This is a genomic window from Nitrospirota bacterium (assembly GCA_016219645.1).
Taxonomy (GTDB): domain Bacteria; phylum Nitrospirota; class Nitrospiria; order Nitrospirales; family Nitrospiraceae; genus Palsa-1315.
In genome coordinates, this window is sequence record JACRLR010000018.1 from 57,203 (window position 1) to 114,373 (window position 57,171).

Annotated in this window: 58 protein-coding genes (2 of these 58 only partly in view); 53 read left to right on the plus strand and 5 right to left on the minus strand. The window is 56.4% G+C overall.

Translation table 11 applies throughout. The annotated features are described in order from the left end of the window. The 9 genes from HZB34_07015 to HZB34_07055 form a co-directional block, all read left to right on the plus strand. Window positions 1-565, plus strand: the 3' portion of a protein-coding gene (locus HZB34_07015) for an alanine--glyoxylate aminotransferase family protein (GenBank protein MBI5315704.1). Its footprint begins 518 nt before the window's first position; only the last 565 of its 1,083 coding nucleotides appear in the window; its start codon lies beyond the left edge, outside the window; it ends in the stop codon at window positions 563-565. Further along, window positions 562-1,281 carry a phosphocholine cytidylyltransferase family protein gene (locus HZB34_07020; GenBank protein ID MBI5315705.1) on the plus strand — a complete coding sequence of 240 codons (720 nt, stop codon included), beginning with the start codon at window positions 562-564 and terminating at the stop codon, window positions 1,279-1,281. Before HZB34_07015 ends, HZB34_07020 begins: the two co-directional genes overlap by 4 nt. A 69-nt stretch (window positions 1,282-1,350) precedes the next feature. Further along, window positions 1,351-2,778, plus strand: a complete 1,428-nt coding sequence (locus HZB34_07025; GenBank protein MBI5315706.1) for a CDP-alcohol phosphatidyltransferase family protein — start codon at window positions 1,351-1,353, stop codon at window positions 2,776-2,778. Beyond that, window positions 2,771-3,778, plus strand: coding sequence for a flippase-like domain-containing protein (locus HZB34_07030; GenBank protein ID MBI5315707.1), 1,008 nt, complete (start codon window positions 2,771-2,773; stop codon window positions 3,776-3,778). The genes HZB34_07025 and HZB34_07030 overlap by 8 nt, the downstream gene beginning before the upstream one ends. Before the next feature lie 55 nt (window positions 3,779-3,833). Further along, the gene (locus HZB34_07035; GenBank protein MBI5315708.1) at window positions 3,834-4,853 is read left to right on the plus strand and encodes a flippase-like domain-containing protein; all 1,020 of its coding nucleotides are present in this window, start codon (window positions 3,834-3,836) and stop codon (window positions 4,851-4,853) included. A 102-nt stretch (window positions 4,854-4,955) separates the two neighbouring features. Next, entirely contained in the window at window positions 4,956-5,975 is a 1,020-nt protein-coding gene (locus HZB34_07040) for a flippase-like domain-containing protein (GenBank protein ID MBI5315709.1), read from the plus strand. 243 nt (window positions 5,976-6,218) lie between these two features. Then, window positions 6,219-8,225, plus strand: a complete 2,007-nt coding sequence (locus tag HZB34_07045) for a carbon starvation protein A (protein ID MBI5315710.1) — start codon at window positions 6,219-6,221, stop codon at window positions 8,223-8,225. A 260-nt stretch (window positions 8,226-8,485) separates the two neighbouring features. After that, complete coding sequence (locus HZB34_07050) at window positions 8,486-8,983, plus strand: YajQ family cyclic di-GMP-binding protein (protein ID MBI5315711.1); 498 nt, start codon at window positions 8,486-8,488, stop codon at window positions 8,981-8,983. 143 nt (window positions 8,984-9,126) lie between these two features. Continuing rightward, the gene (locus HZB34_07055; protein ID MBI5315712.1) at window positions 9,127-10,143 is read left to right on the plus strand and encodes a hypothetical protein; all 1,017 of its coding nucleotides are present in this window, start codon (window positions 9,127-9,129) and stop codon (window positions 10,141-10,143) included. 6 nt (window positions 10,144-10,149) lie between these two features. On the opposite strand, the gene HZB34_07060 is transcribed toward HZB34_07055, so the two are convergent. Next, complete coding sequence (locus HZB34_07060) at window positions 10,150-11,205, minus strand: hypothetical protein (GenBank protein MBI5315713.1); 1,056 nt, start codon at window positions 11,203-11,205, stop codon at window positions 10,150-10,152. Between the two features lie 467 nt (window positions 11,206-11,672). Here HZB34_07060 and rsmH point away from each other — a divergent pair, with 467 nt between their 5' ends. From rsmH to HZB34_07160, 20 genes are all read left to right on the plus strand, one after another. Further along, on the plus strand, window positions 11,673-12,590 hold the full coding sequence (gene rsmH, locus HZB34_07065; GenBank protein ID MBI5315714.1) for a 16S rRNA (cytosine(1402)-N(4))-methyltransferase RsmH: 918 nt from the start codon (window positions 11,673-11,675) through the stop codon (window positions 12,588-12,590). Further along, on the plus strand, window positions 12,587-12,922 hold the full coding sequence (locus tag HZB34_07070; protein MBI5315715.1) for a cell division protein FtsL: 336 nt from the start codon (window positions 12,587-12,589) through the stop codon (window positions 12,920-12,922). The genes rsmH and HZB34_07070 overlap by 4 nt, the downstream gene beginning before the upstream one ends. Then, on the plus strand, window positions 12,919-14,634 hold the full coding sequence (locus HZB34_07075; protein ID MBI5315716.1) for a penicillin-binding protein 2: 1,716 nt from the start codon (window positions 12,919-12,921) through the stop codon (window positions 14,632-14,634). Before HZB34_07070 ends, HZB34_07075 begins: the two co-directional genes overlap by 4 nt. Window positions 14,635-14,642: 8 nt before the next feature. Beyond that, window positions 14,643-16,160: a UDP-N-acetylmuramoyl-L-alanyl-D-glutamate--2,6-diaminopimelate ligase gene (locus tag HZB34_07080; protein MBI5315717.1), complete on the plus strand. Its 1,518-nt coding sequence runs from the start codon at window positions 14,643-14,645 to the stop codon at window positions 16,158-16,160. After that, window positions 16,157-17,656, plus strand: a complete 1,500-nt coding sequence (murF, locus tag HZB34_07085) for a UDP-N-acetylmuramoyl-tripeptide--D-alanyl-D-alanine ligase (protein ID MBI5315718.1) — start codon at window positions 16,157-16,159, stop codon at window positions 17,654-17,656. The genes HZB34_07080 and murF overlap by 4 nt, the downstream gene beginning before the upstream one ends. A gap of 66 nt (window positions 17,657-17,722) precedes the next feature. Further along, on the plus strand, window positions 17,723-18,799 hold the full coding sequence (locus HZB34_07090; GenBank protein ID MBI5315719.1) for a phospho-N-acetylmuramoyl-pentapeptide-transferase: 1,077 nt from the start codon (window positions 17,723-17,725) through the stop codon (window positions 18,797-18,799). A 4-nt stretch (window positions 18,800-18,803) separates the two neighbouring features. Further along, a complete protein-coding gene (gene murD, locus HZB34_07095; GenBank protein MBI5315720.1) occupies window positions 18,804-20,213 on the plus strand; it encodes a UDP-N-acetylmuramoyl-L-alanine--D-glutamate ligase in 1,410 nt (469 codons plus the stop codon). Between the two features lie 32 nt (window positions 20,214-20,245). Then, a complete protein-coding gene (ftsW, locus tag HZB34_07100) occupies window positions 20,246-21,442 on the plus strand; it encodes a putative lipid II flippase FtsW (protein MBI5315721.1) in 1,197 nt (398 codons plus the stop codon). After that, window positions 21,439-22,566, plus strand: a complete 1,128-nt coding sequence (gene murG, locus HZB34_07105) for an undecaprenyldiphospho-muramoylpentapeptide beta-N-acetylglucosaminyltransferase (protein ID MBI5315722.1) — start codon at window positions 21,439-21,441, stop codon at window positions 22,564-22,566. The genes ftsW and murG overlap by 4 nt, the downstream gene beginning before the upstream one ends. 64 nt (window positions 22,567-22,630) lie before the next feature. Further along, window positions 22,631-24,022 (plus strand): UDP-N-acetylmuramate--L-alanine ligase, encoded by a 1,392-nt coding sequence (locus tag HZB34_07110; protein ID MBI5315723.1) that lies wholly within the window; start codon window positions 22,631-22,633, stop codon window positions 24,020-24,022. A gap of 4 nt (window positions 24,023-24,026) precedes the next feature. Further along, complete coding sequence (murB, locus tag HZB34_07115; protein ID MBI5315724.1) at window positions 24,027-24,977, plus strand: UDP-N-acetylmuramate dehydrogenase; 951 nt, start codon at window positions 24,027-24,029, stop codon at window positions 24,975-24,977. A 4-nt stretch (window positions 24,978-24,981) separates the two neighbouring features. After that, a complete protein-coding gene (locus tag HZB34_07120) occupies window positions 24,982-25,992 on the plus strand; it encodes a D-alanine--D-alanine ligase (GenBank protein MBI5315725.1) in 1,011 nt (336 codons plus the stop codon). Then, complete coding sequence (locus tag HZB34_07125) at window positions 25,989-26,858, plus strand: FtsQ-type POTRA domain-containing protein (GenBank protein MBI5315726.1); 870 nt, start codon at window positions 25,989-25,991, stop codon at window positions 26,856-26,858. The genes HZB34_07120 and HZB34_07125 overlap by 4 nt, the downstream gene beginning before the upstream one ends. Further along, window positions 26,855-28,099 carry a cell division protein FtsA gene (ftsA, locus tag HZB34_07130; protein MBI5315727.1) on the plus strand — a complete coding sequence of 415 codons (1,245 nt, stop codon included), beginning with the start codon at window positions 26,855-26,857 and terminating at the stop codon, window positions 28,097-28,099. The genes HZB34_07125 and ftsA overlap by 4 nt, the downstream gene beginning before the upstream one ends. Window positions 28,100-28,153: 54 nt before the next feature. Then, window positions 28,154-29,350 (plus strand): cell division protein FtsZ, encoded by a 1,197-nt coding sequence (gene ftsZ / locus HZB34_07135; protein ID MBI5315728.1) that lies wholly within the window; start codon window positions 28,154-28,156, stop codon window positions 29,348-29,350. Window positions 29,351-29,394: 44 nt separating this feature from the next. After that, window positions 29,395-30,129 (plus strand): peptidoglycan editing factor PgeF, encoded by a 735-nt coding sequence (gene pgeF, locus HZB34_07140; GenBank protein MBI5315729.1) that lies wholly within the window; start codon window positions 29,395-29,397, stop codon window positions 30,127-30,129. 234 nt (window positions 30,130-30,363) lie between these two features. Beyond that, window positions 30,364-31,170, plus strand: a complete 807-nt coding sequence (proC, locus tag HZB34_07145) for a pyrroline-5-carboxylate reductase (GenBank protein ID MBI5315730.1) — start codon at window positions 30,364-30,366, stop codon at window positions 31,168-31,170. Beyond that, window positions 31,170-31,466: a YggT family protein gene (locus tag HZB34_07150; protein MBI5315731.1), complete on the plus strand. Its 297-nt coding sequence runs from the start codon at window positions 31,170-31,172 to the stop codon at window positions 31,464-31,466. The genes proC and HZB34_07150 overlap by 1 nt, the downstream gene beginning before the upstream one ends. A 19-nt stretch (window positions 31,467-31,485) precedes the next feature. Beyond that, complete coding sequence (locus tag HZB34_07155; GenBank protein MBI5315732.1) at window positions 31,486-31,998, plus strand: DivIVA domain-containing protein; 513 nt, start codon at window positions 31,486-31,488, stop codon at window positions 31,996-31,998. Next, on the plus strand, window positions 31,940-33,232 hold the full coding sequence (locus HZB34_07160; GenBank protein MBI5315733.1) for a beta-lactamase family protein: 1,293 nt from the start codon (window positions 31,940-31,942) through the stop codon (window positions 33,230-33,232). The genes HZB34_07155 and HZB34_07160 overlap by 59 nt, the downstream gene beginning before the upstream one ends. Before the next feature lie 9 nt (window positions 33,233-33,241). Here HZB34_07160 and HZB34_07165 read toward each other — a convergent pair whose 3' ends face one another. Beyond that, window positions 33,242-33,559 carry a hypothetical protein gene (locus HZB34_07165; protein MBI5315734.1) on the minus strand — a complete coding sequence of 106 codons (318 nt, stop codon included), beginning with the start codon at window positions 33,557-33,559 and terminating at the stop codon, window positions 33,242-33,244. A 144-nt stretch (window positions 33,560-33,703) separates the two neighbouring features. On the opposite strand from HZB34_07165, the gene HZB34_07170 reads away from it, so the two are divergent. From HZB34_07170 to HZB34_07215, 10 genes are all read left to right on the plus strand, one after another. After that, window positions 33,704-34,240, plus strand: coding sequence for a CDP-alcohol phosphatidyltransferase family protein (locus HZB34_07170; protein MBI5315735.1), 537 nt, complete (start codon window positions 33,704-33,706; stop codon window positions 34,238-34,240). A gap of 158 nt (window positions 34,241-34,398) precedes the next feature. Further along, window positions 34,399-35,616 (plus strand): type II secretion system F family protein, encoded by a 1,218-nt coding sequence (locus tag HZB34_07175; protein MBI5315736.1) that lies wholly within the window; start codon window positions 34,399-34,401, stop codon window positions 35,614-35,616. A 199-nt stretch (window positions 35,617-35,815) separates the two neighbouring features. Then, complete coding sequence (locus HZB34_07180) at window positions 35,816-37,513, plus strand: PAS domain S-box protein (GenBank protein ID MBI5315737.1); 1,698 nt, start codon at window positions 35,816-35,818, stop codon at window positions 37,511-37,513. Continuing rightward, window positions 37,498-38,880, plus strand: a complete 1,383-nt coding sequence (locus HZB34_07185) for a sigma-54-dependent Fis family transcriptional regulator (protein MBI5315738.1) — start codon at window positions 37,498-37,500, stop codon at window positions 38,878-38,880. Before HZB34_07180 ends, HZB34_07185 begins: the two co-directional genes overlap by 16 nt. Next, complete coding sequence (gene ispE / locus HZB34_07190; protein ID MBI5315739.1) at window positions 38,873-39,796, plus strand: 4-(cytidine 5'-diphospho)-2-C-methyl-D-erythritol kinase; 924 nt, start codon at window positions 38,873-38,875, stop codon at window positions 39,794-39,796. Before HZB34_07185 ends, ispE begins: the two co-directional genes overlap by 8 nt. Before the next feature lie 193 nt (window positions 39,797-39,989). Next, on the plus strand, window positions 39,990-40,931 hold the full coding sequence (locus HZB34_07195) for a ribose-phosphate pyrophosphokinase (protein ID MBI5315740.1): 942 nt from the start codon (window positions 39,990-39,992) through the stop codon (window positions 40,929-40,931). A 48-nt stretch (window positions 40,932-40,979) separates the two neighbouring features. Beyond that, a complete protein-coding gene (locus HZB34_07200; GenBank protein MBI5315741.1) occupies window positions 40,980-41,765 on the plus strand; it encodes a 50S ribosomal protein L25 in 786 nt (261 codons plus the stop codon). Between the two features lie 2 nt (window positions 41,766-41,767). Continuing rightward, on the plus strand, window positions 41,768-42,364 hold the full coding sequence (locus HZB34_07205; GenBank protein MBI5315742.1) for an aminoacyl-tRNA hydrolase: 597 nt from the start codon (window positions 41,768-41,770) through the stop codon (window positions 42,362-42,364). Window positions 42,365-42,486: 122 nt separating this feature from the next. Then, window positions 42,487-43,578 carry a redox-regulated ATPase YchF gene (gene ychF / locus HZB34_07210; protein MBI5315743.1) on the plus strand — a complete coding sequence of 364 codons (1,092 nt, stop codon included), beginning with the start codon at window positions 42,487-42,489 and terminating at the stop codon, window positions 43,576-43,578. 828 nt (window positions 43,579-44,406) lie between these two features. Next, window positions 44,407-44,955, plus strand: a complete 549-nt coding sequence (locus tag HZB34_07215) for a hypothetical protein (GenBank protein MBI5315744.1) — start codon at window positions 44,407-44,409, stop codon at window positions 44,953-44,955. A 555-nt stretch (window positions 44,956-45,510) separates the two neighbouring features. On the opposite strand, the gene HZB34_07220 is transcribed toward HZB34_07215, so the two are convergent. Beyond that, window positions 45,511-46,038 carry a hypothetical protein gene (locus tag HZB34_07220; GenBank protein ID MBI5315745.1) on the minus strand — a complete coding sequence of 176 codons (528 nt, stop codon included), beginning with the start codon at window positions 46,036-46,038 and terminating at the stop codon, window positions 45,511-45,513. 370 nt (window positions 46,039-46,408) lie between these two features. On the opposite strand from HZB34_07220, the gene rpsF reads away from it, so the two are divergent. From rpsF to HZB34_07290, 14 genes are all read left to right on the plus strand, one after another. After that, the gene (rpsF, locus tag HZB34_07225; protein MBI5315746.1) at window positions 46,409-46,756 is read left to right on the plus strand and encodes a 30S ribosomal protein S6; all 348 of its coding nucleotides are present in this window, start codon (window positions 46,409-46,411) and stop codon (window positions 46,754-46,756) included. Further along, a complete protein-coding gene (locus HZB34_07230) occupies window positions 46,743-47,144 on the plus strand; it encodes a single-stranded DNA-binding protein (protein MBI5315747.1) in 402 nt (133 codons plus the stop codon). The genes rpsF and HZB34_07230 overlap by 14 nt, the downstream gene beginning before the upstream one ends. Before the next feature lie 18 nt (window positions 47,145-47,162). After that, on the plus strand, window positions 47,163-47,420 hold the full coding sequence (locus HZB34_07235; protein MBI5315748.1) for a 30S ribosomal protein S18: 258 nt from the start codon (window positions 47,163-47,165) through the stop codon (window positions 47,418-47,420). Window positions 47,421-47,441: 21 nt separating this feature from the next. After that, window positions 47,442-48,050, plus strand: coding sequence for a DUF177 domain-containing protein (locus HZB34_07240; GenBank protein ID MBI5315749.1), 609 nt, complete (start codon window positions 47,442-47,444; stop codon window positions 48,048-48,050). Between the two features lie 36 nt (window positions 48,051-48,086). Next, complete coding sequence (gene rpmF, locus HZB34_07245; GenBank protein MBI5315750.1) at window positions 48,087-48,272, plus strand: 50S ribosomal protein L32; 186 nt, start codon at window positions 48,087-48,089, stop codon at window positions 48,270-48,272. Window positions 48,273-48,435: 163 nt separating this feature from the next. Continuing rightward, on the plus strand, window positions 48,436-49,461 hold the full coding sequence (plsX, locus tag HZB34_07250) for a phosphate acyltransferase PlsX (GenBank protein ID MBI5315751.1): 1,026 nt from the start codon (window positions 48,436-48,438) through the stop codon (window positions 49,459-49,461). After that, window positions 49,458-50,432: a ketoacyl-ACP synthase III gene (locus HZB34_07255; GenBank protein MBI5315752.1), complete on the plus strand. Its 975-nt coding sequence runs from the start codon at window positions 49,458-49,460 to the stop codon at window positions 50,430-50,432. The genes plsX and HZB34_07255 overlap by 4 nt, the downstream gene beginning before the upstream one ends. A 219-nt stretch (window positions 50,433-50,651) precedes the next feature. After that, window positions 50,652-51,653 carry an ACP S-malonyltransferase gene (gene fabD, locus HZB34_07260; protein ID MBI5315753.1) on the plus strand — a complete coding sequence of 334 codons (1,002 nt, stop codon included), beginning with the start codon at window positions 50,652-50,654 and terminating at the stop codon, window positions 51,651-51,653. A 17-nt stretch (window positions 51,654-51,670) separates the two neighbouring features. After that, window positions 51,671-52,414, plus strand: coding sequence for a 3-oxoacyl-[acyl-carrier-protein] reductase (fabG, locus tag HZB34_07265; protein ID MBI5315754.1), 744 nt, complete (start codon window positions 51,671-51,673; stop codon window positions 52,412-52,414). A gap of 89 nt (window positions 52,415-52,503) precedes the next feature. Further along, entirely contained in the window at window positions 52,504-52,737 is a 234-nt protein-coding gene (acpP, locus tag HZB34_07270; protein MBI5315755.1) for an acyl carrier protein, read from the plus strand. A gap of 15 nt (window positions 52,738-52,752) precedes the next feature. Next, on the plus strand, window positions 52,753-54,003 hold the full coding sequence (gene fabF, locus HZB34_07275; protein ID MBI5315756.1) for a beta-ketoacyl-ACP synthase II: 1,251 nt from the start codon (window positions 52,753-52,755) through the stop codon (window positions 54,001-54,003). A 161-nt stretch (window positions 54,004-54,164) separates the two neighbouring features. Then, window positions 54,165-54,872: a ribonuclease III gene (rnc, locus tag HZB34_07280; protein MBI5315757.1), complete on the plus strand. Its 708-nt coding sequence runs from the start codon at window positions 54,165-54,167 to the stop codon at window positions 54,870-54,872. A 128-nt stretch (window positions 54,873-55,000) separates the two neighbouring features. Further along, a complete protein-coding gene (locus tag HZB34_07285; GenBank protein ID MBI5315758.1) occupies window positions 55,001-55,594 on the plus strand; it encodes a peptidylprolyl isomerase in 594 nt (197 codons plus the stop codon). A gap of 66 nt (window positions 55,595-55,660) precedes the next feature. Continuing rightward, a complete protein-coding gene (locus HZB34_07290; GenBank protein MBI5315759.1) occupies window positions 55,661-56,242 on the plus strand; it encodes a peptidylprolyl isomerase in 582 nt (193 codons plus the stop codon). Window positions 56,243-56,358: 116 nt separating this feature from the next. On the opposite strand, the gene HZB34_07295 is transcribed toward HZB34_07290, so the two are convergent. Then, complete coding sequence (locus tag HZB34_07295) at window positions 56,359-56,685, minus strand: PilZ domain-containing protein (protein ID MBI5315760.1); 327 nt, start codon at window positions 56,683-56,685, stop codon at window positions 56,359-56,361. 35 nt (window positions 56,686-56,720) lie between these two features. Then, on the minus strand, window positions 56,721-57,171 hold the 3' portion of the coding sequence (locus HZB34_07300; GenBank protein ID MBI5315761.1) for a hypothetical protein. 146 nt of this gene lie beyond the right edge of the window; only the last 451 of its 597 coding nucleotides appear in the window; its start codon lies off the right edge, out of view — the gene reads right to left on this strand; the stop codon is at window positions 56,721-56,723.

Sequence of the window (57,171 nt, forward strand, 5' to 3'; positions counted from 1 at the left end):
GCTGCTGGATATCGCCGGGTCTCACATCTATATGGTGGCTGGCACGTCAGGCAAGTGTATTCAGGGATTCCCCGGCCTGTCTTTCGTGCTCGTCCGCAAGGGGTTTCTCGAGCGGATGCGCGCGTACCCTAGACGGTCGATCTATCTCCATATCACGCAGTATGTCGATGACCAGGGTCGCGGAACGATTCCCTTCACGCCGGCTGTACAGGTCTATTATGCGTTCGATGAGGCGTTGAATGAACTCATGGAGGAAGGGGTTGCCAAGCGGATTCAGCGATATAAGACCGTGGCGACCCTCATTCGAGACCGCATGGCGAAACTTGGCGTGAAGCCGCTGTTGACTCCGGAGAAACATTCGAACACGATTACGGCCTTTCATCTTCCCGAGGGTGTCACGTATCGGTCGTTGCACGATCGATTAAAAGAAGCGGGCTACGTGATCTATGCGGGCCAAGGCCAACTCGAGAGCAAGATTTTCCGCATTGCCAACATGGGCGCCCTCACAGAGGCCCAGTTTGTCGGATTTCTCGACGCATTTGAACGGATTTGCGGCACAGCATGAAAGCCATCATCCTCGCAGCAGGAGTCGGGAAGCGTCTGTGGCAACTCACGCAACACCGCCCGAAGTGCCTCATCGAGATTGGCGGGCGGACCCTTTTGCATCGCTATCTTACGTCGCTCCGGAGCGTCGGCATTCACAATGCCGACGTGGTTGTAGGCTACAAGCAGGAGATGATTCGCGCGGCTGTGGCAGCGGACTCCTGTGGCGTGCGTGTGAATTTCCTCGTCAACGAGCAGTTCCATCGCGGCAGCATTTCTTCGCTCTGGATCGCGCGCAATGTGCTGGATGATAATGCGATTATCATGGACGCAGATGTGCTCTTCCATCAAGAGATCTTGCGTCGTTTGGTGCAGTCTCCTTATGAGAATGCCTTGCTCATGGATGAGACTGTCAAGCAGATAGGGGAAGAGTGTATGGTTGTGGTCGAAGGGGGGCGCGTGATTGCGTTGACCAAGAAGATGCCGTTGCATTATGACTATGCCGGAGAAGGCGTGGGATTTCTCAAGATCCGGCATGCCGATGGGCCGTCTGTTGTGGCGTCGCTCAGAACTCATGTGGATCATGAGGCCTGGCAGATGGAATACGAGGATGCTCTTTTCGAATTTTTTCGTGACGTGAAAGTCGGCCATGAGAAAATTGGAGGACTCCCCTGGACCGAAATCGACTTTGTGGAGGATGTATCGAAAGCGGAACGGGATGTGTTGCCGAAACTGTAGCTGTGCCGTTGGTGGAGTGTTCCTCGTGAAGCACCGACCGGGTTTGCGAGATACGAGAGACGAGATAATATGAGCGAGAGCCTCATTCAAAAACGTGCCGATGTGCAAGGACTGAGCACGGCAATTCTCTTGCCGTCGACGAGTCTGTTCGGAGAGCCTGCTGGATCGCATGCCGATGAGGTGGGTCCGCTGACCAGCGTTGTCGGCATCGGCCTTTTTCAGCGAGCCGTGCTGACCATGCAGCGAGCCGGTATCAGACAGCTCATGGTGCTGGTCGGGCCGGAGGAGAATCAGCTCAGACAGGCGTTGAGCAAAGGACCACGTGTGACAGTTCCCGTGCGCTGGATGCCGATTCGCGAGTTTCCGCTGGATGATCCCCGTACGTGGGAATCGCTTGCTGCCGAAGTGCGGGGTTTCTGTCTTCTGTCCAGCGTGCAGGCTGTATTTGCGAGCCGCCTGATCGAGAGTCTGCGCCAGGAGGTGCAGGAGGGGCAGGCTCTTGTTGTGGCACGGGCGGACAGCGGGCGAGATCGACGGCCATGCCGTTCGGATTTACGTGTGAAGGTGCGGTCCGGTCGGCTTGTCTCGATCACGTCGCGACAAGATGATGCGACACTGGTGGTGACAGACCTCGTGGTGCTCCCGGCAAGTTTCATGAGTGTGGTCGGTCAAGTTGGTGTGGAAGCCGGCACGGTGCCGATTCGTCGATGGCTTGAACGTGCCGCGGTGGACGGATACGTGCGGGTGTTGTCTACGGAAACGAATCGGGCCCATTGGTATCAAGACGTGCGCGACGCTGCGGATGTGCAGGCTGCTGAGAAAAAGCTCTTCAATTCCCTCAAGGGCGAGTTCGAAGGGTTTGTCGACAGGTTTTTCAATCGGAAGGTGTCTCGCTGGTTCACACGTATATTTCTTGCCATAGGTTTCTCACCAAACGCCATCACGATCCTGGCGAGCTTGATTGGCCTGGTTGCGGCCGCCGGCTTCGGTGTCGGGACGTACAATGCCGGCATCGTTGCCGCGGTACTGTTTCAACTGGCGGCGATCATCGATTGCTGCGATGGTGAGCTGGCCAGACTGACCTTCACCGAGTCGCCCTTCGGCGCCTGGCTTGATATCGCGATGGACAACGTGGTGCACATGGCGATCTTTGCCGGCATTGCCGTGGGCTCATACGTGCACCTGGCTGGGAGCGATGGGGCTTGGGTTCCGCTCGCCCTTGGTGCGGCAGCAGTGATTGGGAACGGGCTTTCATATTGGCTTGTCACCCGCGCGCAGAAAATTAAGTCTACGAGCGGCTGGAAAACACCGGTGCAGGCTGCCTGGTCGGATTTCATGCTGAAAAATGTCGCGAGCCGAGACTTCTCCGTCATCGTGCTGATTTTTGCGGCGATCGGCAAGCTCGATTGGTTCCTCTGGGTGGCCGCGATCGGATCCGTGGTGTTCTCGATCATTATGCTCTGGGTGATCAGACCGTCCGCCACTACCCGTGCTTAAGATAGTCCTACTTTTTGTCGGCCTCATCACCCTCGGATTCCTCGTCTGGCATATCGGCCCCGGGCGTATCTACGATGCGGCATCACAACTCGGGCCGGTCGCACTCCTCGTCCTGCTGATTCCCTCCTGCATCATGTACGCCATCGATGCCTACGGGTGGAAAATCACGCTTGGCCCCTCGGCGAAGCATCTTCCCTTCTGGCGCGTGCTCGCGATAAGGACAGCCGGTGAAGTGGTGAACATGACCACGCCGACCGCCTACGTTGGGGGCGAACCGCTCAAGGCCTATCTGCTCACGAAACATCGAGTGCCGATGGTGGAAGGGCTTGCCTCGGTCGTCATTGCAAAAACGACGATGGCGATTGCCGAGGCGGTCTTCATCCTTCTGGGCATTGCGCTCGCGTTCTGGAGTATCGGTGCCGACGGCTCATCCGGGCAGACCATCGCAGCGGCGCTGGTCAGTGTCGGCCTGCTGGTGCTCGTCACCGCCGCCCTCGTGTTTGTGCAGCAGCAAGGGTTCTTTACATCGCTGTTGAAATTTGCACGGAAAATCGGGCTCAAGATTCATTACTTCGAAGTGCGTGAGAAGAAGCTCCTCTCGCTGGATCGAACGATTTTGGATTTTTACCGAGACAACCGCCTGACCTTTTGTTCTTCCATCGGACTGTTCTTTGCCGGTTGGCTGGCGGAGGCGGTTGAGGTCTACGTCATCATTTATTTGCTCGGTGGCCCGGCTATGGCGCTCTCCGCCATCGCCATCAGCGCCCTGTCCGTCTTCATCAAAAGCGGCACCTTCTTCATCCCCGGCAGTCTTGGCGCTCAAGACGGAGGCAATATGCTCTTGTTGAAAGCCTTTGGGTATTCCGATGTCACCGGCATCACCTTCGCGTTGCTTCGGCGGTTCCGCGAGTTGGTGTGGATCGGCGTGGGGTTGGTGTGCTTAACCCTCGCCGGTGGGATGGCAACGGTCATTCGAGAAAGTCGCGCCGACGATTTATGAAATCGTTCCTGACGGCAGTCATTGTCCGAGGGAATCAGACCGTCTTCCGTGACTCATGCTCAAGCTTGCCCTCATCTGTGCCGGCCTCTTCGCAATCGGGCTCATCGTCTGGCATGTCGGGCCCGAGCGCATCTACGATGCGGCGGCGCAACTCGGCCCGGGCGCCCTGATCGTCCTGTTGATTCCCTCCACCATCATGTACCTCATTGAAGCCTACGGATGGAAAGTCACGCTGGGGCCATCGGCCAAGAATATTCCCTTCTGGCGCGTGTTCGTGATCAAGACTGCCGGTGAAGTCGTCAATCTGACGACACCGGCCGGCTACATCGGCGGCGAGCCGGTCAAAGCCCATCTGCTCACGAGGCATCAGGTGCCCATGGTGGAGGGGCTTGCCTCGGTCGTGATCGCGAAAACGACGAAGACGGTCGCCGAAGTGCTCTTCATTCTCTTGGGCATCACGCTCGCGTTCTGGAGAACCGACAGCGACGGCTCACTGGAACAGACCGTCGTTGCGTCGCTGGTCAGTGTCGCAACGCTGCTCTTCGTGACCGCGTCGCTGGTGCTCGCGCAGCGGCGAGGATTCTTTACGTGGCTATTGCAATTTACCCGGAAAATCGGGCTCAAGATTGCTTTTCTCGAATCGCGTGAGGAAAAAATACGGTCACTGGATCGGATGATCTTGGACTACTACAGCCACAATCGGAAGGCTGTCTACTCATCGACCGGAGTCTTCTTTCTGAGTTGGCTGTCGGAAGCCTTCGAAGTGTACCTCATCATCTGGCTTCTGGGGGGGCCTGCGACGGCCCTCTCCGCCATCTCTATCAACGCCCTCTCTGTCTTCATCAAAGGAGGCAGTTTTTTCATCCCCGGCAGTCTTGGCGCCCAAGACATCGGGAACTTTCTCCTGCTGAAGGACTTCGGTTATTCGGACGTCGCCAGCATGACCTTTGCCTTGGTGAGACGATATCGAGAGGTGGTCTGGATCGTGATCGGGTTAGTCTGTCTCGCGACGTTACGTGGGCGAGCAGCGGTTATTCAGGAGAGCCGCACACCCGACTCAGGAATTGGTTCCTGACCCTTAACCGGAGGCTCGCCCGATTTAACTGGATGCCGGCAACCACATTTATGGTATGCTTCTTGACAATGCTCTGCGTGATGAGGCCTTCCCCCACAACCCATGCTTAAAATTTCCCTCCTTTTTATGGGGCTTCTGACCCTCGGGCTCATCGTCTGGCATGTCGGCCCAGGGCGCATTTACGACGTGACGGCGCAGCTCGGGCCGGTGGCGCTCCTTGTCATGCTGATTCCATCCGTCATCATGTACGTGGTCGAGGCATATGGATGGAAAGTGACGCTGGGTCCCTCGGCCAAGCACATTCCGTTTTGGCGCGTGCTCGCGATCCGGACAGCGGGGGAAGTTGTGAACATGACCACGCCGGCGGGCTACTCCGGGGGTGAGCCGCTCAAGGCCCATCTGTTGAAGAAACGCAACGTACCGATGGTAGACGGGGTCACCTCGGTCGTCATTGCGAAAACGACGATGACAGTTGCCGAAGTGTTGTTCATCCTCCTCGGCATCGGACTGGGGATGTGGCTGTTAGGCGGGAACGATTCATCCGGCCAGACCCTGGCCGCCGCACTTTTCAGCGTCGGCCTGCTGGCCTTCGGGACTGCTGCGTTTGTCTTTGTGCAGCGGCAAGGACTCTTTACCTGGTCATTGCAGTTTCTACGGAAGGTCGGACTGAAGATTCGTTATCTCGAAGCGCGCGAGGAAAAATTACGCTCGCTGGATCGGACGATCTTAGATTTTTACCGCCATCACCGCCCGGTCTTTTATGCGTCCACCGGGTTATTCTTTCTCGGTTGGATGGCGGAAGCATTGGAAGTGTACGTCATCATCTATTTTCTCGGCGGTCCCGCCCTGGCCCTGTCCGCCATTTCGATCGGCGCCCTCTCGGTCTTCATCAAGGGAGGCACCTTCTTCATCCCAGGCAGCCTGGGTGCCCAGGACGGCGGGAATTTGTTCTTGCTGAACGCCTTCGGTTACTCCGACGTCGCCGGCATCACCTTCGCGCTACTGAGGCGATTTCGTGAACTTGCCTGGATCGGAATCGGGCTCCTCTGTCTCGCGCTGCTGCGCGGGCATATCGCGAAAATTCCAGAAATCCGCACCCTCGATCCAGAAGTTGGCCCCTAATATCTGATCTCTTTTCCCATCCTCTGTTCGAGAAGGGAGGCGGGGGCGGCCTGGTTGATCTCTCACTGCGCGCGTCCGACGAAATACCGGTGCTCCTTCGAAGCTTGCTCGTTGTTCCTTTAGGGAGGGCACCCCTTGTCGGTCCGACTGCGGCCGTCGAGCGAGGCCCTTCTTAGGGCGCGCGCTCCGGGAGCAACGGACCGACAGGGGTGTCCTCCCGTTCGTTTGTGCTAGGATGCCTGCATGTCGGCGCTTAAGCTGCTCCTTTGGGCCTTTCTTGCCATCCTCGGTGCCGTCGCCCTCGCCTTTGTTACTGGCCTTATAAATCCCCACGAAAAGGTCAACGGCCTCTGGCTGGTCGTGGCGGCGGCCTGCATCTATGTGCTGGCTTTTCGCTTCTATGGCCGGTGGATTGCGAAGAGTGTAACCGAACTGAATGATCAGCGCGTCACCCCGGCTGTCCGGTTGAATGACGGAGTCAACTTTCATCCCACCAACAAGTACGTCCTCTTCGGTCATCACTTTGCGGCGATTGCCGGTGCTGGGCCGTTACTGGGGCCTGTGTTAGCGGCGCAGTTCGGATTCTTGCCTGGTTTTCTCTGGCTCGTGATCGGTGCGGTGTTGGCTGGGGCGGTGCAGGACTTCATCGTTCTCGTTGCCTCGATGCGGCGAAATGGCCGCTCGCTACCTGAAATTGCGAGGGATGAACTGGGCCTTGTCACAGGTACTGCGACGGCGGTGGCGGTCCTCTTCATCGTGATCGTGGCGCTGGCAGGGCTGGGCTTTGCCGTCGTGAATGCGCTCTATCTCAATGCCTGGGGTACCTTCACGATTGCGATGACGATTCCTATCGGTCTCTTCATGGGTTTCTATCTTCAAAGGTTCCGGCCAGGACAGGTGGCGGAAGTCTCCCTGCTTGGTGTGGTGCTGCTGATTGCGGTTGTGATCTTTGGACGAGTGGTGGCGCAGTCTTCAATTGCAGGCTGGTTCGAGCTCGAGCGAACGACGCTGGTCTGGGGACTGGCCGGCTATGGGTTTCTCGCATCCGTGTTGCCGGGCTGGATGCTTCTGGTGCCGCGCGGATATCTCTCAACCTTCATGAAGCTCGGCGTGGTGGCATTGCTGGGGGTGGGGGTGATTCTCATAGCGCCGACGATCGAGATGCCGCGCGTGACGATATTTGCCAGCGGAGGCGGACCGATCATTCCCGGGACGCTCTTTCCCTTCCTCTTTATCACCATTGCCTGCGGAGCCATCTCTGGCTTTCATTCGCTGGTCTCTTCCGGTACGACGCCGAAGATGATTGAACAGGAATCCCAAGCCACGGTCGGCTATGGGGCGATGTTATTGGAGAGCTTTGTCGGCGTGATGGCGCTCATTGCAGCTTCTGTGCTTATTCCCGGCGATTATCTGGCGATCAACACCATGCTCTCACCCGAGACTCTGGCTGCAATGGGGTTTCCTGTCTCGCGGATTCAGGAGCTTTCACGTCTTGTCGAGGTGGAGGTGACGGGCCGGCCAGGCGGGGCCGTGTCTCTGGCGGTCGGCATGGCGGCGATTTTTTCTGCGCTCCCTGGTATGGCTGGCCTGATGGCCTACTGGTATCAATTTGCGCTGGTGTTCGAAGCCCTGTTCATTTTGACGACGATCGACACTGGCACACGCGTGGGGCGCTATCTTATCCAGGAGCTGGGTGGACGTGTGTATGCTCCGTTGAGGCGGATGAATTGGTGGCCTGGTGTGGCAGTGAGCAGCGGACTCATCGTTGGAGCCTGGGGCTATCTCATCGGGACCGGCAGTATCTCGACGCTCTGGCCGATGTTCGGTGCAGCGAATCAGTTGCTTGGCACGTTGGCCCTCTGTATCGGAACGACGGTGCTTATCAAGATGTGGAAGGCGCAGTATCTCTGGATCACGCTGTTGCCAATGCTGTTTGTCGGGACCATCACCTTGATGGGGTCTTACGAAATGTTCGGCTTATTCGTGACCAAGGCCTCGTCCCTTGCCGACAGCGGCCAGGCCGTTGCTTTGTATTTGGATGCGGGGCTGGTGGCGGTGGTGGCCTTGCTCGCGGTGATCGTCTTGGGCGATAGTATCAGACAGTGGTATGGCTATCTTGTCTTGAAGCGGCCTTTCACCAGCAGCGAAGTGGTGGTGATGGCCGGTGGGAGTTCGCCAGGAAGATTGCAGATGACGATTTGTCAGGATGAGGAGCAGCGGGTGCAGTTGCCCGGGGGAGGGTGCTGCTAGGGGGGGGGGAAGAGATGGAGCCTGATGATCTTCTGTGCTCGCGCAACGCGCGGCCTCCGAAGGCCCTCGCGCGGGCTCATGGCACGTCCCGGGAAATCGATTGCGAAGCAATCGGAGGGTAGGGCGGGTGAAAAATATCTGCCAGTGGGCGGGCGGGTGAGAAAGCTGCGCGCAGTGGGAGATCGAGCAGGCCACTCCTTGAGATATCGAAGAGAGTTTCTTGAGAACATAAATGGTTGAAGTGATGAGAGGAGGGGATCGTGGCGGAGCAGTTTTCATTTGATGCCGTTTCAGAAGTGAACATGCAAGAGATGAAGAATGTCGTCGATCAGGCGACGAAGGAGATCAAGCAGCGGTTCGACTTCAAAGACTCGAAGACGGAGATTACGTTGAAGGAGAAGGAAAAGGAGCTGGTTCTGGTGTCCGACGACGAATATAAACTCAATGCGGTGAACGATATCATCAAAACCAAGTGCGTAAAGCGCGGGGTCTCACTAAAGGCGTTTACCTATGGGAATATAGAGCCGGCGCTGAGCGGGACGGTGCGTCAGGTGGCGAAGATTCAAAACGGGATCGCGGTGGACAAGGCGAAAGAGGTGGCGAAGGCCATCAAGGAGTCCAAGTTGAAAGTGCAGGCACAGATTCAGGGCGAGCAAGTTCGAGTGCTGAGCAAGAGCAAGGATGAACTCCAGGCGGCTATGGCGTTTCTCAGGGGCAAAGATTTTGGGATTGATCTTCAGTTCACCAATTACCGCTAATGCGGGATGGTGAAAAATGCCGCCAGCGTTGTTCTCGCATCGTTCAGGCCCTCAACGTACCGCAAGGGTACGCCTCGGGTCTTCACTCGCTGCGGTCTCGCTGAACGACATTTTTGACCATCCCGTAAGATCTCGTCTTGTGCATGGCTAGAATTCTTTTTCTCGCTCTTCTGCTGGCACTATCCATTACAGGATGTGATCGCAGCGATCCTATCGTCGTGATTCAGCTCCATCCGAAGAATCCCGACATCATCTACGTCGCGACGAACGACTACATCTACAAGACGCGTGATGGAGGCCAGACTTGGGCCAATCTGTCACATGGGATGAGTCACTCGCGGGTGATTTCGATGGCGATTGATCCGGCCTATCCCGCCACGGTCTATGCCGGTACGAAAGGCGATGCGGTGTACAAGAGTTACGATGGAGGGCAGCGTTGGGTTTCACAACGAACTGGACTGGACGATGTGACGATCTCTTCCGTGGTCAACCAGTTTCTCTTCGATCCGACGGACAACACTCATTTGTTCGTTGCGACAACGATGGGCATATTTGAAACGAAGAATGCCGGAGACAGTTGGACGAAGCGAATGGACGGTATGAAAGAAGTGCTGATGGTGATGACGCTCGGGCTGGACCCCACGAGGCCATCGATTCTCTATGCGGGCACGAGCGGCGGTGTCTATAAATCGCTCGATCAAGCCGGTCGTTGGGAGAAAGTGAACAGCGGACTCGTGGATCCTGCCATCATTAAATCATCGCGTGCGTTAAACGTCACAGCGATTCTGGTCGATCCCTATGAAGCAGACACGGTTTATGCCTCGACGCTCGAAGGGCTCTATAAGTCAACGGATGCGGCGGCGTCGTGGGTGCGCATCGGCCAGTCGCTGCAGGATCAAATGGTGTTTTCGATGGTCTTGGATCGGACGAGAAGGGGCGTGATCTACTTGGGTGGGCGAGAAGGCATCCACCGGAGCGAAGATGGCGGGAGCACATGGACCGCACTGAATAGGGGGTTGGCAACTCTGAACGTGCGTTCCCTGGCGCAGAGCCTCATTGATCCGCAGATCTTTTACCTGGGGACGAACGGGAGCGGCTTGTATAAGAGTCGGAATAGGGGAGAGGAGTGGGAACCGGTCCCCACCGTTCTGCCTGGCTAGATGAGGTTATTGTTGTGGGCCGGAGTTTTGTTGCTGGATGGTCGAACCGACTGACGACGACCCGAACGACGAGCCAACGCTCGACTCCTCGAGGCTTGAGCCGACGCTAGAGCCACCAAAGCTCGACCCTATCGTCGAATCCGATAGACTTGATCCCACTGTAGAACGCTGCAGCGAAGAGCCAACCGCCGAAGATGATTCGTGGTTCAAGGTGGACTGGCCGATCGAAGGGCCCGCACGGCCTGTGGCACCGATCCCAAACCCTGCCGGGCCTGAACCGCCGATATCGTGGCTATTTTTCGATGACGTGCCTATGTTTTGGCCGGACACGCCTTCTGCACCGATCGCGTTGCCGGTTTTCGGGGTTTTCCCAATGTTCGGCCCTGCGGCTGGTGCCGTGCCAATACTTGTGCCGGTCTTTGGTCCTGTTGGGAGCTCCGGCGCACGGATGTCCCTCTCAATCGATTCTTCCATGTCACGTATCGCGCGCGTCTCCCGACCCGAGTGTTCAAAGCTCCCTGAGTCACGAGCCTTGGTCGAGGTGTTGATGCGTTCGAGCGTCGCGCGCAGCTTCTTCAGATCAGCGCGGGCTTTGGCGACAGTCGGGATCATTTCCCGGAGCATGATGCCGCGTGAGGCCATCGAATGATTCGACAGATTGGCTTGGGCGGATTTGAGGAGATCTCCAACCTCGTCTCCCATGTCTTCGATCTGTTGAAGTTCAAAAAGGTCGGTTTTGCAGCAACCGAGGAAGTGACGATACTTGGTCAGGAAAGACGATACGTCGCTCTGCAGATTTTCGACCTTGAAGTCATGTACCGGTTTGTTTCTCGTGGATGTTCCCCCTTCTTGTTCTGTTGTGTTGATTTCTTCCTTTTCAACAATTGGCAGGCACCCTGGTCCTTGCTTTGCCGAATACTGCCGATCAGGTTTCTGATCGGGGCACCAATAGAGAGGTGATGCCGCTGACGCCGCTTTGACTGTTATACCGTTGAACGTAAAGGTGCCCCCCCCAATCACAACAATCAGGCAGAGCGTTCTCACGGTTATGAATGATCGCATCAGATCATTCTCAATCCGACTCGAATTCTTGTCAATAAAACTCTCAACTTCGTAGGCTTGAGGACTCTTCAGTGGCCATGAGCCAATGGCTATGCTCCTGCCAATTTCTCACCGGACATGTATTCACGTGGCGATTAAGGGAAATGATAGGGCTCACTGTGTTGCCCAAGAGGTGATGGAGCTTCACTAGCGTGGCCTGGCGGAGCGAACACCACACGGCGAGAGCTTGATTGTTAGGCGTCACCATCCTGCCTGATGCACTCCGGTGACCTAAGCAGTATGAGCGAAATCCCGACATACCGACGATTTTCCCACACCCCTCCAGATGGCGCACACGTTTCCCTCGTCAAAAACCAGAGAGTCTTAGACTTCATAAGTCCATGTATTTCCTGTTGACAAGTCTTTTTTGCGGTGTATACTGCCTGCGCTGGTGGGAGAAAGTGGGTGAATCTGGCCGTAAATGATTTATGGAGGCTCCGCGACATATTCCGGTTATGGCGGATGAGGTCCTGTTTTGGCTAGTTCATGAAGGTGCCCGAATCTATCTTGATTGTACCGTGGGATACAGTGGGCATGCTGAAAAACTTCTTGAAGCGACTGGTCCAGACAGCAGGCTTATAGGGCTTGATCGTGATGCAGCAGCCATAGCAGCGAGTCGAGACAGGCTCGCGCGATTTGGGGACCGTGTGCGCCTTCTCCATGGTCACTTCATGGGTCTGAAGCAGCATCTTGCTGCCAGTGGTATTGGGCGAGTCGATGGAATCTTGTTTGATCTTGGGGTCTCGTCCGCGCAGCTGGAAGAGCCCACTCGCGGATTTAGCTTTCAGGGGGATAGCCCGTTGGACATGCGTATGGATCAATCGATGAGCGGGACCGCAGCTGACCTGGTCAATCGATGGCCGGAGGCACAGTTGGCCGACACGATTTTCCAATTCGGCGAAGAACGGTTTTCTAGGCGGATTGCTCGTGCCATTGTTCATGCGCGTGAACGCCATCCCTTGGCCACGACGAAAGAGTTGGTCTCCGTGATTGAAGGGGCGGTTCCGGCCAATTATCGGCATGGCCGTATCCACTGTGCGACGAGAACGTTCCAAGCCTTTCGCATTGCAGTGAATCAAGAGCTAGACTGTCTGGAGCCGGCCTTGCGTGATGCGGTTGACGTGTTGTCTCCCGGCGGCCGCCTCTGCGTGATTTCATTCCATTCGCTCGAAGATCGGATTGTCAAACACACGTTCCGGGCGCTCTCCGGGAAGAACGATCCCGCACTGTGGGTGCTCACCAAGAAGCCTCAGGTTCCCACCGGAGAAGAGTCGAACCGGAATCCTCGATCCCGCAGTGCCAAATTGCGGGCCGCTCAACGGATATCCAGGGAGGGTCAGTTATGAAGACATTGACCATTGTGGCTGGTGTGGTGTTGGTCTTCGTGTTTGTGTGGGAACGTGTCGATGTCGTTCGGGTGGGTTATCACATCGAACGGTTGAAGGGCCAGAAAGTATTGCTGGAGCGAGAGCGGGATCAGTTGCAAGTGAAATTTTCCGCGCTGACGGCTCCAGAGCGAATTGCGAAGGTGGCGACAGACAAGTTCGGGCTGATTCCGCCGATGCAGGGTCAAGTACTGATGGTCCATGAACCGGGTGAGGCGCCGAGCGCACCACTCCTACCTGCGGAGCAGGTCCGTGTGGCGAGACATATCTCAAGCGGGAGGGCTGGCGAGTGACTTCCGGCCCTTCTCGCGGTCGCCGCTACGTCATGTTGCTCCTACTCCTCTGTGGGTTCGGGATTATTTTATTTCGACTGGTCACGCTCCAAGTGCTTCAAGCTGCGGAACTCACGGCGCGAGCTGATCGCCAACATCAAAAGACTGTGTCCTTCGAAGGGGCCAGAGGCACAGTGTCGGATCGGCATGGCAAGGTGCTCGCGATGAATGTGGAGGTGCCGTCTGTGTTTGGCATCCCGGCGTCGCTTGAGAGCCCGTCGGTCATTGCCCGTACGCTATCGCCGGTGCTCAATATTCGAAGCACTGAGCTCGAAAGAAAGCTCCGGCAAGACAAGAGCTTCGTATGGTTGGCGCGAAAGGTCGAGCCTGAACAAGGTCGCCAGCTTGGACAATTGTCGTTGAACGGCATCGGTGTGGTGATGGAGGGCCGGCGGTTTTATCCCAAAGGTCCGTTGCTGGCCCATGTCCTCGGATTTTCCGGTATGGATGGCCAAGGGCTTGAGGGGCTCGAGCGCCGGTACGACTCGCATCTGCTTGGAGAAAAGCGCGTCACCGTGTTGCAGCGCGATGCATTAGGCCGAACGGTTTTCCCTAAAGGTTTGACGGAGCAAGTGCCCGCACCCGGACATTCCCTGACGCTCACCGTGGACGAGGTCATTCAATACATTGCAGAAAAAGAACTCGAGGAGGCCGTCACTCAGTCCCGCGCAAAGTCCGGGACTGTCATCGTCATGGAGCCACAATCGGGAGCGATTCTTGCGCTCGCCATCAGCCCGAGATTCGATCCAAATGTCGTCGCTGCGTTAACACCTGATCGGTGGCGCAATCGCGCGCTCACGGATACGTACGAGCCTGGGTCGACCATGAAAATCGTGGTTGCGGCTGCGGCGCTCGAGGAAAAAGTGATGACGCCAGACTCCTTGGTATTCGGTGAAAACGGCCGCATGGTGATCGCGAACACGACCATTCACGACCATGAAAAACAGGGATGGATGACATTCTCCGAAGTGATCCAAAAATCCAGCAACATCGGCACAGCCAAAGCCGGAATGGCTCTTGGAGAGCTGCGGCTCTATCGCTACCTCCAAGCATTCGGATTCGGCCAACGCACCGAGGTCGATTTGCCGGGTGAAGTACAGGGACTTTTGAAGGCTCCCAAAGACTGGGGACGCCGGTCGCTGGCATCCATTTCGATGGGGCAGGAAGTCGGGGTGACACCTCTCCAAATGGTGTCGGCAGTCGCGACCCTCGCCAACGGCGGCGTGATGATGAAGCCCTATGTGGTGTCCGAGATTCGCGATGAGAAAGGGCGCTTGCTCAAGGAAGTTCTCCCGCAAGTAAAACGGCGTGTCGTGTCACCGGACACGGCCAGGATGATGACGACGATGTTGGAGGGTGTCGTCACGAATGGGACTGGGGCGAAGGGGGCTATTCCAGGATTTCGCGTGGCGGGCAAAACCGGGACCGCGCAAAAGATCGATCCGCGAACCGGAGCCTATTCATCCACGCAGTTCGTCGGGTCATTTGTCGGGTTTGTGCCGGCAGAGGCTCCGCGTTTGGCGATGATCGTGATTCTTGATGAACCTCAAGGAGAGGCTTGGGGTGGGACCGTGGCAGCACCCGTCTTTAGGCGTGTTGGGGAGCAGGTGCTCAATTACCTCGGTGTGTCGAGAGAAGACACTGTGAAAATCGCACTGGCAATGAAGGACTAAAGGCGGCCATGGCGCACGATCCCGTCACGATCAAGCAATTGCTCGCCGCACTCCGTGGGCACGTCGAGATTTTGGAGCAGCGAGGCGATGCGAGCGGTCTAGTCCATGCCATTACAGACGATTCGAGAGCCGTGACGAGGGGGAGCCTATTTGTTGCGGTCAAGGGTGAGCGTGTCGATGGCCATGGATTTATCGACCAGGCGATCAAGGCGGGAGCGGTTGGGGTGATTGCCCAGTCGTCTGTGCCTTCGGGGGCATTGCCCTTTGTGCAGGTGGCTGATTCGCGCAAAGCGCTCGGGCTTCTCGGCAGCCGATTTCATGGAAATCCATCTGCCCGTCTCAAGATGATTGGCGTCACCGGCACGAATGGGAAGACGACGACAACCTATCTCTGTAAAGCGTTATTGGAAGGGGTCGGCCAGCGGGTGGGGTTGATCGGCACAGTGGGGTACCAGATCGGACAGGAATCACTTCCGGCTTCTCACACAACGCCCGGCGCACTGGATCTTCAAGAACTCTTGTCAAGGATGGTCGAAAGCGGACTCACTGCCGCGGTGATGGAAGTGTCGTCCCATGCCCTTGCGTTAGACCGGACCTCCGGCTGCGAGTACGACCTGGCGGTGTTCACGAACCTCACGCAGGATCATCTAGACTTTCATCATACGATGGATGAGTACTTTGAAGCGAAGTTGCGCCTGTTTACCGGATTGGCCGGGGGACAGAAGGCTGGGAAACGTGCATTCGTCAATATGGACGATCCGCGTGGGAGTGCGGTTCTGGCAGCCTGTTCTGTGCCAGTCTGGAGGTATGCCATTCAGAACCGAGCCGATCTCCGGGCAGAACGAGTGCGCCTGTCGCTTGCCGGGACCACTTTCTCTGCTGCGACTCCCGCGGGCACGTTTACCGTCGAGAGCCGATTGGTCGGAGAGCACAACATCTACAACTTGCTGGGGGCGATTGGCGTGGCACTGCAGGAAGGGGCGACGCCCGATCAGATCTGCGAAGCGACCGCCCATATCACCAATGTCCCTGGTCGCTTCGAGCGGGTGTCTTCCGGGCAAAATTTTACCGTCGTCGTCGATTATGCCCATACAGAAGATGCACTCCTCAGATTGTTGACGGCGGCCCACACGTTGAAGGCCGGTCGGATCATTACTGTCTTCGGCTGTGGAGGTGACCGGGATCGAGGGAAGCGGCCCAAGATGGGTCGCGCCGCCGTGGAATACAGCGATGTGGTGGTCTTGACTTCCGATAATCCTCGAACCGAGGACCCCATGGCAATTCTGCGTGAGGTAGAGGTTGGCGTGCGGGATGCGTTAGCACGGCGAGGCCATGTGCAGTATCACTTGGTACCGGACCGGCGTGAAGCGATCGGTGTTGCCATCCGCGAGGCGCACGCCGGCGATATGGTGCTCATTGCCGGAAAGGGTCATGAAGATTATCAAATTATCGGCACCAAGAAGTTTCATTTTGACGATCGCGAAGTGGCGCGCGAAGCGATTCAGCAATTGCGGGATTGTGCGTGAAAGCCCAAGCCACGGTCGGGATCGCACAGGATGAGGAATCGATGGGACTCTTTACAGTCGAGGAAATACGAGAAGTCATCAGCGTGAAAGTCCTCGCTGGACCGGACTCCTTCTCGGGGAAGCACCTGATCAGACAGATCAGTACTGATTCCAGGTCAGTTCGGCGCGGTGATCTATTTGTCGCGCTCAGAGGCGACCGTTACGACGGTCATGAGTTTGTGCCTGCCGCGCTTGCTCAGGGCGCAGCCGGAGCCATCGTTCACGATCAATACCGCCTTCCGCCTGGCTCTGCAGCGGTACGCAAGGTCGACAGGCAACCCGTGCCCTTTCTCTTCGGAGTGCGTGACCCCCTATTTGCTTACCAACAATTGGCGACCCATTATCGCAGTCGGTTCCATATCCCTATCATGGCAGTGACTGGGAGCAACGGCAAGACGACGACGAAAGATATGGTAGCGGCGGTGCTGGCCCAGCGGTGGCCGGTGTTGAAGACAGATGGGAATCTCAACAATCGGATCGGCGTACCGGCGACTCTTTTACGGCTCACGACTCGCCATCATGCGGCTGTCATTGAGATGGGGGTGGATCAGCAGGGGCAGACGACCAGACTCTGTGAGATTGTGAAGCCTACGATCGGGTTAATTACCAATATCGGCCCCGATCATCTCGAATTTTTTGGAAGTATGGAGGGGTCGGCACAGGCCAAGGCGGAACTGTTGGATATGCTTCCTGCCGATGGCACGGCGATTCTCAACGCCGACGATCACTACTTTGGCTACCTCGCTGCGCGTGCACAATGCCGTGTTCTGTCGTTCGGATTTTCGGAGATGGCTGATGTCCGAGCGAGCGAGGTCACGTTCGATGTTCGCCAGGGAACGGCCTTTCGCTTGCACCTCCCTGGGAAAAGCCGCCCCACCGCTATTCGAATCAAGGTCCATGGTACTCACAACGTCACCAACGCGCTCGCAGCCGCAGCAGTCGGCGCTGCGCTGGCCCTGTCCGGTTCGATGATCGCCCAAGGGCTAGGCCGATTCCGTCCTGCCGCGATGCGATCGCAGGTCGTGACCCATCATGGTGTCCATATCATCAATGATTGTTACAACGCCAACCCTGCTTCGATGAGGGCCGCGCTCCAATTGCTGGCCCAGTGGAGTCCCGCACGCGAACGGATTGCCGTGTTGGGAGACATGTTGGAGCTTGGCCCTGAAACCAGGCAGATGCACCGAGACGTTGGACAGTTTCTCGCTACGCAGGGGCTGTCGCGGTTGATCGTCTGCGGGACGCTGGGCCAGGATATCGCAGAGGGGGCCCGGAGGGGCGGTATGGCAGGTTCGCAGATCGACGAAGTAGTCGATGCAGCCGCCGCGGCTGATCACCTCAAGAAGCTTGTACGGCAAGGTGATGTCGTGTTGGTGAAAGCCTCTCGCGGATTGAAACTGGAACAGGTTGTACAGGTTCTGATGGGGATGAGGGCAGTCATCAAACGGGCCTCGTAAGGAGCGGAGCCATTTCCATGCAAAAGTCGGCCGGGCGGACAGGCTCATTGTTAAGGTAAAGGCGGCATGCTCTACAACTGGCTGTATCCATTTCATACGGACTATTCGTTTCTGAACGTCTTTCGGTATTTGAGCTTCCGCATAATCTATGCGGCGGTGACGGCGTTCTTGATCGCCTTTGTGCTGGCCCCACGGGTAATCAAGAAGTTGCAAAGCATGAAGCTGGGACAGCAGATTCGCGACGACGGTCCTAAGAGTCATTTGGCGAAGAGCGGCACGCCTACCATGGGTGGGATACTTATTCTCTTCGCTGTGGTCCTGTCGACGCTCCTCTGGGCAGACATCGCGAAGCCCTATGTCTGGCTCGTGCTTGCCGCCATGTTGGGGTTCGGAGCGATCGGATTTGCGGATGACTATCTCAAGTTCATCAAGGCTCAATCGAAGGGATTGTCGGCGGCGCAGAAATTTACGGCACAAGTGGCTCTGGCCTTGGCGATTGCGTTGGCCCTCTATTTCATGCCCGGCTATTCAACCAAGCTCAGCATCCCATTTTTCAAGAATTTCGTTCCCGATCTCGGCTGGTTCTATGTCGTCTTTGCCGTAGTGGTGATTGTCGGGAGTTCCAATGCCGTCAATCTGACCGATGGTCTCGATGGATTGGCGATCGGACCGGTCATGATCACGGCCCTGGCCTATACGATCGTGGCCTATGTTGTCGGTCATCGACTCATGTCGGACTATCTGCTCATTCAGCATATCGAAGGCGCTGGTGAGCTTGCGGTGTTCACCGCAGCCATCTTGGGAGCGAGTCTGGGATTTCTGTGGTTCAACACCTATCCGGCCTCCGTGTTCATGGGGGATGTCGGTTCGCTTCCCCTGGGAGCGGCGCTGGGCACGGTTGCAGTGATCAGCAAGCATGAGCTGCTTCTCCTGATGGTCGGTGGGGTATTTGTGATTGAAGCGGTCTCGGTCATTTTTCAGGTGCTCTCATTCAAATCGCGGGGGAAACGTATTTTTCTCATGGCACCCATCCACCATCACTTTGAGATGAAAGGATGGGAGGAGCCGAAGGTTGTCGTGCGTTTGTGGATTATCGCCATCTTATTAGCCTTGTTGAGCCTGAGTACCTTAAAGCTCCGGTGATCATATGGTGGGGGAAGCGGCTGTGGAACTCGCTGGAGCACGTGTCACGGTCATGGGACTTGCCAGGAGTGGCGTGTCGGCTTGCCGGTTGCTTCAGGCGGCGGGAGCACGTGTGACGGTGGCCGATCGGAAGGAATCGGGGGAACTGACGTCAGTCCTCGGGGCCATCGACCGTGATCATGTCAGTGTGAGCGTCGGGGCGGGTTACGAATCGTCGCTCGATGAAGCGGATCTGGTAGTAATCAGCCCCGGAATATCTTATCGGCTGGGCCCGATCGAAGCGGTGCGTCGGCGTGGCGTGAAGGTGATCAGCGAATTGGAGTTGGCCTCGCAGTTCCTCCGAAGCCCGCTCCTTGCTGTTACGGGTACCAATGGCAAGAGCACAACCGTGACTTTGATCGGAAAGTTTCTCGCAGAGAGCGGTCAGCGGGCCTTTGTCGGCGGCAATTTGGGTATTGCCTTGAGCGATGCGGCGGTAGAAGACCTTTACGCCAGCCAGTCAGGGAAGCCGAGCCCGTATGACTATCTTGTCGTGGAGGTCTCCAGTTTTCAGCTCGAGACGATCGACCGGTTCCATCCCTGGATTGCTTCCTTGCTCAACGTGACGGTCGATCACCAGGACCGGTATGAGTCGCTGGATGAATACGTCGCGGCGAAACAGCGGATCTTCGAGAATCAAACCGCGTCCGACTTCGCCCTGTTCAACCTTGACGATGAGCGGGTGGCCGCACTGCGGCAGCGTGTCCGCGCAAAGCACCTCGGGTTTGCGATTGCGTCGAAGATCGGGGCTGATCTATCGGGAGGAACCTACCTCGAAGGCGACCGGATCGTGACGACGGTGACCGGTATACGGCAGGAGATTTGTCGTCGAAGCGAGATTCGTCTCATCGGCAATCACAACGTGGGCAATGTCATGGCGGCCACGACCTATGCCGTGCTGTGTGGATGTCCTCTGGACGCGATTCGTCGAGTGCTCACGACGTTTCCTGGGCTCGAACATGCCCTTGAGATTGTCCGTGAACGTCGAGGAGTTCGGTTCGTCAACGATTCGAAGGGCACGAATGTCGATGCCACGCTCAAAGCGCTGGAGAGTATCGATCAACCGATCTGGCTCATTGCCGGTGGACGGGATAAAGGTGGTGACTTTTCTCGACTTACCTGGGCGATCAGCCGACGGGTGACGCGCGTGATTCTGATAGGAGAAGCGGCACCGCTGCTGCGACTGGCTTGGGCGGGTGCCGCCACGATAACTGATGCAGCTACCTTGCGGGACGCTGTGGATCTTGCAGCGCAGGAAGCATCACCGGGTGACGTCGTGTTGTTGTCTCCAGCCTGTGCCAGTTTCGACATGTTTGCGGACTATCAAGACCGTGGTCGGCAATTCAAGGCATTGGTCCATGCCTTGCCGGCGTGACGTGCAAGGCGAGGGAGGGGTGGCTCTGAGCAATGGCGAATCGATCAGCCGGGACTCTGGCGCTTCCATGGTCACAGACCAATCAACGATCGGGCAAGCAGCGCGTAGCGTCGGACCATACTCTGCTTGTGGTCACCATGATCCTGGCGTTGGTCGGACTCGTCATGGTGTTCAGCGCGAGCGCGATTGTGGCAGGCAACCGGTTCCAGGATTCCGGGTTTTTTCTGAAGCGGCAGATCGCCTGGCTCGCATTCGGCCTTGTGTTGATGCAGCTTGCGTCACGCATCGATTACACGTTGTGGAAGAAGCTCTCCATTCCGATGCTGGCATGCATGTTGCTCCTTCTCGTCTTGGTGCTGGTGCCATCGCTTGGTGTGTCAGCGAAGGGGGCGAGGCGATGGTTGCGGTTAGGGCCTCTTTCGGTTCAACCGGCGGAGATGGTCAAGCTCGTGGCGGTCATCTTCATGGCAGCGTATCTGACCAGAAAAGGAGACAAGATTACATTGTTTCGCAACGGCCTTCTGCCGGCCCTGATCGTGATCGGCCTGCTGAGCGGGCTGGTCTTGCTCGAACCGGATTTGGGGACGGTCCTGGTGCTGGGACTGGTGACGGTCGGCATGTGTTTTCTCGCCGGGGCACGGATCTCCCATCTCTTGGCCATAGGCCTCTGCGCCATTCCGATCGTGCTTGTGCTGGTCCTTGGTTCGAGTTATCGACGCCAACGGCTCATGACCTTTCTGGCTCCATGGAAAGATGCGTCGGATGCCGGCTTCCAAATCACGCAATCCTTCTTGGCCTTCGGCAGCGGCGGTCCGTTCGGAGTGGGCTTGGGAGAGGGCAAACAAAAGCTCTACTTTCTTCCGGAGGCGCATACAGACTTTGTGCTGGCGCTGGTCGGCGAAGAACTGGGGTTCATCGGAACCGCCGTTGTGACTCTGCTGTTTGCATTTTTTGTGTGGCGGGGGTTTCAGATCGCTGCGCGTGCCCGGGTGCCGTTCGGCCGTTATCTGGGCATGGGCATTACTCTATTGATCGGAGGCCAGGCGTTGGTGAACGCGGCGGTCGTGACAGGGCTGTTGCCGACCAAAGGGCTCACCCTGCCCTTCGTCAGCTACGGAGGGTCGTCATTGGTGGTCAGTCTGACGGGAGTGGGTATTCTGCTCAGTATCTCCCGCGACCGGCATGCCGGTGGGCCTCGGGGTGGACGTGGTGGGTCGGATCACGAATGATGATCGTCATTGCAGCAGGAGGAACTGGTGGCCATCTCTATCCGGCTGTGGCCTTGGCGCGAGAATTTCTCCGGCGCGACCCCACGACAACGGTCCTCTTCGTGGGGACCGCTCGCGGGCTTGAATCGAATGTGCTCAACCACGAGGGATTCGACCTGGCCTTGATCAGCGCCAAGCCGGTAATGGGCAAGGGGCTGTGGGGGGTAGTGGCAGGCTTGTGCGCTCTGCCGGTGAGCTTAGGGCAGTGTCTACGGATACTGAAGGTGAGACGGGCGGATCTAGTCATCGGGGTTGGCGGGTACACAAGTCCCATGATGATTCTTGCTGCCGCATTGAAAGGGGTGGTGCGCGTGATTCTTGAACCCAATGCGAATCCTGGCATGGCCAACAAAGCGGTAGGTCCGCTTGCGCATCGGGTTTTTCTCGCGTTCGAGTCGGCGGCTGACTCGTTCAATCCTTCGAAGGTGCGTGTAGTAGGGACCCCGATTCGTAAGGCGTTCCTTGAGGGTGATTACCGGGGCCGTGAGAAATCGAGGCCGCTTCATCTTTTGGTTTTCGGCGGGAGTCAGGGAGCGAAGGCGGTGAATACGGCGGTGATGGAAGCGTTGTCCGAACTGATGGCGCAGCTGCCACAGCTCACAGTCACTCATCAGACCGGCGAGTCGGATCATGCGCGGGTGGCTGAGGCCTATCGTCTCGCCGGCGTCGAGTCACGGGTTGAGGCCGTGCGATTCCTCTACGATATGCCCGCGTCGTTGCGGGAGGCGGATCTGGTCATCGCGAGAGCCGGAGCCATGACAGTGGCCGAGCTCACAGCCTGTGGAAAGCCGGCCATCCTGATTCCTCTGCCGTCGGCTATCTATGACCACCAGACGAAAAATGCCAGGGTGATGGAGGCGGCAGGGGGGGCCGTGCTGCTCCCGCAATCTACGCTCACAGGGTCCGTGTTGGCTCGCACAGTGGCAGGCCTTCTCGGGGATCCGGAGCGATTGCGAGGCATGGGAGAGGCCAGTCTGTCGATGAGACGAATAGATGCGGCCGAGGCGATCGTTCGCGAATGTTACCTACTCATGGGGGGGCATCATGATGTCAACCACTCTGTTGGAGCGGAAGGGATCCGATGAAATTGGGCAACGCAGACAGGATTCACAATCACATCCCCTGGTCGGTGGAGTAAGGCGCGCATCGATGTTTCGCAAGACTCAACAGATTCACTTAGTAGGAATCGGGGGGTCTGGGATGAGCGGCATCGCCGAGGTGTTGCTGACGATGGGGTACAAAGTGACTGGTTCGGATCTGGCGGCTTCCGATACGACGCGGAGGTTGGAAGAACTCGGCGGCCGCATCTTTGTCGGACATCAGGAGTCTAATGTAGGAGAGGCGCAGGTGGTGGTCATCTCCTCTGCCGTGTCGGTGCAGAATCCCGAGGTCGCAGCGGCCAAAGCGAGACAGATCCCCGTAATTCCTCGGGCCGAGATGCTCGCGGAATTGATGCGACTGAAATTTGGAGTCGCTATCGCCGGTGCGCACGGGAAGACCACGACGACGTCGATGGTGGCCAATGTGCTGGCCCAGGGCGGGTTGGATCCGACCATGGTGATCGGGGGAAAAGTGAATGCGTTGGGGAGTCATGCCCGCCTCGGGCGAGGCGAGCTCCTCGTGGCAGAAGCCGATGAGAGTGACGGATCGTTTCTACGCCTGTCTCCGACCATTGTCGCGGTGACGAATCTCGATCGGGAGCATCTCGATCACTACGGCAGTATGGAGCGCATCAACGAATGCTTTCTCGAGTTTATCAATAAGGTGCCCTTCTATGGATTAGCCGTATTGTGTGCCGACGATGATCGGCTCAGGGCGCTCTTTCCGAACATTGTGAAGCGCTATCAGACCTACGGACTCAGTGAGCATGAGGGCATCCTGCCGGACTTTTTTGCGACAGAGATCAACATGAGTCAATGGGGTGCCGACTTTCGGGCGCAGTATCGTGGGCGCAATTTGGGCCCGTTCCGTCTTGCGGTACCTGGCAGGCACAACGTATCCAATGCGCTGGTGGCGATTGCGATCGGCCTTGAATTGGATGTGCCGGTGGACCTCATTAGAAAAGCATTGGCAGCCTACAGCGGAGTTGAGCGCCGCTTTCATCTGCGAGGTGAAGCCAAGGGGATTATGGTTGTCGATGATTACGGGCATCATCCGACCGAGATCAAGGCCACTTTGGCCGCAGCGAAGCAAGGGTGGGGAGACCGGCGGTTGGTGGTGCTGTTTCAGCCCCATCGCTATACCAGAACGCGAGACTTGCTGGAGGATTTTGCGAGAGCGTTCGACCAGTCGGATGTCTTGTTCTTGGCGGACATTTATGCGGCGGGAGAGCAACCGATTCCCGGAGTGTCAGGAGCCAAGCTGGCCGAGACCGTTCGTGCGGCCGGCCACCCTTCTGTGACCTTTGTGGAAGAAAAAGATCAGTTGGTAGATCAGGTGTTGCCCCATCTGAAATCAGGTGACATCCTCATCACATTGGGGGCCGGGGATATCTGGAAGGCGGGGGTTGGGCTGTTGACTCGATTGAACACCGTTACGTGATGCCATGAAGCGGGGTGGCCAACGTGTCAGGACAGCTGCGAACGTTCATGCGCAATTTACGCAAGCAGACCTACGGGCTGCTGTGGCAGGGCTCCGAGGGACCGTGTCTTTCCAGGCTCCATTGCGAGACTACACGTCGTTCAAGATTGGAGGGCCGGCGGATGTCTTAGTTGAGCCGGCTGATATTGAGGACGTCTGTCTGCTGGTCCAGCAGGCACGCGCGCGAAAGGTTCCGTTCTTCGTTCTGGGCGGGACGAATCTGCTCGTCCGGGATGGGGGAATCCGCGGCATTGTGATCAGCCTAGCAAGGTTGCGGGGGATCGAAGAAGAACCGGAGTTTACCCTCTATGCCGAAGGGGGAGTCGGGATGCCGACGTTGATCGGCCATGCCATCCGTCATTCCCTGGCGGGACTGGAATGGGCGGCAGGAATTCCAGGGACTGTGGCCGGCTGTGTGGTGATGAATGCCGGTACGAAGCTCGGAGAAATGAAGGATTCGATCAAGGCCGTTCGCATGGTGAATATGAATGGTCAGGTCGTAGATGTGCCGGCAGCTCGGGTGGGGTTCGAGTATCGCCGGGCTTTGCTGCCGCGCGGTATCGTCGTGGGGGTATGGGTTCAGTTGCAGCAAGGGGTTCGATCAGAGATTGAGCGAATGGTTAAGGACTATCTCCACTATCGACGGGACACGCAACCGCTCGCGTTGCCAAGCGCTGGTTGTGTATTTAAGAACCCTCCAGGCGACTCAGCAGGCAGACTGATTGAGGCAGCCGGCTTCAAGGGGGTACGCGTCGGTGATGCAGAGGTTTCGTTGAAGCATGGCAACTTCATCGTAAATCGGGGGGGGGCGCGCGCGGCGGACGTGATTGCTCTGATCGGGAAGGTCCGTAGCGCTATTCGCCGCCGAACCGGCGTACGGTTGGATCTTGAACTCAAAATTGTAGGAAAGCCCTAGCTGTATGAGTGAGCCTTCTCCGACAGAGAGACCCCTTCTGACCCGAGCCAGGATCGGGGTCCTGATGGGTGGGCAATCAGCCGAACGTGATGTGTCGCTCCGGACGGGGACCGCGGTGCATCGGTCGCTGGTCCGGCGTGGCTACAACGCAGTGACGATCGATGTCGGGCCGACGCTTTATCAGGATTTGCGCGACCAGAAGATCGACGTGGTGTTTCTCGCATTACACGGGCCAGGCGGTGAAGATGGCGCGATCCAAGGATTTCTTGAGACCCTGGGAATTCCCTATACGGGATCCGGTATCCAAGCCAGTGCGATTGGCATGCATAAAGTTACCACGAAAACCCTCTTGACCTCGGCGCGTATTCCCGTGCCGGCCGGCACAGTTGTAAAGCGGGGGGCGAAGGCCTCACAGGCCACAGTGATGAAGGCAGCGAAATTGCGCTGGCCTGTCGTGGTGAAACCAGCATCGCAGGGGTCCACGATCGGCGTCACCATCGTGCGGAAGCCCGCGCAATGGCGCGATGCCCTGGCCCTGGCCCACCGCTACGATGTGGATGCGATGGTCGAGGCCTATATCCCGGGGCATGAAGTCACCGTGCCGGTCATTGAGAGGCGCGAAGGCTCTCCATTGGTGCTCCCAGCCGTCGAAATTGTCGCTCCGGGAGGTTTCTACGATTTTTCGGCGAAGTATGAGTCGGGGAAAACGCAATATCTCTGTCCCGCGCCATTGACGAGGTCGGTGACGCGGCAGATTCAGGCCTTGGCGCTGCGCACCTATGAGGTACTGGGCTGTGAAGGTGCCGCCAGGGTCGATTTTCGTATCACCCTGCGCGGCCGCCCCGTGGTGTTGGAGATTAATACGGTGCCGGGCATGACCGAAACAAGTTTGCTGCCGATGGCGGCGGCGCAGGCAGAGATCGACTATGACGAGCTGACAGAACGGATTCTTGAGTCAGCCCTCGTTCGTGCAGCCCGTCTCGACCGTTTGTCAGGCGGAGGGGGTGCCCGATGAGGTTGCTGTTCCGGAAGCGAGCAGTGAGAGAAGTCGGTCCCCGGGTGAACCAATGGAAGGGTGCGCGTGCGAGTCAGATGTCGGATCACCGGCAACAGGCGCGTCGGGAGAGACTCCTCTCGCAGGGGCGATGTGTGTTGCGCGTGGGGCGGTGGATCGTTGGTCTTGGGGCATTGGCGTGGGTCTTGGCCATCGTCACGCAAGAGATGGGGCCGGTTCTTCAGAGCTGGCTGGAGATCCGCGAAGTAGAGGTTGAAGGCATGCACCGTGTGACGAAGGGGGAAGTAGTGGAGCGGCTCGTCTTGAAACCTGGCATGGGACTCCATCAAGTCAGCACGTCGTTTCTCGCTGAGCGCGTGCGGGCGCATGCCTGGATCAAAGAGGCGGAGGTCGAACGCAGACCCCCGCATCTCCTGTATGTCGCCATAGTAGAACGCATGCCTGCCGCCATCGTTCGGAGCGGAGCGGACCATTGGTTGAGCGATGAGAACGGGTACCTGCTGACTCACTTGGGCAGACAGGATGACCGGACGTTGCCGCTGTTGACCGGGCTGGATCCCCAGGCTCTCCAACGCGGCGAGGCAGGAATCCGCAATGCGGTGCAATCCGGGGTCGTGCTGGCCAAACTCATTGCCAAAACCTTCGACGGGCGGGTTGAAATTGACCTCACGAATTCCTCGAATGTGGTGGCGTCAGCCAATGGGGTGCGTTTCCAATTCGGTGACGATTCTCTAGTCGATCAATGGGAGCGGTTTCAGAAAGTCAGGCCCTCATTCAAGTCTGCTTCACTCGATGGTCGGAAACGTGAAGTAAGCGAGATCGATCTGCGTTATGACAATCGCGTCATTGTGCGGGAAGGGGTGTGAGGGCTGTGCCGAAGCGTGATCAAATTCTTGTGGGGTTGGATATCGGGACTACGAAGATTTGCGCCATAGTTTCGGAAGTCACCGATGGAGGGGCGCTCAGCATCATCGGGGTTGGATCCTGCCCGTCACGAGGGCTTCGAAAAGGCGTGGTGGTCGATATCGAGAGCACCGTGGAATCGATCAAGAAGGCGGTCGAGGAAGCGGAGCTGATGGCGGCGGTCCAGATCAATTCTGTGTATACCGGCATCGCCGGAAGCCATATCTCTGCGGAGAATTGTAAGGGGGTCGTGGCGCTCAAAAAATCAGAAGTGACGCGTGAAGATATTCATCGTGCGATCGAGAGCGCACGGACCCTGGCGGTCATTCCTCATGAACGACGGATTCTTCACGTGCTGCCGCGAGAATTCATGGTGGATGGGCAGGAGGGGGTTCGGGAGCCGCTGGGCCTGTCCGGGAACCGTCTTGAAGTCAACGTGCATGTGATTACCGGTGCTGTGACGTCAGCGCAAAATATCATCAAGTGCGTGAACCGCGCGGGGCTCGATGTCGTGGATATGGTGCTGCAGCCTCTGGCGTCCAGTGAGGCTGTCCTCAGCGTGGAAGAGCGTGACCTGGGAGTCGCCATGGTCGATCTGGGTGGTGGAACGACGGACCTTGCGATTTTCCTCGACGGGAGCATCAGGCACTCCGCGGTCTTGCCGATTGGTGGGCAGAATCTCACGAAGGATCTCGCGATCGGGTTGCTGACCTCTCAGACGCAAGCCGAAAAGATCAAGCTACATCGCGGCATCGCCCGAACAGGGTTGGTGCAGGGCCATGAAACGGTAGAGGTTCCGTCTGTTGGGGATCGCCCTGCACGCACGTTTTCCCGCCGTGACATTGCTGAGATTCTTGAGCCGCGTGTCGAAGAAATATTCGAGCTGGTGCGTCGGGAAATCACGCGCGCCGGCTACGAGGGCATGTTGGGGGCGGGGGTGGTCGTGACAGGCGGAACGTCGTTGTTAGAAGGGATGCCTGATGCGGCTGAGCAGGTCTTGAATCTTCCGGCCCGACGGGGTGCACCTAGCGGGATTGGAGGGCTTCGCGACATCGTCAGTAATCCCATGCATGCCACAGGTGTCGGCCTGTTGCTCCACGCCCGGCACCATGCTGAGGAGATGGCCACGGCCGGTCTGCGGAGCGGACGGCCGTTGTACAAGGTATTCGATCGTATGAAGTCCTGGATGTTCGAGTTCTTTTAACCACTCTGCGAGACGGATGGCCGTGACGCGGATTCTATCAAGGGAGGTGTCTTGATGTTTTCATTTGAAGAGGATGTCGTGTCCCCTGTTCGGATCAAAGTGATCGGTGTCGGAGGCGCCGGGTGCAATGCTCTGAACACCATGATCATGTCTGGATTGGCGCGGGTCGATTTTATTGCCGCGAATACCGACCTACAAGCATTGGATCGGTCGCGTGCGTCGTATAAAGTTCAACTGGGGCCTGAGAGGACCAGAGGGCTCGGCGCTGGGGCCAAGCCGGAAGTCGGGAAAGACTCTGCGTTGGAAAGCAAAGATCAGATTCGGGAGTGTCTTGAGGGCGCCGATATGGTCTTCGTGACTGCGGGAATGGGTGGTGGAACCGGGACTGGTGCTGCACCGATCGTGGCGAGTATCGCGCGCGAACTCGGTATCCTGACGGTCGGGGTCGTGACGAAGCCTTTTTCATATGAAGGTCACCGCCGAATGATTCATGCGGATGAAGGGATTCGAGACCTCCGTCGCCATGTGGATACGTTGCTCGTGATTCCAAATCAGCGGTTGCTCGGCATCGTCGACAAGGCGACACCGTTGCTCGAAGCCTTCAAGGTGGCCGATGACGTCCTTCGGCAGGCGATCCAAGGGATTGCGGATGTGATTACGACCACAGGCCATGTGAACGTGGACTTTGCCGATGTCCGCACTGTGATGTCGCATACGGGCCGTGCGGTGATGGGCATGGGGGTGGCGTGCGGGACGAATCGGGCGATCGAAGCGGCGCAAAAGGCGATTTGCAGCCCGTTGCTGGAAGAAGGCAGCGTGGAAGGTGCCCGTGGTGTGTTGTTGAATATCACCGGTGGGCCCAACATGTCGCTGCATGAAATCGAGGAAGCGGCCACGATTGTGCAACAGACAGCCGATCCTGAAGCGAATATCATTGTGGGGCAGGTGATCAACCCGGATATGGGTGATGACCTGGTCGTGACAGTGATCGCCACAGGATTTGAACTGAAGGAGCCGTCTGCTCAGGCTCCTGTAGCTGCGGCCCGGGCTTCTCGCGCTGGGCAACAGGCGATGGCTGGTGTTGGACAGGCGGTGGGAGAACGGTCGTACGGGGAGCGACCCCTCAAAGATCTTGACCGCCCAACCTTCTTGAGGCGGATGGGAGATGCAAGGGAGTCGATGGAGCGGACTGCGGCGGTTGTTGACGATGAGTGGGATGTGCCCACGTTTTTGCGCAAGCAGGCTGACTGAGCTGCGAGGGCTGCAAACGTTAGTAGTCTGAAGGGAGTATGGCTATGGGGACAGGGGTCATCACGGTTCCTGCTTTCTCGTCTGCGCGCGACGGCGTCCGACATTTCTTCGGCACGCGCAGCCATGCGGATTCTCTGGCGCTTGATATAGGAATACCCGTTCGTCGGCCCAGGGTGCCGGGAAGTGGCTGGCTGCTGTCTGTCAAACAGGTACATGGAACCGATGCCTTGGTGGTGGATCGTCCCCTTACTGAGTCGGATCAGTTCCCCGGTGGGTGGGACGCATTGGTGACCGATCAGCCAGGCGTGACGGTGGCGGTGCGCACGGCGGATTGTGTGCCTGTGCTCGTGCATGACTCGCGTCGACGTGTTGTTGCGGCGATTCATGCAGGCTGGAGAGGCGCAGTTGCAGGGGTCGTTTCGAGGACGATCACCCTGATGGCAACCAGATTTGGATCGACGGAGTCTGATCTGCGGGTCAGTATTGGGCCTTCGGCTGGCCCCTGTTGCTATGAAGTCGACGATCCGGTGCTCGACCAGCTTCGAAGAGAATTACCTGAGTGGCAGTCAGTCGTGCGGGGTTATCGAGGACACAAGGCTCGACTGGACCTCAAGGCCTTGATCCGACGGCAAGTGGAGAGGCAGGGTGTGCCTGCATCCTCTGTCTCGGCAGTGAATCTCTGTACCATTTGCCAAGATCAGCTCTTTTATTCGTATCGACGAGAAGGCCGCGTGAACGGGACAATGATCAGTGGAATTACGCTGCTTTCTCATCGATAGGAACGCGTCCTGGTGCGGGCACTGACAATTGCCAAGCGGTTTCGGTAGAATAATCGTTGAACGTCCGAGAGACGACGTTGCACGTCTTGCCAGCCAGAACACTAGGCGTATGGACGCTGGTTCGATTGGGATTGGCGAGAATACTCATCCCAGTTGTGAGTAAGCCCAGCATAAGCCTCGGAAGTCAGGACTACCGGATGGGCTGCTGACTTAGGAGGGCATGTGTCTAGTCGAATGATTACGAGGAAAATCGCGTTCATCGGGGGTGGCCAGATGGCTGAGGCCATGATCAGCGGCCTTCTCTCGGGGCAGGTCTGTTCTGCTGAGTCGATATGGGCGACGGATCCCGTTGCCGAGCGCCGTGATCGCTTAAAAGGTCAGTTCGGCATTCGAGTCGGGTCTGCCAACCGTGAGGCTGTCGCCTGGGCTGACGTCATTGTCTTGGCCGTGAAACCTCAGACGCTTCCTGCTGTGCTCAGCGAGATTGGTCCTCACCTGGTCCATGGACTTGTGATTTCGATTGTGGCAGGGGTCATGATTCGGACGATTGCAGAACAGGCAGGCGGCGCGGCGAGAGTGGTCCGTGCGATGCCAAATACTCCAGCCTTAGTTCGGGAGGGTATGACCGCTCTTGCAATGGGTGTAGGGGTATCAGACGATGATGCTGGCCTGGTTCGAACGATATTCGAAACTGTCGGTCGCGTGGTGGCTGTTGAAGAACGACTCATGGATGCGGTGACCGGGTTGAGCGGCAGTGGGCCGGCCTATGTATTTCAGGCCATCGAGGCATTGGCGGACGGGGGAGTCATGGTGGGTCTGCCGCGGCAGACCGCCGAACTCCTTGCGGCACAAACTGTATTCGGCTCGGCTCGTTTAGTGCTTGAATCAGGAGTGCACCCCGCTCAACTGAAAGACCGAGTAGCCTCTCCCGGAGGCACGACTATTGCCGGGCTTCATCAGCTCGAACAACGGGGATTTCGTGCTGCGCTGATGGCGGCGGTCGAAGCGGCCACCACACGGTCGAAGGAGTTGGGGCGCTGATGTTTGTTGCGGGCAATGCTCTTTCGGCAGTGGCGATAATACTTGATTATGTCCTAACGCTTTATATGTGGGTGATCATCGCCCGTGCGCTGATCTCGTGGGTGAATCCGGACCCATGGAATCCCATTGTGCAATTTCTCAATCGAGTGACCGAACCTATCTTGGCGCCGATTCGTCGGATGATTGGGCTGCGGATCGGGGTGGATGTGTCACCAATCATTGTGATACTGATCATTATTTTTTTGCAGAAGGCCGTTGTGCAATCACTCGAAGAGTTTGCTATGAGGATGAACTGAGATGACCATGGGGGATGCCATGAAAATTACACCACTTGATATCCAGCAAATGGTGTTCAAGGTCAGCATGCGCGGGTATGACAAAGAGGAGGTCAACCGCTTTCTTGAAGAATTGGCACAGACGATCGAGTCGTTGAATCGGGACAATGCAGTTCAGCGAGAAAAGATCATGTTTTTGGAGCAGCAGCTTGCTGAATTGAAGCGGACGGAAGCGACATTATCGAGCACCCTTTTGTCTGCTCAATCGCTGGCCGATGATGTAAAGCGGAATGCCCAGCGGGAGGCGGAGCTCGTCATCAAGGAGGCTGAACTGAAGGCAGGGGAGTTGATCCATCGGGCCAGGGTCGAGCTGACCGATATGCAGAGCGACATCTCGTCGCTCCAGAAACAGCGATTGCTCATGATTGAACGATTGCGCGCGTCGTTGCGGATGTTCGAGCGTTTATTTGAAGTGGAAGAGCGGGAAGCGTTGCATGACGCCGCGGCCGCATCGGAAGAGAAGCTCGAAGGAGAATCGAGCCCGGCGCTCTGATCTGTTGGATCTGGCCGGTCCTTGGCCCTGCTTTGATCCCGGTTTTCTTCTCGCCGCCCAGCAGCAGATTCCCGCGCCCATGACAGATGTCTTGCCTATGGCCACCTCTCGTGTCCTCCAGGCCGCACTGCAATCGGCCGTTGACGACGGTGTATTTCCTGGTGCCCAACTGGCGGTGCGCCTGCGCGGTGAGTTGCAATGTGTGGCCATGGCAGGGCGGTTGTCTTCAGAGCCCTTCGGGGCTCCAGTACAAGCCTGTACCATCTATGACCTCGCTTCTCTCACGAAACCGCTGGCAACGGCCACATCCATCTTGCTCCTGATTCAGGCCGCCAAATTTTCTCTTGAGGATCCCGTTCAACAGATACTCGCCGAACTTGAAGGGACACCGATCGGTCAGGCCACTGTGCGGGAGCTCTTAACCCATCGCTCGGGTCTGCCAGGATGGCGACCTTTCTATGAACGGCTTGATGCACGAGGGATTATCTCCGGGCTTTCTAGCCGGGATCAACCCGTCAAACAACAAGTATTGCGCATGATTCGCGACGAACCGTTGATCTATGCGCGCGGGGAGCGAAGCATTTACAGCGACCTTGGATTCATGTTGTTAGGATTACTGGTGGAGCGTCTCAGTGGAGTTGCGCTCGATCGTTGGTGTGAAGAAGCCATCTTCCGGCCGTTAGGGGCCGATCCTCTGCTGTTCTGCCCCACGGCAGGGCAAGTCCAACTCGAAGTTGGATGCTCGGCCGTTGACATCTCAAGAATCGCGCCGACCGAATGGGATGAGTGGCGCAATCGGTTACTATGCGGGGAGGTGCACGACGAAAACGCAGCGGCTATGGGTGGTATTGCTGGTCATGCCGGGTTATTCGGGACTGCCGAATCGGTGCTGGTTGTCTCCGGGGCCTGGCTCAGCGGTTATCATGGAAGAAGTTCGATGCTGGACGGAGGGCTTGTCAGACAGTTTACAGCCCGCCAAGAACTGTCCGCCGGATCGAGTTGGGCGTTGGGATGGGACACTCCATCAGCTCCGTCATCATCAGGGTCATTTTTTTCCGAGGAGTCGTTCGGGCATCTAGGGTATACCGGGACGTCACTGTGGATTGATCCGCGGTGCGAATTAGAAGTCGTGCTGTTGTCCAACCGGGTACATCCGAACCGGAGGAACGAAAAGATCAAGACCTTCCGTCCCTATATCCACGACCTGGTATACCGGGAGTTTGTGCCTGTGTAACAGGCTCGGCTACGCGGGGTCCTGGTAATCGACCCAGGTCTCTTTTTCGGCGAGATATTTCATGCCTTTGAAATTTGCGCGGGTTCTCATTTTGCTGAAGCCCAACTTCTGCATCGATTCGACCAGTTCTTGTACCGCGGCGGTGATGGTTGGATGGGAGTGTCCCTCGACGATCAGAGCTTCATACATGACCTTGGCAGCGTAACCTGAGGCTGTTCGATTGACAAGGACCGTCCGATTGAAATACCGATCGCTAGGGTCGACTCCTTCAAGCTGGTGCTTTTCAACCAGCCCTTCTCTTTTGAAGAGCAGAGGAAGAGAACTCATTACGACCCCCGTGATACCCGGTTGGGATAGACTGAGACTTTGAATTATAGGGCGGGGCATTGCTGACTGCAAGCCGTTGACAACTACCTAAAGGCCCTCCTATCATCTCCCCCCGCCGTGGTGGGTTTCTGTGTTCCAGATGATATGAATATCCCCAACAGCTTGACCATCCTCCGTATTCTCCTCATCCCCTGCTACATTGGGCTGCTGATATACGGGAGATTCAATGAAGCGCTTGTCGTGCTTCTCGTGGCTGGGATCACTGATGCGCTCGATGGGGCGATCGCGCGCATGAAGAACCAGCATACAAGGTTCGGGGCCGTGTTGGATCCTCTGGCTGATAAATTACTCCTGACCTCGGGGTTCATCACGCTATCAATGATTCATTTGATTCCTTTGTGGGTAACCATCCTCGTGGTCAGCCGGGATGTGATACTGTTGCTGGGAACGGCGGTCGCACACTTCACAGAGTCTCGCATCGATATCACTCCCACATTCTTGGGTAAAGGCACCACGTTTCTCCAGTTGTCCTATGTTGTCGTCGTGATATTCTTGACCTCCCGTCACATCGACCTCAGCATCATGCTGCCTCTCTTGCTCGGCATGGTTTCCTTCACGCTGTTATCCGGGTTGCACTATCTCTACAGAGGGTTTCGACACACGAGTGTGACCGGCGGCTAAAGGGTTGTATTTTTTGACCTTACCTACCTCGCACATTGCGTCGAGAATATGCATTTGTTTGACAGGTTTTGAGGTGGCCAGTAGACTCGCCATGTAGGTATTCCTCTCGGTCTACAACCGGCCAGTGCTATGGCCATATCGAAGGGTGAGAGTTGCGCATGGCTACCTTTGCGTACGTCGGACGAACCAGAGGGGGTACGGTCAAGAAGGGCGAGTTGAGCGCGAAAACCCGCGATGAGGCGGTGGATCAACTCCGCAAGCAAAGCGTCGTTGTCACCAGTCTGGAAGAAAAAAAGAGTGGAGCAGGTGGATTCAAGATAAACTTGGGCTCCGGCCTCACCGATAAAGACCTGGTTGTATTTACACGGCAATTTGGCACGATGATCAATGCGGGTCTGCCCTTGGTGCAGTGCCTCGAAATCCTCTCGACCCAGTCCGAGAATAAAGTACTACGAGAGACGATTGGTGAAGTAAAGGTTCAGGTTGAGGCAGGTTCGACTTTCTCGGATGCCTTGCGGCGCTTTCCCAAAATCTTCGACGATCTCTACGTGAATTTGGTTCATGCCGGTGAGGTGGGGGGCCTGCTCGATACGATCCTGACACGTCTCGCCGTATACATTGAGAAAGCGATGAAGCTCAAAGGGCAGATCAAGTCTGCCATGGTATATCCCATCACGATCATGGGCGTCGCAGTTGTTGTTATTACTATCCTCATGCTCTTTGTCATTCCAATCTTTGCAAAGATGTTTCTTGACCTGTCAGGTGGGAAAGTGGCGTTGCCAGGTCCTACGCAAATTGTTATCGACACGAGCAACTTCTTTATAGCCTACTGGTACATCATTCTTGGCGGTATTGTGGGGCTCATCTTTGGTATTAAGAAATATTATGGGACGGTTAAAGGTCGGAAGGTCATTGATAAATTGCTTCTCAAGGTACCAGTGGTGGGAGACCTCATCAGAAAGGCTTCGGTCGCCAAGTTTACCCGCACGCTCGGGACTTTGCTCTCGAGCGGGGTTCCATTACTCGATGGCATGTCCATCTGCGCAAAGACATCGGGCAATAAGGTTGTTGAAGAAACGTTGCTGGATGCTCGCCTCAGTATCAGTGGCGGAAAGACCATCGCCGATCCCTTGGCATCGAGCGGGGTGTTTCCCAAGATGGTGACGCATATGATTGCCGTCGGTGAATCAACCGGCGCGCTCGACGCCATGTTGGGGAAAATCGCAGACTTTTACGAAGAAGAAGTTGATCAGGCGGTTGCCTCGTTGACGGCGTTGCTTGAGCCGGCGATGATGGTGTTTCTGGGGGTTGTCATCGGGTTTATCGTGATTGCCATGTATCTTCCGATATTTAAAATGGCGTCCGCAATCGGGTGATACTCGTGTTTCACCTACTCTTCTCACCAAGCTGGGCCAGATTCCCGGCATGAAGGCTCCAAGCCTTTCCGGGTGCTCTATTTGGCGACTGTCAAATGGGTGATGATAGGGTCCCTGGCCGCTTATCCGAGGGGAATGAACAAGGCATATCTCTCTTCATGTTCCGTCCAAATCCTTTCCGCCCGGTGGTCTTCCAGTCATGAGTAATCTTCGCACAAGACTCTATTGGATCATGGGGCTTCGAATGGCTCTTGTGACCCTGATGCTCGGCCTGTCCCTCGTATTTCAAGTCGGGAAGGACGGGCGGATTGAAACGTTCTACACCCTGATTATCGTTGCCTGCGTCTTGACGATCCCTTCCGCTATTCTGCTCCGAATGCTCACCTCACAAGCGGCTCTCACGATACTTTTTTGGACTCAAGTGGCGATCGACTTCCTCCTTGAAACTGTGTTGGTGACGAGAACGGGAGGGATCGACAGTCCGTTCGCAGTGCTGTATGTGATGACGGTGGCAGTCGCGAGCCTCGTTCCGCGCCGGCGGGTAGGGCTTCTTACCGCCTGTTTTTGTATTATTTTTTTTGGAGCCTTAACGAATATTCAACTGTATGGTCTTATCGAGGAGTGGGGTTGGATGCCGCCGAGTCGGCTGACTCTGCCTGAAACATTTCAAACATTCGGGGTCTATGCCCTTGCCCTGCTTGTCGTTGGGATTCTGGGTGGGACCTTGGCCGAACAACTTCAGCTGGCAGATCGATCGTTGCGCGAGAAGGAGCAGGGGTTAACGCGTCTCCAAGTCTTTCACGAGAATATCGTTCATAGCATCAGCAGCGGCGTATTTACTGCAGATGCCGGGGGATGCATCACGTCATTCAACCCAGCGGCACAGGAAGCGACTGGGTATACGATTGCTGACGTGGCCGGACGTCCCTGGCGCGAGGTTTTCAACTGGCATCCTAGTGAACCAGCAGACGAACGACTCAATGGTGCGGTGCCCGCGGCGACGAGATTCGAAGTAGAATGTAAGCGTGCTGATGGTAACCGACTGATTCTCGGAATGACCCTTTCTCCATTGCATGAACAGGGGAAGCAGACAGGCTTGGTCGGTGTGTTCAAAGATCTGACACAGATTCGAGATCTTGAAGAGGAGATGCGTCGAAAGGAGTGGCTGGCGAGTTTGGGTGAAATGTCTGCCGGGATGGCCCACGAGATTCGGAATCCGCTTGGCGCATTGGCTGGCGCAATGCAAATGCTCCGGAAAGATGCCATAGAAGATGAAACCAATCGCCGGTTGATGGACATTGCGATTCGGGAGGCAACGCGCCTTGACAACATCATCACCGAGTTTCTCCAGTACGCACGTCCGCCGGCGCTTGATCTCGCGGAGCGTGATCTCAATAAAGTGCTTGCTGAGACGCTCGATCTCGTTCAACATGAAGCGCGGACACGTTCCAAGATCAACATCGTTACGTCTCTGGCGGTCGAACCGCTTACCGCCATGGTTGATCAGGATCAGTTCCGGCAAGTCTTCTGGAATATGGCAACGAATGCATTTGAAGCGATGCCTAATGGTGGTCAGTTGACGATCTCGACGAGTTGCCGCCGCATTGAAATTGGTGAACGTAGGGGAGACGTCATTGAAATCGCGTTTCACGATACAGGGGAAGGGATTCCGCGACAGAATCTCGACAAGATTTTTCTTCCGTTTTTCACGACGAAAAAGGAGGGGTCGGGACTGGGTCTTGCCGCGGTACATCGCATCGTCGATCTGCACGGCGGGTGGATCAAGGTTGAAAGTCAGGAACGGGAAGGCTCTCGGTTTGTCGTATGTATGCCGCGTTCAGGGGAAACCGGGGTGCGGTTGTGGCATGAGGGACGGACACCGTGGAAAAGATCTTAGTTGTTGACGACGAGAGAGGGCTGCGCGAAGTCCTGAGCATCATGCTCAAACGGGCGGGCTATGCCGTGATCGAGGCGTCGGATGGTGAAGAGGCCATCGGCCATATAGACAAGGAGATATTCGATCTCGTCATTACAGACCTTCGTATGCCGAAGGCTGATGGTATGGCGGTCTTGAAGGCGGTGAAGTCTTCTTCTCCTGAGACCGTGGTCCTCGTCATTACGGCATTTGCGACTGCAGACTCGGCGGTTGATGCGATGAAACAGGGTGCGTATGACTACCTGACCAAGCCGTTTCAGGTTGATGAAGTACAGCTGATCATCCGCAACGCCCTGGAGAAGAGGCGTCTCTCGGCGGAAAACATTCTCCTAAAGCGTGAAATGGCGAGCCAGTCGTCGTTTGCCCAACTGGTCGGCCAAAGTGAGAGTATGCAAAAGGTATTCGACGTGGTGCGCCAGGTCGCAGACGCCAAGAGCAATGTGCTGATTTGTGGAGAAAGCGGAACGGGAAAAGAGTTGGTGGCTCGCGCGATTCACTATAACAGTGCCCGAAGCTCGATGCCCTTTGTGGCAGTGAATTGCAGTGCCGTGCCGGAGACGTTACTCGAAAGCGAACTCTTCGGGCATATGAAGGGGTCCTTTACCGGTGCGATGGCCAATAAGGCAGGGTTGTTCGAGGTCGCCAACGGCGGCACGATTTTCCTGGATGAAATTGGCGATACGACCCCGATAATCCAAGTCAAGCTGCTGCGTGTTATTCAGGAACGGGAATTCCGGCGCGTAGGCGGCAATCAGGATATCAAGGTCGATGTGCGCATTGTAGCCGCGACCAATAGGGATCTGGAAAAGGCCGTGGCCGATGGCTCATTTCGTGAAGATCTCTATTACCGCTTGGATGTGATTCCGATTCGGCTCCCGCCGTTGCGCCTTCGAACAGGAGACATTCCGCTTCTTGTAAACCATTTCCTGGAGAAGTTTTCACAGGAGAGCGGCAAGCCGGCTCCCGTATTGACCTCAGGGGCGATGCAGGTGCTGCTGGGGCATGAATGGCGCGGTAATGTGCGCGAACTTGAAAATCTCATTGAGCGCGTGGTTACTTTTTCCTCCGGTGCACCTGTGTCGGACGAGGATATCCGCGGCTGGCTTCACCGTGCCGTCACCCCACAGCAGCAGGGAGTGCCTACCGATTTGCCTGAAGACGGATTAGACTTAGAAGAACTTATCAACGGGATAGAAAAAGACCTGCTCTTAAAAGCGCTCGAACGAGCCATGTGGGTCAAGAAAAAGGCCGCACGGCTTCTGAAACTCAACACGCGATCCTTTCGCTATCGACTAGAGAAGTATGCTATCAAGGGAGGCCGTGATTAGCCCCCAGCCGAGCCCAGCCACGATCATCGTTATTGCCCCTGCCAAAATCAACTTGACCCTGCGCATCCTCGACCGTCGTCCCGACGGGTTCCACAATCTCTGGTCGATCATGCAGACGGTTGCTCTCGACGACGAGATAGAAATCACGTTACGAACCGACCGCCAGGATATTCATCTGAGGTGTGATGTGATGCAACTGGCTGCAGACCAGAGTAACCTCGTCTATCGCGCAGCTACCGCGGTGTTGGCGCGGGCTCAGCGATCGATTGGACTCGATATTGGGTTGCGTAAGCGTATTCCAATGGGAGCAGGCCTCGGTGGCGGGAGCAGTGATGCTGCAGCGACCATCATAGGCTTGAACCTTCTCTTACAGCTGGAGTGGTCTCCGGCGCAGATGGCTGATGTCGGCCATTCGTTGGGTAGCGACGTGCCATTTTTTCTTTTTGCCCCTTCATCGTTTGTGGCAGGTCGAGGAGAAACAGTCCGGCCTGTGGTGATTGAAGGGCGCCGCTGGGTTGTGCTCGTCAATCCAGGTTTTGGGGTCGATACGAAGTGGGCCTATCAGGAATTGGCTGCTACCAGGACCGCTGTGACGCCTCTTTCACCGGCCCACCGAAAACTCGATCGGCAGTCGCGGGTGAGCTGGACCGAATTGGTTGCGGCGGCAGAGAACGATTTCGAGGCACCGGTTTTCGCCGCGCATGAAAAGCTTCGGGAGATCAAGCGGAGTCTACAGGATCACGGAGCCGAGATCGCGCTACTATCCGGAAGTGGAGCAACAGTGTTCGGGGTGTTTGCGGACGAAGGGCGCGCCCGCCTGGCTCAAGCTCATTTTATAAGAGAGAACGTGATGAAGGTGTTTGTCATTCAGACCTGCTCCAGTCCGCTCGCCTGGCGATATGAACAACCGCGATAGACGGAGGCTCGGTTGACAACTCCCCGTACATTCCGTTACAGTTTGCCCCCTCAATTGGCTTCCTCAACAGCGCGCAGTGAATGATAGGTAGGCGTAACGATCACGCCCACCGACGTCCGCCGTCGAGACGACCAAATACGACACGATATTAGACTGTGATGCGGCTGCATCCTAAGGACCCTCTGAGAAATCGATGAGCGGAGAGCTAAAGATATTCTCTGGCAATGCGAATCCGGCCTTGGCCCATGAGATTTGTTCCTACCTCGGGACCAAACTCGGCGAGGCGACGGTCGGGTCCTTCAGCGACGGTGAAATTCGCGTTAAGATTGAAGAAAATGTTCGTGGCGGCGACGTGTTTGTCGTGCAGTCGAGTTGCCAGCCTGTCAACGACTCCCTGATGGAGTTGCTGATCATTATCGACGCGCTCAAGCGGTCCTCCGCGAATCGCATCACAGCGGTCATCCCCTATTTCGGCTATGCTCGCCAGGATCGGAAGGATCAGCCGCGTGTGCCGATTTCTGCGAAACTGGTGGCTGATCTCATCAGCACAGCCGGCACCGATCGGGTGCTGACAATGGACCTCCATGCAGGGCAGATCCAGGGATTCTTCAATGTGCCGGTAGACCACCTCTATGCATTGCCCGTACTATTGGATTACATCACGAAGAAGAAGGTCGTCGACCTCGTGGTTGTCTCGCCAGATGCAGGCGGAGTCGAGCGGGCCCGGGCCTTTGCGAAGCGGCTCGACGCGAGCCTGGCGATTATCGACAAGCGGCGTGAAGGACCGAATCAGACGGCCATTATGAACATCATCGGCGACGTTGCAGGGAAAAGTGCGCTCCTGCTGGATGACATGATCGACACGGCCGGCACCATTGTGAAGGGGGCGCAGGCCTGTATGGATCGCGGGGCTCGGGAAGTCTGGACCGCCTGTACCCACGCGGTGCTCACTGGGCCGGCGTTAGAACGGATTCAGCAATCCTGTCTGAAGCAAGTCATTGTGACTAACTCAATCCCCTTACGGGGTAAAGAGCTGATCTGCCCGAAGTTGCATCAATTATCGATCGCCCCACTGTTGGGTGAAGCGATCAGGCGAATCCATGAAGATGAGTCGGTGAGCTCACTGTTTGCCTAAGGTGGGAGTTGGGCATCTCGTAAAGCGAAAAGGGGGCGGAGGCGTATCATGAAGTTCGAACTAACAGTCTCAGTGAGAGAGAAAACCGGAAAGGGTGCGGCACGCCAGCTTCGGCGGGATGGCAAGGTTCCCGGTGTGTTGTACGGTCAAGGTGAATGTCTGCTCTTGACCATTGAACCGGATAGCCTGGTCAAGATTTTGAAGGCCCAGGCGGGAGGAGCTGCGCTCGTATCGCTCACGCTCACTGGTGCGAAGTCGAAACCGAATCGGACCGCGCTCTTACGCGATTTCCAAGTCGATCCGGTTGAAGGGAATGTGCTCCATGCGGATCTGTTTGAAATCTCGATGGACAAGCCGATTCGCGTGAAGGTCCCCCTGCATTTAACTGGGGGAGTCCCCGCCGGCGTCAAAGAAGGCGGTATCCTTCATCACAATATGCGTGAGTTGCATATCGAGTGTCTCCCTGCTGCGTTGCCGGACTTCATTGAAGTCGATGCCTCGGGGCTCGCCATTGCGCAGGGTCTCCATCTGAAAGACCTGGCTGCGCGCGAAGGGGTGCGCTATCTGGATGATCCAGATCAAATGGTCGTGAGTGTCGCGGCGCCGATGACGGAAGCTAAACTCGAATCGCTCCTTGCAAGTGGTGCAGCCGCGCCGGAGGGTGCGACGGAGCCTGAGGTGGCTGCAAAGGGTAAAGTGGCAGGTGAAGGCGCTGAGGGTGGTGAGCCGGCGAAGGCCGGTGCCGCAGCTGCCGCTCCTGATGCCAAAGGCGGCGAGAAAAAAGGGGCTGCAGCGCCAAAAGCTGAGAAGAAAGAAGCCGAAAAGAAGAAGTAACTTTGTACCTCATCGTTGGGCTGGGCAACCCGGGGGCTGCCTATGCCCAAACCCGCCACAACGTCGGCATGTGGGTCATAGAGCGGGCCGCGGCTCGGTGGTCCATCCGTCTCACCAAGCGTGGCACGGCTCATCGTGGGGGGGGACGGCTCGGATCACAACTCCTCGAACTCGCCGGTGCCCTCGACTGGATGAACCTTACCGGTCCCCCGCTCAAAGGCCTTCTGCGTGAATGTTCGCTGACTGCCGACGATCTGATTCTCGTCCATGACGATCTTGATCTTGATCTGGGACGTCTCCGGATCAAACAAGCCGGTGGGCATGGGGGTCACAATGGGATCAAGTCGGTTATCGACGCGATCGGGACATCCCAGTTTGTACGGGTCAAGATCGGAATCGGTCGACCGGCGCCGCGTCAGGATTCGGCAGACTATGTGTTGCAGCCATTCACGAAGGAAGAGCTTGAGGTGTTGAGCCCTTGTCTCGACCGCGCTGTGGAGGCGTTGGAATGTCTCATTCATCGAGGGGTCGCGGTGGCGATGAATCAGTTTAATGTTCGCGAGAAACCTGGAGAAGATGAGGGGACGCAGCCAGGCTGACTCCTTGCTCGCGCACCGCGCACGATCGGAATGTGCTCGGTGGACGCGCGCAGTCAGAGTCAACCTGGCTGCGTCCCTGTGAATAAGGTTCTCCGCATAGTCGAGGAGTGAGGTGAGGAACAATGGGACTCTGTTGTGGAATGATTGGACTTCCGAACGTGGGGAAGACTACCGTCTTCAACGCGCTCACCGGCAGTGGCGCATTGGCTGCCAACTATCCCTTCGCGACCGTCGATCCCAATACCGGCATCGCGCTGGTGCCGGATCCGCGGCTCGGAGTCCTTACCGAACTCTTCAAGTCGAAGAAGACAACCTACAGTACGCTTGAGGTTCGCGATATTGCCGGCTTGGTGGAAGGGGCGAGCAAGGGTGAGGGGCTCGGCAATCAGTTTCTCGGCCACATCCGAGAAGTCGATGCGCTGCTCCATGTCGTCCGCTGTTTTCAGGGAACGGATGTGGTGCATGTCAGCGGCGGTATCAACCCGCTCAGTGACATCGGTGTGATCGAGACCGAGCTCATGTTGGCCGATCTCGAGACACTCGACCGGCGAAAGCAAAAGACGGAAAAGAAAGTCCGGGCCGGTGATAAAAAGGCCGCGTTCGAAGTGGCCTTCATAGACAAACTGATCGGACTGCTAGATAAGGGCGAATGGCTTGGCAACCTGACCTATAGCCCCGAAGAGCGTGTGGTGCTCGATGAATGTCAACTGTTGGCAGCGAAGCCGGTGCTCTTTGTGGCGAATGTGTCGGAACAGGCAAACGCCGACGAGGCATTGGTCAAGTTGGTTCGTGAGTTCGCCGACAGACGCGGCGCACGAGTCGTCACGATCTGCGGCCAGCTCGAAGCGGAGCTTTCCACTCTTTCTGAGAGTGAAAGGATGGACTTTCTCAAGGAAATGGGGCTTACGGAATCGGGCCTTGTCCGGCTGACCCGTGAAGCCTACACCTTGCTGAACATCATTACTTTCTTTACTGCCGGAGAGATCGAATCGCGGGCCTGGCCGATTCCCAAAGGCATGAAGGCTCCCCAAGCGGCGGGCAAGATTCATTCCGATATGGAGCGTGGCTTCATCCGTGCCGAGGTCTATCACTATGACGATCTTATGGCCTGCGGGTCGGAGGCGAAGGTGAAGGAGAAGGGACTGTTTCGGCTCGAAGGCAAAGACTACGTCATCAAAGAAGCCGACATCGTCTACTTTCGCTTCAACGTCTAGCCTCCGTTCATTTTCTTATTACCTCTTGTATCCGTCACCGTCTAGAGTCAGGGTGTGCCAAGGCCCTTCGCTCCCGTGCCTCCCGAAGCGACCCAGCGGACTCTGCCGGGCGGAAACCTTCGGAAATTCCTTCGCGGACTCAGTCAGTTTCCGCTTTCCTTCCCGGCAGAGCCTCGCTGGGTCCCCGCTTCTCCGGCAACGTCCGCTCTGAGCCTTAGCACACCCTGCGGGGCAACTCACCGTCTCTGTTAACACTGGAAGTTTACAGAAGTAGCTTGTTCTGCCATGGAATAAAGCGGTGTCAGACCCCGTGTTCTCGGACTCTGAGAAAAGATGGGGGTGGGTGGGACAATCCCTTGCTCGCGCACCCCTCACTTCGGAAAGTGATCGGTGGACGCGCGCAGTTGGGATTATCCCAGCCACTCCCGTAAAATGACTGCTGCCTTGCTGTATGGCCTTTTGAGCCTCATGCATTTTTCACTTTCCATCTGGGCGGAGTCTTGCGCCGTTCCCGCTTTTAACGTGCCAATCGTTAGTGATAGTAAAGCTGATAGAATTGACGCCACACTTATGAAATAAATAACTTATGAACCTAAATTTTCGACTCCCAGGTTTGGCTCAGGTGGGTGCCCTTTGCGACAAGTCTCTTACGAGAGAAGAGCCAGACGTGTTCCTTGAGAAGCAATACATCGACCAAACCAATATCTATCTGGTGAGGATATGGCACCAGAACTGCTACCATCAATATTTGGACCAGGGCGAGCAAGTATGAGTTGAAAAAACTCCATGACTAAATACTCAGAAAGTACATTGCATGAGGTGATTGAATTGAAAGAGTCCGTATCAGAGTTTGATGTACTGTGCGCAGCAGCTCTGTGGCTCCAAGGTCTTGGAACCGTAGAGGCCGTAGTAGTATCTCCTGCCAGGGGGCAAGAACTATCCCTCGAAGAACAGAAGCGTCAACTAAAAGAGAAGTTACATCGAGTGGGTTGTGAAAATATTTCTTTCTCAACCAACGGCCCGGACATAATTGCTCGCGATAAGTCATGTATCTGGAAAGTTGAATGCAAAGGGCTTGGGCGTGGAGCCTCTTCCACCCTTGATAATAATTTCGATAGGGCCCTCGCTAGCGTGGTTTCATACTATGATGAACCCGCGGGAGAAGGGCACAGCGGTCTCTCAAATGTGATGAGCCAGCTTGCAAATAACGACAAGCCAACGCGTCTTGCTCTTGCCTTGCCTAACTCCGACCGGTATATGAACCTTCTGAGAAAAAATGTTAGGCCAGCGCTACGCCGCCGTCTCGACCTTTGGCTTTTGATAATTGACCCGCTAACAAGTTCAGTTGAGTGCTATAACCCAACCAGAGAATTTTAAATAGCAATGGTGTCTGACATCGCTTCTTTATCCAATCTATTCTTCCTATAAGAACTGCATTGGTATCTCCTCAGCTGGTGGCCTGTGGGTCTGAGCGGACTTCACCGGAGCGACGGGGACCCCGCCCGGCGTCTGAAGAAGGAAAGCCGGAACTGACCATAGCACCGTGGTCGTGAGGCCACGGTGCGGCGGGAATTCCGGAAGGCTTCCGCTTCAGAGCGCCGTGGATGGGGTGTCGTGGGAGGTGAGAGAGCGAAGAGCCTCAGGCCACCGGCTCCTGTCCCGGAAGCAAGGGAGCGGTTGAGCTTAGCCCGCATTATTCACGAGGGTTCGTGACGAAACCGCTGAGACGTGTTGTGAGACGGGCAAGCGCAGCCGGGAAGGAGGGAAGCATACTTAAACAGTATGTTGACCGACTGAGTGGCGAGCACGCCCGTCGGAACAGCGTATCGGCGGTTGCAGTAGAAGCCTTCGTGAATAATGCGGGCTAGGCAGGCCGTCGTGGCAACTATCGCGCCGATTACTTGCTGGAGAACGAGTAAGCGCCTGGTTGGTTCATTGGGGGAGCCACAGGGTTTTCTTATCGGCATTCACTTCTGCTTTAAACTGACGGATCGCGGATAGTTTGAATGGCCATAAAAAGGGAGAATAAGACACAGCTACAGTGACCACCGCGCTCTCCAGTGGCGCATTGATCGTAAATCCTCGATGGCAAGGTGCGGTCGCTTTTCGGTGCGGAGCCATGATGGGAAGTGTTTCTTCAGAACCATCAGTCTTATTGTCGAATGTCCCCCCTCCTTCAAATTTCCCTTCCTCTCTGCACACAATGGTCACTCCAAACAATGGCACAAGCATATTGTTACTTACGATGAAGGGGTAAGAGAATGGATTGTTGGGTTCTTGTGGGGTGCCGACATCTATGGTCAGGACGGGGGCAAATGCCATCAGACCGGAGAGAGAAGCGCATATCAGTATGGTGACAGATATCCACTTCACTGCTCGCTTAAGAGGTGAAGGAGGTTGGTTCGTGATGATGGGGGGGGTGGGCTCGCCGGCTGGTGTCTTTTTTTTCTTTTTTGACATGGCTGTGTATTGGATTATTACAGGGTGGCCTTCGGTCAGAGCTTACGCTGCGGAAAGTATAGCCCAGGTTCCGTTCATTTTTCTTCAACTAATCGACAGTTTCACAATCGTTATCAACACGGATCACAGACAGGGAATCTCAATATACTGCAGCCGTCACTCCGGCTGGCAGATCTGATCCTCCCCACGATTCTCAAAGATTCAAGAACTATGAAGTTCGGCAAGCTCCGTTCCTCCGGCCTGATCTCCAATAAATTGACAGTTTCTCCACCGCTGTGATAGCGTCCAACCTTCTTTACGCCTCATATAGAGGCGCCTACACCTCGCTCCGGACAATTGATCCGGGGCCTTTGTCCAGGAGGATTGCTGCATGGAGCTCTACGAGTCTCTATTCATTATTCGTGCGTCTGTCTCTGACCAGGAGACCACGGCCTTGATCGAGAAGATGAAGGCGGTGGCAGAGAAGACCGGCGCGCAGTTCATCAAGTCAGAAAATTGGGGTAAGAAGAAACTTGCGTACGAGGTGAAGCGAGAACGGAAGGGGACCTACGTCTACTTCTATTTCAGGGCGCCTAATGTCACGGTCGGTGAATTAGAACGGTCCTATCGTTTGGAGGACTCTATCATCAAGTTCTTGACCGTCCATCTCAAGAAAGAACTGGTGCCGCCACGGCCGCGTGAGGCGATATCAGAGGAGTTTGCCGGTGGCAGGATTTAATAAAGTCATCCTCCTCGGAAACCTTACGAGGAACCCTGAGTTGCGGTACACGCCGAATGGGACACCTGTGGCCAGTTTGGGTCTCGCGGTCAGCAGGCGATATAAGCAGGGGGACGAATTGAAAGAAGAAGTCTGTTTTGTCGATATTGTCGTCTTCGGCAAGCAGGCAGAACATTGTGGACAGTATCTGAGCAAGGGGAGTGGGATCATCGTCGACGGTCGGCTGCAGCAGCGCCGATGGGAAACAGAGGACGGCCAGAAGCGCAGCAAGCACGAAGTGGTGGCTCAAACGGTGACATTTATGCCGAAACGCCAGGACGGCGGTGGTGGCGGAGTTGAGGCGCCGGTGCACGATGATGCCGGATATGAATCCGATGAACATGTCTAACAATTAGGGAGACGGTTTATGGAGCGTGAACAACAGGGTGGAGATCGAGAGGGTGGCGGGCGCTTTTTTCAACGTCGCCGGCCTTGTCGATTTTGTATCGACCAGGGATCGATCGATTTTAAAGATGTCGGGCTGCTGAGAAATTTTCTCACTGAGCGGGGTCGGATCGTCCCGCGGCGTATCTCCGGCAATTGCATGAGGCACCAGCGCGAGCTGACGGCTGCGGTCAAACGGGCTCGGCACATCGCTCTCATCAGTTTTGCGGAAGAACGATAACCGGTCACGTTGGGGATGGGAATGCAGGCAGGTGCCGTGATGGAATTTCTCAGGCCGCTGCTGGCTGACATAACGGTCGATGGGCTTTCGCTGGTCGGCGAGGCGACGGCTGAAGAGCTTGGCCTCACCGAGGATGAGGCCATAGTCCAAGGCCCGCTGGCAGTGAGTCTTGAGCTGACCAACGTTGAAGGGCTGGTCGCTGTGACTGGTGTGCTGGAGGGTACAGTTATCCGTGAATGTGTGCGGTGCTTAAAAGAGTATGAAGATCCGTTGGCCTTCTCTGTGCGGGCCGCCTTCGTTCCGGAACCCAAGTCGACGCCGCGTCATCCGAAGCGAGTCGATTCCCGAAAAACAAATACAAAAAACGTAGAGGCCGAGCAAGAAGAGGAACCGGACGATCAGTATCAATATCAAGGCAATCAGCTGGAACTGGCTCCTATGTTGCGTGAACACATCATCCTGTCTGCTCCGATGCAGCCTCTCTGCAACGACGACTGTTTGGGGCTCTGTCCACGATGTAGGAAAAACCTGAATGAGGGCCCCTGCCAGTGTTCTGAAGAACTGCCGATGCCGACAGTTCGAGTAATCCAGGTCACGAATCGCAAGGCCGGAGGATCGTCAGCCTCCTAGCGTGACCGCCGCTATCGAAAGTGAGAAAGAGTTGCCATGCCAAATCCGAAACATAAACATTCACGGGAACGACGAGATAAGCGGCGCACACAGAAACTGCGTATCACGCCGCCGGGCATGTCCGTCTGTCCGCAGTGCCACGAGCTTAAGCTGCCGCACTACACCTGCTTGAATTGTGGAACGTATAAGGGCAAAGCGGTGATCCAGGTCGAAGAGTCCTAGCTCGGAGGCCCCTGGCCCGAGGGAGCACAACGGGATTGTGTGTCTTTGCCTGTTGCGTCGAGCACCTTACTGCTCTACACTCCTGCCGCATGTCGCGTGGTGACGCGTTACTCGTCTTGTGTCATCACCGACACGTCATCTGTTACGAAACACTCAGTCGCTTATGAAGATTGCGCTTGATGCCATGGGCTCTGACCATGGACCGGCCCCGGTCATAGAAGGGGCTCTCCAGGCTGCCCAGGAATGTGATGTCGAGGTGCTGTTGGTCGGTGATGAGACGACTCTCAACGCCGAATGTCGTCGTCTTGGTTGCACAGACTCTCGTGTATCTATTCGGCATGCTTCTCAGGTCGTCGAAATGCACGAGTCCCCGGCTGCCGTAGCCCGGAAGAAGCGGGATTCCTCCATCTGGATTGCTACGGAATTGGTCAAGAGCGGCGAGGCAAGCGCCGTGGTCAGTCCCGGCAACACCGGCGCCAGTATGGTGGCGTCATTCTTTCTGCTTGGGCTCACGAAGGGTGTCGAGCGCCCGGCGATCGCGACAAGCTTGCCCACTCTGACCGGTACGGCGATCATGTTGGATGTGGGGGCGAATGTGGACTGTACGGCTCAGCACCTCACTCAGTTCGCTATCATGGGGAATGAGTACGGCAAATACCTCTTTGGAAAACCCAACCCCCGTGTCGGGCTGTTGAGTATCGGGGAGGAGGACAGCAAAGGGAATGAAGTCACGAAGGAGGCGTTCAAGCTTCTCAAAGCGAGTACGCTCAACTTCATCGGCAATGTCGAAGGCCGTGATGTCTATAGTGGAAGCACCGATGTCGTGGTGTGCGATGGTTTTATCGGGAACGTCGCGCTGAAGATTTCCGAGGGGGTGGCCGATACGATCAAGAAGTTATTGATCAAGGAGATCTCCGGATCCTTCCTCGGTCGCTTGGCGTATCCTCTTATTGCCACGCCACTCCTAAACTTGAAGAAGAAAATCGACTATGCCGAGTTCGGGGGCGCCCCGCTTTTAGGTGTCAATGGTATCACGATGATCTGCCATGGTCGTTCATCCGCCAAGGCGATCAAGAATGCCATCCGCCGGGCGAAGGGACTGGCTGAGCATCGCGTCGATGAGTTGATTCGACGTGATATTGATGAGAGCCTCTCACAGACCAAGCCCACCGAGGATGCATCGGCATGAGAGCCCGCATTGTAGGGACTGGATCGTACGTACCGACCAGGGTGTTGACCAATGCCGATCTTGAGCGGATGGTGGCCACATCGGACGAATGGATCGTCGAACGGACAGGCATCCGCGAGCGACATGTGGCCGGTCCCGGTGAAGCCTGTTCTGATCTGGGGGTAAAGGCGGCGGAGCGGGCCCTGACGGCTGCAGGGGTGAGTGCAGCCGATCTTGATCTGATTCTGCTGGCCACCTGCACCGGTGATCATCCGCTTCCTGCCACCGCCTGCCTGATTCAACATCAGCTGGGAGCCACGCGCGCGGCGGCCTGTGACCTGTCGGCTGCCTGTTGCGGGTTCGTCTATGCATTATCGATGGCGGATGCCTATGTGAAAACCGGCATGCGCCATGTCTTGATTATCGGGTCGGAAGTGATGTCGGCAATTACCGACTGGACCGATCGCAATACCTGTATCTTGTTCGGCGATGGGGCTGGAGCAGCGGTCGTCAGTGCGAGTGAGAACGACCGAGGTATTCTTTCAACACATCTTCGTTCTGATGGCGCGCTCTGCGAATTGATTGCGGTGCCGGGGGGGGGATCGCGTTTGCCGCCTTCTGACAAGGTTGTGGCGGAACGGATGCAGTATATCAAGATGAGGGGGAACGAGACCTTTAAGGTGGCGGTTCGGACCTTGGAAGAAGTCGCGCGGGAGACCCTGGCTGCGAATCATCTCCGTGTGGAGGACCTCGACCTCTATGTGCCGCACCAGGCGAATGTGCGTATTCTCAAAGCAGTCGCTGAGCGTCTCGGACTCCCGCCGGAAAAAGTGATGTTGAATCTTGATCGGTATGGCAACACGTCAGCAGCATCGATTCCCATTGCCTTGGATGAAGCCCTGCAGCAGGGGCTGATCAAAGAAGGAAGCCTGGTGATGTTAGGGGCCTTCGGCGCCGGACTGACCTGGGCATCTGCGCTCATCAGGTGGTAGGGGACGAAGCTTTCAGCGATCAGCTGTCAGCTCCGGATCGGAAATTCTCGCTGATGGCTGAGGGCTGACCGCTGACGGCCTTCCAGAACTTTTTCCCGTTGACATTCAACGGGGATTCGACGATATCTAACGTCATGGGAGCGGCGCGATGCGCTGCTCCAGTGTGATCCTGTAAATGATCAAGAGTAACCAGTAGCCTCGTGCAATCACCCCAGTAGTATGGCGACTCTCCAATCCACAAGGTCATCCGGTATTGGACTGGTCTTTCCGGGACAGGGGTCTCAATCAGTCGGGATGGGAAAAGCGCTGCTTGCAGTTGACCCGGGCATTAAGAGTCTCTATGAAGAGGCCTCCTCGGTGCTGGGATATGACATCGCCGCATTGTGTTTTGAGGGGCCCGCAGAACGGTTGAACCTCACGGAATATACACAGCCTGCCTTGCTGGTGAGCAGTATGGCCGCGCTCTATGCCTTCAAGCCATTGGGTATTTCGCCGGTTGCAGTGGCCGGTCACAGCCTTGGCGAATATTCGGCGCTGGTTGCAGCGGAGGGCATGACCTATCGGGAGGCGGTGGGGATCGTGCAGAAGCGAGGCCGCTATATGGCCGAAGCGGTTCCGCCAGGAACAGGGCTTGTCGCTGCGCTTCTCGGTCTCGGCGCTGACGTGGTGAAAGAGGTCTGCCGGGAGGCCTCATCTGCTGGAGTCGTGGCTGCAGCAAACTTCAATTCTCCTGGCCAGATTGTCATTGCCGGAGAAAAGGCTGCGGTGGAACGGGCCATTGAACTGGCAAAGGGCAAAGGATGTAAGAAGGCGATCCCACTCCCCGTCAGTGTGCCGGTCCATACGCCGCTTATGCAGCAGGCCGCTGATCGACTTGCCGAAGATTTGGCAGCGATCAACTGGTCCGATCTCAAGATGCCTTTGGTCAACAATGCGGAAGCGAGAGCGATCAACAAGGCCTGTGATATCCAGGCATCATTGGTACGACAGCTTCCTTCTTCAGTCCTCTGGGAAGATAGCGTGAAGGTCATGGCTGCAATGGGTGTGAAGACGTTCATCGAGGTCGGGCCGGGAACGGTGTTGTGCGGCTTGATCAAACGGATTCTGCCGGACGCCGTGACTCTGAATGTCAACGATCCGAAGTCGCTTGAGGCGACCCTAAGGACGTTAAACGTGAATCGTGAAACGGTAATGTCAGAGCGTTTAACGAATAACGTTTAGCGATGAACGGAGTTGTGATGTCACTTCAAGGCAAGGTTGCGATTGTGACAGGGGCGGCTCAAGGAATTGGGCGTGCAATAGCGGAAGTGCTGGCCCAAGCCGGGGCCGATATTGCGGTGGCTGATCTCGATCCGAGCCGGTCGATGGACACGATTGCGGCGGTCGAGCAGCTTGGGCGCAAGGCATTAAACGTCAAAGTCAATGTGGCAGACGCCGCTGACACCAAGGCCATGGTCGATCACGTGCTCAAGGAATGGGGGAAGGTCGATATCCTGGTGAACAATGCCGGGATTACGCGAGACGGGCTATTATTGCGGATGAAGGAGGAAGACTGGAACCTGGTGTTGCAAGTCAATTTGAACGGGACGTTCAATTGCATCAAGGCGGTCTTGCTCTCGATGACCAAGCAGCGGTATGGTCGTATCGTCAACATTGCGTCGATCGTCGGGGTGATGGGAAATGTGGGCCAGGCGAATTACGCAGCATCGAAAGCGGCGGTGATTGGATTGACCAAGACGGTTGCACGTGAATATGCCAGCCGCTCAATCACGGTGAATGCGGTCGCGCCCGGTTTCATCGATACGGCCATGACACAGGGATTATCGACAGAAGTGAAAGACACGCTTCAGAAGCAAATTCCCTTAGGGCGGCTGGGTACTCCGGCTGATATTGCGGCGGCGGTGCGCTTTCTCGTGTCGGACGAAGCCGCCTATATCACAGGGCATGTCTTACATGTGAACGGTGGGATGTTGATGGTGTAACGGCTCTATCAGAATATTGTATAATGCTGCGGGCTATAGGCCTGCAGTGACAAGGAGGATACAGGATGGGAAAGGAGGCAGGAAAAGCAATGGGTACTGTGGATGAACGGGTGAAAAAAATTATCGGTGAGCAGTTAGGAGTTGAAGAAGATGAGGTGACGCCGGAAGCCAGTTTTGTGGAAGACCTTGGCGCCGATTCGCTCGATACGGTTGAGTTGGTGATGGCCCTTGAAGAAGAATTCGGCATTGAAATCCCCGACGAAGATGCGGAGAAGATTCTGACGGTCGGGAAAGCACTGGACTATATAAAGGAAAAAGCGTAGCAGCCTCAGAACGTGATGAGTCCTCGCTCGACCAGGCGGATTGTGGTAACCGGTCTGGGGCTGATTACGCCTCTGGGAACCGGTGTCGACAAGACATGGAAGGCCATCTGTGCCGGCGAGTCCGGCATCAGTCGAATCACAAAATTCGATCCTGCAGCGTACGATGCCCAAATCGCCGGCGAAGTGAAAGACTTCGATCCAGCCCAGTTCATCGAGAAAAAAGAAATCAAAAAGATGGATACGTTCATCCATTATGCCGTGGGCGCAGCCCAGCTGGCAGTGGATGATGCGGGGTTTACCGTAGCGCCGGAAGAGGCCACGAAAGTCGGTGTCTATATTGGCTCTGGTATCGGAGGGCTAGGATCGATCGAGCACTATCATAAGATTCTGCAGGAAAAAGGCCCTGGGCGTGTCTCCCCATTTTTCATTCCCATGACCATCATCAATCTGGCCTCCGGTCAGGTGGCGATCAGGCTGGGTGCCAAGGGACCGAACTCCTGTGCTGTGACTGCCTGTGCGACGGGCAATCATTGCATCGGGGACGCGTACCGACTGATTCAGGCTGGTGATGCTGATGTCATGATTGCCGGCGGGGCGGAGGCCGCCATCACGACGTTGGGTGTCGCAGGGTTTGCGGCGTCGAAAGCCCTGTCATTCCGCAACGACGATCCGACGAAAGCGAGCCGGCCATTCGACAAGGATCGTGACGGGTTCGTGCTTGGCGAGGGCGCCGGAGTTGTGGTCTTGGAAGAATTGGAGCACGCGCGTCGGCGAGGCGTTCGTATCTACGCCGAGTTGATCGGCTACGGCATGAACAGCGACGCCTACCATATTACTGCCCCGTCTGAAGAGGGCGAAGGCGCAGTCCGGTGCATGGAGTTGGCGCTCAAAGATGCCGGTATCCGCAAGGACCAGGTCGGGTACATCAACGCGCATGGCACGTCGACGATGGCTGATGCCATTGAAACCAAAGCCATCAAGCAGGTGTTCAGTGAGCAGGCCTACCACATACCTGTCAGTTCGACTAAGTCGATGACCGGCCACCTACTCGGGGCAGCTGGCGGGATTGAAGCGGTGTTTACGGTTCTGGCGCTTCACCACGGGATACTCCCACCGACGATCAACCTCGATCATCCGGACCCTGCCTGCGACCTGGACTATATTCCGCATAGGGCCAGGCCTGCTACGGTAACGGTGGCGCTGTCGAATTCTTTTGGATTCGGTGGGGTCAATGCCTGCCTGCTCTTCAGGAAGCCTGATGTCTAACCAGCATCATTCATGAGCGCTTCAGCGGCAATTGCCGGTCTGCTGCTACGACGCGCTTTCCGCCAGCGGGCTTGCTGCTCGAATTCTCTCTGTACTGTTGGGGGCTGGGGCCATGGTTGGGGGTCTCTGTCCCCGGTGTGTGGTATGCGGATCCATCGACTATGACTTCGGCTTCTTCTGCCGATGTGCTCCAATCCTCGTTGGGTTATCGATTCAAGGCTCTGTCCTTGCTCGAGGAGGCCTTGACCCATTCCTCCCTGGTCAATGAACAGAAAACAGCGTCGCCTCAACATAACGAGCGGCTTGAATTTCTCGGCGATGCCGTGTTGTCGCTTGTGATCAGTGAGTATCTCGCTTCCGTGTTGCCGCAGTCTTCAGAGGGGGTGCTCTCCAAGGTGAAAGCACGTTTGGTCAGCGAGGCGTCGTTGGCGCAGGTGGCCCGTAGGCTCGGACTCGGGGAGCATCTCAAGCTCGGGCGCGGGGAGGACCGTTCGAAAGGGCGTGAAAAAGATTCGTTGTTGGCCGATGCACTGGAGGCGGTACTTGCGGCGGTTCATCTTGATGGAGGGTTCGAAGCAAGCCGCAGGGTGACGCACCAAATTTTCGCAGAGGAACTCACGCATGTTGCCGCGCAACAGGAGCAGCCGGGAGCAGGCGACTATAAAACTCAGTTTCAAGAATGGTGTCAAAAGCGGTACGACACATTGCCGCGCTATGTGACCGTTCGAGAAACAGGACCAGACCACCAAAAGTTATTCGAGGTGGAACTGTCCATTCAGAGCCAGGTCGTCGGCAGAGGGTCTGGACGCAGCAAGAAGGAGGCGGAGCAACAGGCGGCGAAGCAGGCTCTCCAACAGGTAGAGGCTTGATCAAGCTCGCCCGAACGTTGGCGATTGCAGCAGAAACACTCATGAGTGATGTGGGCGAGTCGGCACGGTAGGGTCACCTCACAAGGGGATCAGTTACTAATCCAGGGAGGCGTATCATGCAGAGACGAATGATTGTGAAAATGTCCGCGGTGGCGCTCACGCTTGCTGGGGGTCTGTTGCTGGGGATGGGTACCCTCTTTGCGGCTGACAAGTCTGCGGCAGGAACAGTAGAAGGAATAAAAGGTCCCAAGGCGACGCTCAAAACGAAGTTTGGCGATATGGACATCGTCTTCTTTCCCGAGAAGGCCCCCAAACATGTTGAAAATTTCATCGCGTTGGCAAAATCCGGTTTCTATAACGGCACGATCTTTCATCGAGTAATTCCAGGATTCATGATCCAGGGAGGCGATCCCAATACCAAAGATCTGAACAAGCCGGAGACCTATGGTCAGGGGGGGCCGAGCCAGAAGCTCAAAGCCGAGTTCAATGACATCCCTCACCGGCGAGGGATTCTCTCCATGGCACGCACGAATGATCCCAACAGTGCCGGTTCGCAGTTCTTCGTTGTCGTCAAGGATTCGAATTTTCTCGATGGGCAATATACGGTCTTTGGTGAAGTGGTGAAGGGGATGGAGGTGGCGGACAAGATTGTCAACTTGCCGAGGAACAGCCGTGATCTTCCCACAGAGCGCGTGGAGATGACGGTCGTGGTGGGCGAGTAAACGATGCGAGGTTGGCGGACGATGACGCATGATTCTGTTGTCATAAAAAGTCTCGTGTTGGCCGGCATGCTATTGGGGATTGGTCTTCTTACGGGCTGTGGAGGAAAGGCCGAGGTGGCACCGGTTCCGTCTCCGCCTCCGCCCAGCGTCGGTCCAAGAGCCATCATCAAGACAAAGTTCGGAGACATGCATCTCAAGTTCTATCCGGATGTGGCTCCAAATCATGTTGGAAACTTCATCAAGCTGGCCAAATCAGGCTTTTACGATGGGACGATCTTTCACCGGGTGATTCCAGGCTTTATGATCCAGGGAGGTGATCCCAATACCAAGAACTCGCTGCGCAAGGACACCTATGGGCAGGGTGGGCCGAAGGATGAGAAGGGTAATCCGATCTTGCTCAAAGCAGAGTTCAGCGACATCCCGCACAAGCGAGGCATTGTGTCGATGGCGCGAGCGAACGAGCGGGACACAGCTGGGTCGCAGTTTTTCATTGTCGTCGAGCCGTCTCACTTCCTCGATGGAAAATACACGGTGTTTGGCGAGGTAGTAAGAGGGCTTGGCGTCGCCGATAAGATCGTGGCTCTCGCAAGAAATGCTCAGGACCTACCGAACGAGCGGATTGAGATAACGGTGACGATTGTTGAGTAGCGGTGTGGTTTCACGGACCCAGAGCATCCGCAATAACAATGTGCTCGCTCGATGTGCGCAGTTGGAGTTCATGAGGCTGCGCTGCTCGTGGAGTGTAGAAAGTAGAAAAGCGGATGCTATTTTTTGATGGTATCGATGAATGTACGGAGACGGGCTCGTTCCGACGGGAAGAACAGAATGAAGCTCAGACCGAAAGCGCGGCCTGAGACCCAACGTACAGAGGCTCGTTCAACCTTGATGGGAGGCGACTGGTCGGGTAGGTAAATTGTGAGCTGAACGTCGAGCCCTTCCGCCATGTTGACGTCAGATTCGGCTCGACAGCCGGAGGTTGAGATGTTCGTCACTGTCGCATCGCCTTCAATCTCTCCGGAAGCAAATCCCAGGATGCAGCGTAACTCCACTCGGCGCGCTTTTCTGATCTTTTGTTCTCTCCCAGCGCTCATGGTCAGTGTCCTACCGTACTGGGCGTGGTTCCCCGTCAGTGGTGATGGCAGCCAGGTCCATGGGTATGGGGCTCAGGCGCCGGTGGCGGCATGAACTGCTGCCCTGGCAGAATGATGTGGCCCGGCTCACGTTGCTTGGTCAGGTATTCTGCGATCTCAGGGTGGTAAGCCCGCACATATCCGATGAGCCCAGCGAGAAATCGTTGCGATTGAAAGTCCGTGCCGGAAAAGCGCGAGACGAAGGCGATCGCACGGTCCAGAATCTCCGGCGCGGAAGACATATCGGCGATCTGCTCAGGATTTTGCTTTTTGAACGTGTCGTACTCCTTCTTGAGATATTCTGCGAATACCGGCATCGGTGCAGCGGGTATATGGAGGGGGCTGAGCGTCCGTCGCAGGGCCTGCAGCGCTGCCACGACTTCCGCATCCTGCCCGTCGCGGCGTCCCTGGAAGTACCCGAACGTCACCACTTCAATGAGATTGAAC

Excerpts from the sequence above, each read along its gene's own strand:
- HZB34_07020 (MBI5315705.1), top strand. The coding sequence starts at position 562 with ATGAAAGCCATCATCCTCGCAGCAGGAGTCGGGAAGCGTCTGTGGCAA.
- HZB34_07025 (MBI5315706.1), top strand. The coding sequence starts at position 1,351 with ATGAGCGAGAGCCTCATTCAAAAACGTGCCGATGTGCAAGGACTGAGC.
- HZB34_07035 (MBI5315708.1), top strand. The coding sequence starts at position 3,834 with ATGCTCAAGCTTGCCCTCATCTGTGCCGGCCTCTTCGCAATCGGGCTC.
- HZB34_07040 (MBI5315709.1), top strand. The coding sequence starts at position 4,956 with ATGCTTAAAATTTCCCTCCTTTTTATGGGGCTTCTGACCCTCGGGCTC.
- HZB34_07045 (MBI5315710.1), top strand. The coding sequence starts at position 6,219 with ATGTCGGCGCTTAAGCTGCTCCTTTGGGCCTTTCTTGCCATCCTCGGT.
- HZB34_07055 (MBI5315712.1), top strand. The coding sequence starts at position 9,127 with ATGGCTAGAATTCTTTTTCTCGCTCTTCTGCTGGCACTATCCATTACA.
- HZB34_07060 (MBI5315713.1), bottom strand. The coding sequence starts at position 11,205 with ATGCGATCATTCATAACCGTGAGAACGCTCTGCCTGATTGTTGTGATT.
- rsmH (MBI5315714.1), top strand. The coding sequence starts at position 11,673 with ATGGAGGCTCCGCGACATATTCCGGTTATGGCGGATGAGGTCCTGTTT.
- HZB34_07070 (MBI5315715.1), top strand. The coding sequence starts at position 12,587 with ATGAAGACATTGACCATTGTGGCTGGTGTGGTGTTGGTCTTCGTGTTT.
- HZB34_07080 (MBI5315717.1), top strand. The coding sequence starts at position 14,643 with ATGGCGCACGATCCCGTCACGATCAAGCAATTGCTCGCCGCACTCCGT.
- HZB34_07090 (MBI5315719.1), top strand. The coding sequence starts at position 17,723 with ATGCTCTACAACTGGCTGTATCCATTTCATACGGACTATTCGTTTCTG.
- murD (MBI5315720.1), top strand. The coding sequence starts at position 18,804 with ATGGTGGGGGAAGCGGCTGTGGAACTCGCTGGAGCACGTGTCACGGTC.
- ftsW (MBI5315721.1), top strand. The coding sequence starts at position 20,246 with ATGGCGAATCGATCAGCCGGGACTCTGGCGCTTCCATGGTCACAGACC.
- murG (MBI5315722.1), top strand. The coding sequence starts at position 21,439 with ATGATGATCGTCATTGCAGCAGGAGGAACTGGTGGCCATCTCTATCCG.
- HZB34_07110 (MBI5315723.1), top strand. The coding sequence starts at position 22,631 with ATGTTTCGCAAGACTCAACAGATTCACTTAGTAGGAATCGGGGGGTCT.
- murB (MBI5315724.1), top strand. The coding sequence starts at position 24,027 with ATGAAGCGGGGTGGCCAACGTGTCAGGACAGCTGCGAACGTTCATGCG.
- HZB34_07120 (MBI5315725.1), top strand. The coding sequence starts at position 24,982 with ATGAGTGAGCCTTCTCCGACAGAGAGACCCCTTCTGACCCGAGCCAGG.
- HZB34_07125 (MBI5315726.1), top strand. The coding sequence starts at position 25,989 with ATGAGGTTGCTGTTCCGGAAGCGAGCAGTGAGAGAAGTCGGTCCCCGG.
- ftsZ (MBI5315728.1), top strand. The coding sequence starts at position 28,154 with ATGTTTTCATTTGAAGAGGATGTCGTGTCCCCTGTTCGGATCAAAGTG.
- pgeF (MBI5315729.1), top strand. The coding sequence starts at position 29,395 with ATGGGGACAGGGGTCATCACGGTTCCTGCTTTCTCGTCTGCGCGCGAC.
- proC (MBI5315730.1), top strand. The coding sequence starts at position 30,364 with ATGATTACGAGGAAAATCGCGTTCATCGGGGGTGGCCAGATGGCTGAG.
- HZB34_07150 (MBI5315731.1), top strand. The coding sequence starts at position 31,170 with ATGTTTGTTGCGGGCAATGCTCTTTCGGCAGTGGCGATAATACTTGAT.
- HZB34_07155 (MBI5315732.1), top strand. The coding sequence starts at position 31,486 with ATGAAAATTACACCACTTGATATCCAGCAAATGGTGTTCAAGGTCAGC.
- HZB34_07160 (MBI5315733.1), top strand. The coding sequence starts at position 31,940 with ATGACGCCGCGGCCGCATCGGAAGAGAAGCTCGAAGGAGAATCGAGCC.
- HZB34_07165 (MBI5315734.1), bottom strand. The coding sequence starts at position 33,559 with ATGAGTTCTCTTCCTCTGCTCTTCAAAAGAGAAGGGCTGGTTGAAAAG.
- HZB34_07170 (MBI5315735.1), top strand. The coding sequence starts at position 33,704 with ATGAATATCCCCAACAGCTTGACCATCCTCCGTATTCTCCTCATCCCC.
- HZB34_07175 (MBI5315736.1), top strand. The coding sequence starts at position 34,399 with ATGGCTACCTTTGCGTACGTCGGACGAACCAGAGGGGGTACGGTCAAG.
- HZB34_07180 (MBI5315737.1), top strand. The coding sequence starts at position 35,816 with ATGAGTAATCTTCGCACAAGACTCTATTGGATCATGGGGCTTCGAATG.
- HZB34_07195 (MBI5315740.1), top strand. The coding sequence starts at position 39,990 with ATGAGCGGAGAGCTAAAGATATTCTCTGGCAATGCGAATCCGGCCTTG.
- HZB34_07200 (MBI5315741.1), top strand. The coding sequence starts at position 40,980 with ATGAAGTTCGAACTAACAGTCTCAGTGAGAGAGAAAACCGGAAAGGGT.
- ychF (MBI5315743.1), top strand. The coding sequence starts at position 42,487 with ATGGGACTCTGTTGTGGAATGATTGGACTTCCGAACGTGGGGAAGACT.
- HZB34_07220 (MBI5315745.1), bottom strand. The coding sequence starts at position 46,038 with ATGTCAAAAAAGAAAAAAAAGACACCAGCCGGCGAGCCCACCCCCCCC.
- rpsF (MBI5315746.1), top strand. The coding sequence starts at position 46,409 with ATGGAGCTCTACGAGTCTCTATTCATTATTCGTGCGTCTGTCTCTGAC.
- HZB34_07235 (MBI5315748.1), top strand. The coding sequence starts at position 47,163 with ATGGAGCGTGAACAACAGGGTGGAGATCGAGAGGGTGGCGGGCGCTTT.
- HZB34_07240 (MBI5315749.1), top strand. The coding sequence starts at position 47,442 with ATGCAGGCAGGTGCCGTGATGGAATTTCTCAGGCCGCTGCTGGCTGAC.
- rpmF (MBI5315750.1), top strand. The coding sequence starts at position 48,087 with ATGCCAAATCCGAAACATAAACATTCACGGGAACGACGAGATAAGCGG.
- plsX (MBI5315751.1), top strand. The coding sequence starts at position 48,436 with ATGAAGATTGCGCTTGATGCCATGGGCTCTGACCATGGACCGGCCCCG.
- HZB34_07255 (MBI5315752.1), top strand. The coding sequence starts at position 49,458 with ATGAGAGCCCGCATTGTAGGGACTGGATCGTACGTACCGACCAGGGTG.
- fabD (MBI5315753.1), top strand. The coding sequence starts at position 50,652 with ATGGCGACTCTCCAATCCACAAGGTCATCCGGTATTGGACTGGTCTTT.
- fabG (MBI5315754.1), top strand. The coding sequence starts at position 51,671 with ATGTCACTTCAAGGCAAGGTTGCGATTGTGACAGGGGCGGCTCAAGGA.
- acpP (MBI5315755.1), top strand. The coding sequence starts at position 52,504 with ATGGGTACTGTGGATGAACGGGTGAAAAAAATTATCGGTGAGCAGTTA.
- fabF (MBI5315756.1), top strand. The coding sequence starts at position 52,753 with ATGAGTCCTCGCTCGACCAGGCGGATTGTGGTAACCGGTCTGGGGCTG.
- rnc (MBI5315757.1), top strand. The coding sequence starts at position 54,165 with ATGACTTCGGCTTCTTCTGCCGATGTGCTCCAATCCTCGTTGGGTTAT.
- HZB34_07285 (MBI5315758.1), top strand. The coding sequence starts at position 55,001 with ATGATTGTGAAAATGTCCGCGGTGGCGCTCACGCTTGCTGGGGGTCTG.
- HZB34_07290 (MBI5315759.1), top strand. The coding sequence starts at position 55,661 with ATGCTATTGGGGATTGGTCTTCTTACGGGCTGTGGAGGAAAGGCCGAG.
- HZB34_07295 (MBI5315760.1), bottom strand. The coding sequence starts at position 56,685 with ATGAGCGCTGGGAGAGAACAAAAGATCAGAAAAGCGCGCCGAGTGGAG.